Source organism: Flavobacteriales bacterium, from assembly GCA_016124845.1.
Classification (GTDB): Bacteria; Bacteroidota; Bacteroidia; order UBA10329; family UBA10329; genus UBA10329.
The window spans coordinates 57,672-115,342 of record WGMW01000033.1 but is presented as its reverse complement, the minus strand read 5'-3'; the positions used below and the strand labels follow the sequence as shown (position 1 = coordinate 115,342).

Annotated in this window: 53 protein-coding genes and 1 riboswitch (2 of these 54 cut by a window edge); of the genes, 33 read left to right on the top strand and 20 right to left on the bottom strand. The window is 48.4% G+C overall.

The annotated features are described in order from the left end of the window. The 5 genes from GC178_12920 to GC178_12900 all read left to right on the top strand — a co-directional run. On the top strand, positions 1–985 hold the end of the coding sequence (locus tag GC178_12920) for a hypothetical protein (GenBank protein MBI1288467.1). It extends 1,076 nt beyond the left edge of the window; the window shows 985 of its 2,061 coding nt (coding positions 1,077–2,061); its start codon lies beyond the left edge, outside the window; its stop codon occupies positions 983–985. 263 nt (positions 986–1,248) lie between these two features. Then, positions 1,249–2,103 carry a polyphosphate kinase 2 gene (ppk2, locus tag GC178_12915; GenBank protein ID MBI1288466.1) on the top strand — a complete coding sequence of 285 codons (855 nt, stop codon included), beginning with the start codon at positions 1,249–1,251 and terminating at the stop codon, positions 2,101–2,103. Positions 2,104–2,122: 19 nt separating this feature from the next. Beyond that, the gene (gene ppk2, locus GC178_12910; protein ID MBI1288465.1) at positions 2,123–2,890 is read left to right on the top strand and encodes a polyphosphate kinase 2; all 768 of its coding nucleotides are present in this window, start codon (positions 2,123–2,125) and stop codon (positions 2,888–2,890) included. A gap of 48 nt (positions 2,891–2,938) precedes the next feature. Then, the gene (locus GC178_12905; GenBank protein MBI1288464.1) at positions 2,939–4,552 is read left to right on the top strand and encodes a T9SS type A sorting domain-containing protein; all 1,614 of its coding nucleotides are present in this window, start codon (positions 2,939–2,941) and stop codon (positions 4,550–4,552) included. A 3-nt stretch (positions 4,553–4,555) separates the two neighbouring features. Beyond that, a complete protein-coding gene (locus GC178_12900; GenBank protein ID MBI1288463.1) occupies positions 4,556–5,017 on the top strand; it encodes a hypothetical protein in 462 nt (153 codons plus the stop codon). 20 nt (positions 5,018–5,037) lie between these two features. On the opposite strand, the gene GC178_12895 is transcribed toward GC178_12900, so the two are convergent. After that, positions 5,038–5,580: a hypothetical protein gene (locus GC178_12895; GenBank protein ID MBI1288462.1), complete on the bottom strand. Its 543-nt coding sequence runs from the start codon at positions 5,578–5,580 to the stop codon at positions 5,038–5,040. A 186-nt stretch (positions 5,581–5,766) separates the two neighbouring features. Between GC178_12895 and GC178_12890 the strand changes: the two genes are divergently transcribed. Genes GC178_12890 through GC178_12870 form a run of 5 tightly spaced genes read left to right on the top strand, consistent with a single transcriptional unit; the run spans position 5,767 to position 9,565 of the window. Beyond that, positions 5,767–7,566 (top strand): acyl-CoA dehydrogenase, encoded by a 1,800-nt coding sequence (locus GC178_12890; GenBank protein ID MBI1288461.1) that lies wholly within the window; start codon positions 5,767–5,769, stop codon positions 7,564–7,566. 57 nt (positions 7,567–7,623) lie between these two features. After that, positions 7,624–8,079, top strand: coding sequence for a hypothetical protein (locus GC178_12885; protein MBI1288460.1), 456 nt, complete (start codon positions 7,624–7,626; stop codon positions 8,077–8,079). Then, positions 8,079–8,510 carry a hypothetical protein gene (locus GC178_12880; GenBank protein ID MBI1288459.1) on the top strand — a complete coding sequence of 144 codons (432 nt, stop codon included), beginning with the start codon at positions 8,079–8,081 and terminating at the stop codon, positions 8,508–8,510. The genes GC178_12885 and GC178_12880 overlap by 1 nt, the downstream gene beginning before the upstream one ends. 50 nt (positions 8,511–8,560) lie before the next feature. Then, positions 8,561–9,118, top strand: coding sequence for a hypothetical protein (locus GC178_12875; GenBank protein ID MBI1288458.1), 558 nt, complete (start codon positions 8,561–8,563; stop codon positions 9,116–9,118). Between the two features lie 36 nt (positions 9,119–9,154). Continuing rightward, positions 9,155–9,565, top strand: a complete 411-nt coding sequence (locus tag GC178_12870; protein ID MBI1288457.1) for an acyl-CoA thioesterase — start codon at positions 9,155–9,157, stop codon at positions 9,563–9,565. On the opposite strand, the gene GC178_12865 is transcribed toward GC178_12870, so the two are convergent. Beyond that, on the bottom strand, positions 9,566–10,006 hold the full coding sequence (locus tag GC178_12865) for a GNAT family N-acetyltransferase (GenBank protein ID MBI1288456.1): 441 nt from the start codon (positions 10,004–10,006) through the stop codon (positions 9,566–9,568). A gap of 147 nt (positions 10,007–10,153) precedes the next feature. Between GC178_12865 and GC178_12860 the strand changes: the two genes are divergently transcribed. The 3 genes from GC178_12860 to GC178_12850 are packed head-to-tail and all read left to right on the top strand — an operon-like array spanning position 10,154 to position 12,636. After that, positions 10,154–11,587: a redoxin domain-containing protein gene (locus GC178_12860; GenBank protein MBI1288455.1), complete on the top strand. Its 1,434-nt coding sequence runs from the start codon at positions 10,154–10,156 to the stop codon at positions 11,585–11,587. 29 nt (positions 11,588–11,616) lie between these two features. Beyond that, positions 11,617–12,132 (top strand): hypothetical protein, encoded by a 516-nt coding sequence (locus tag GC178_12855; protein MBI1288454.1) that lies wholly within the window; start codon positions 11,617–11,619, stop codon positions 12,130–12,132. Positions 12,133–12,135: 3 nt separating this feature from the next. Then, entirely contained in the window at positions 12,136–12,636 is a 501-nt protein-coding gene (locus GC178_12850; protein MBI1288453.1) for a DUF4199 family protein, read from the top strand. On the opposite strand, the gene GC178_12845 is transcribed toward GC178_12850, so the two are convergent. Both GC178_12845 and GC178_12840 read right to left on the bottom strand, forming a co-directional pair. Continuing rightward, the gene (locus GC178_12845; protein MBI1288452.1) at positions 12,637–14,232 is read right to left on the bottom strand and encodes a T9SS type A sorting domain-containing protein; all 1,596 of its coding nucleotides are present in this window, start codon (positions 14,230–14,232) and stop codon (positions 12,637–12,639) included. Positions 14,233–14,267: 35 nt separating this feature from the next. Beyond that, a complete protein-coding gene (locus GC178_12840) occupies positions 14,268–15,629 on the bottom strand; it encodes a peptidoglycan synthetase (GenBank protein MBI1288451.1) in 1,362 nt (453 codons plus the stop codon). Positions 15,630–15,797: 168 nt separating this feature from the next. Between GC178_12840 and GC178_12835 the strand changes: the two genes are divergently transcribed. From GC178_12835 to GC178_12825, 3 genes are all read left to right on the top strand, one after another. Further along, a complete protein-coding gene (locus GC178_12835) occupies positions 15,798–16,637 on the top strand; it encodes an MBL fold metallo-hydrolase (GenBank protein MBI1288450.1) in 840 nt (279 codons plus the stop codon). A gap of 135 nt (positions 16,638–16,772) precedes the next feature. After that, positions 16,773–20,432 carry a PKD domain-containing protein gene (locus GC178_12830; protein ID MBI1288449.1) on the top strand — a complete coding sequence of 1,220 codons (3,660 nt, stop codon included), beginning with the start codon at positions 16,773–16,775 and terminating at the stop codon, positions 20,430–20,432. Between the two features lie 100 nt (positions 20,433–20,532). Beyond that, positions 20,533–24,111 (top strand): PKD domain-containing protein, encoded by a 3,579-nt coding sequence (locus GC178_12825; GenBank protein MBI1288448.1) that lies wholly within the window; start codon positions 20,533–20,535, stop codon positions 24,109–24,111. Positions 24,112–24,221: 110 nt separating this feature from the next. Here the strand turns inward: GC178_12825 and GC178_12820 are convergent, their stop codons facing one another. The 5 genes from GC178_12820 to GC178_12800 form a co-directional block, all read right to left on the bottom strand. After that, the gene (locus GC178_12820) at positions 24,222–24,473 is read right to left on the bottom strand and encodes a hypothetical protein (GenBank protein ID MBI1288447.1); all 252 of its coding nucleotides are present in this window, start codon (positions 24,471–24,473) and stop codon (positions 24,222–24,224) included. A 98-nt stretch (positions 24,474–24,571) separates the two neighbouring features. Next, positions 24,572–25,879, bottom strand: coding sequence for a hypothetical protein (locus GC178_12815; GenBank protein MBI1288446.1), 1,308 nt, complete (start codon positions 25,877–25,879; stop codon positions 24,572–24,574). 1 nt (position 25,880) lies between these two features. After that, positions 25,881–26,177: a DUF721 domain-containing protein gene (locus tag GC178_12810; GenBank protein MBI1288445.1), complete on the bottom strand. Its 297-nt coding sequence runs from the start codon at positions 26,175–26,177 to the stop codon at positions 25,881–25,883. Then, a complete protein-coding gene (locus GC178_12805; protein ID MBI1288444.1) occupies positions 26,174–27,145 on the bottom strand; it encodes a phosphoribosylaminoimidazolesuccinocarboxamide synthase in 972 nt (323 codons plus the stop codon). Before GC178_12805 ends, GC178_12810 begins: the two co-directional genes overlap by 4 nt. Continuing rightward, positions 27,145–28,083: an AAA family ATPase gene (locus GC178_12800; GenBank protein ID MBI1288443.1), complete on the bottom strand. Its 939-nt coding sequence runs from the start codon at positions 28,081–28,083 to the stop codon at positions 27,145–27,147. The genes GC178_12805 and GC178_12800 overlap by 1 nt, the downstream gene beginning before the upstream one ends. 124 nt (positions 28,084–28,207) lie before the next feature. Between GC178_12800 and GC178_12795 the strand changes: the two genes are divergently transcribed. The 15 genes from GC178_12795 to GC178_12725 all read left to right on the top strand — a co-directional run bounded on the left by GC178_12795 (position 28,208) and on the right by GC178_12725 (position 42,657). Beyond that, complete coding sequence (locus tag GC178_12795; GenBank protein MBI1288442.1) at positions 28,208–28,990, top strand: hypothetical protein; 783 nt, start codon at positions 28,208–28,210, stop codon at positions 28,988–28,990. Then, entirely contained in the window at positions 28,987–29,277 is a 291-nt protein-coding gene (locus tag GC178_12790) for an antibiotic biosynthesis monooxygenase (GenBank protein ID MBI1288441.1), read from the top strand. Before GC178_12795 ends, GC178_12790 begins: the two co-directional genes overlap by 4 nt. A gap of 219 nt (positions 29,278–29,496) precedes the next feature. Next, positions 29,497–29,706 carry a helix-turn-helix domain-containing protein gene (locus tag GC178_12785; protein MBI1288440.1) on the top strand — a complete coding sequence of 70 codons (210 nt, stop codon included), beginning with the start codon at positions 29,497–29,499 and terminating at the stop codon, positions 29,704–29,706. Further along, positions 29,703–30,038: a phosphatidylinositol kinase gene (locus GC178_12780; protein MBI1288439.1), complete on the top strand. Its 336-nt coding sequence runs from the start codon at positions 29,703–29,705 to the stop codon at positions 30,036–30,038. Before GC178_12785 ends, GC178_12780 begins: the two co-directional genes overlap by 4 nt. Next, on the top strand, positions 30,028–30,972 hold the full coding sequence (locus GC178_12775) for a type II toxin-antitoxin system HipA family toxin (protein ID MBI1288438.1): 945 nt from the start codon (positions 30,028–30,030) through the stop codon (positions 30,970–30,972). Before GC178_12780 ends, GC178_12775 begins: the two co-directional genes overlap by 11 nt. A 27-nt stretch (positions 30,973–30,999) precedes the next feature. After that, positions 31,000–32,889: a RecQ family ATP-dependent DNA helicase gene (locus GC178_12770; protein MBI1288437.1), complete on the top strand. Its 1,890-nt coding sequence runs from the start codon at positions 31,000–31,002 to the stop codon at positions 32,887–32,889. Then, the gene (locus tag GC178_12765; GenBank protein ID MBI1288436.1) at positions 32,886–33,482 is read left to right on the top strand and encodes a DNA-3-methyladenine glycosylase; all 597 of its coding nucleotides are present in this window, start codon (positions 32,886–32,888) and stop codon (positions 33,480–33,482) included. The genes GC178_12770 and GC178_12765 overlap by 4 nt, the downstream gene beginning before the upstream one ends. A gap of 166 nt (positions 33,483–33,648) precedes the next feature. After that, complete coding sequence (locus tag GC178_12760; protein MBI1288435.1) at positions 33,649–34,794, top strand: methyltransferase domain-containing protein; 1,146 nt, start codon at positions 33,649–33,651, stop codon at positions 34,792–34,794. Continuing rightward, positions 34,794–36,131, top strand: a complete 1,338-nt coding sequence (locus tag GC178_12755; GenBank protein ID MBI1288434.1) for an MATE family efflux transporter — start codon at positions 34,794–34,796, stop codon at positions 36,129–36,131. The genes GC178_12760 and GC178_12755 overlap by 1 nt, the downstream gene beginning before the upstream one ends. 131 nt (positions 36,132–36,262) lie before the next feature. Then, positions 36,263–37,210 (top strand): methionyl-tRNA formyltransferase, encoded by a 948-nt coding sequence (locus GC178_12750; GenBank protein ID MBI1288433.1) that lies wholly within the window; start codon positions 36,263–36,265, stop codon positions 37,208–37,210. 168 nt (positions 37,211–37,378) lie between these two features. Further along, positions 37,379–37,651, top strand: a complete 273-nt coding sequence (locus tag GC178_12745) for a DNA-binding protein (protein ID MBI1288432.1) — start codon at positions 37,379–37,381, stop codon at positions 37,649–37,651. Between the two features lie 73 nt (positions 37,652–37,724). Then, entirely contained in the window at positions 37,725–38,783 is a 1,059-nt protein-coding gene (locus GC178_12740; protein ID MBI1288431.1) for an agmatinase, read from the top strand. A 13-nt stretch (positions 38,784–38,796) separates the two neighbouring features. Further along, complete coding sequence (locus tag GC178_12735) at positions 38,797–39,462, top strand: TrmH family RNA methyltransferase (GenBank protein ID MBI1288430.1); 666 nt, start codon at positions 38,797–38,799, stop codon at positions 39,460–39,462. Between the two features lie 91 nt (positions 39,463–39,553). Then, a complete protein-coding gene (locus GC178_12730) occupies positions 39,554–42,145 on the top strand; it encodes a T9SS type A sorting domain-containing protein (protein ID MBI1288429.1) in 2,592 nt (863 codons plus the stop codon). Further along, complete coding sequence (locus GC178_12725) at positions 42,142–42,657, top strand: hypothetical protein (GenBank protein MBI1288428.1); 516 nt, start codon at positions 42,142–42,144, stop codon at positions 42,655–42,657. The genes GC178_12730 and GC178_12725 overlap by 4 nt, the downstream gene beginning before the upstream one ends. A gap of 231 nt (positions 42,658–42,888) precedes the next feature. Here the strand turns inward: GC178_12725 and GC178_12720 are convergent, their stop codons facing one another. The 6 genes from GC178_12720 to GC178_12695 form a co-directional block, all read right to left on the bottom strand. Beyond that, the gene (locus GC178_12720) at positions 42,889–43,863 is read right to left on the bottom strand and encodes a hypothetical protein (GenBank protein ID MBI1288427.1); all 975 of its coding nucleotides are present in this window, start codon (positions 43,861–43,863) and stop codon (positions 42,889–42,891) included. Positions 43,864–44,252: 389 nt separating this feature from the next. Beyond that, complete coding sequence (locus GC178_12715; protein MBI1288426.1) at positions 44,253–45,539, bottom strand: response regulator; 1,287 nt, start codon at positions 45,537–45,539, stop codon at positions 44,253–44,255. Positions 45,540–45,605: 66 nt separating this feature from the next. Next, positions 45,606–46,064, bottom strand: a complete 459-nt coding sequence (locus GC178_12710) for a response regulator (GenBank protein MBI1288425.1) — start codon at positions 46,062–46,064, stop codon at positions 45,606–45,608. 16 nt (positions 46,065–46,080) lie between these two features. Beyond that, a complete protein-coding gene (locus GC178_12705; protein ID MBI1288424.1) occupies positions 46,081–47,301 on the bottom strand; it encodes a hypothetical protein in 1,221 nt (406 codons plus the stop codon). 234 nt (positions 47,302–47,535) lie between these two features. Next, on the bottom strand, positions 47,536–48,549 hold the full coding sequence (locus GC178_12700) for a hypothetical protein (GenBank protein ID MBI1288423.1): 1,014 nt from the start codon (positions 48,547–48,549) through the stop codon (positions 47,536–47,538). Beyond that, positions 48,546–50,438, bottom strand: a complete 1,893-nt coding sequence (locus tag GC178_12695; GenBank protein ID MBI1288422.1) for a TonB-dependent receptor — start codon at positions 50,436–50,438, stop codon at positions 48,546–48,548. The genes GC178_12700 and GC178_12695 overlap by 4 nt, the downstream gene beginning before the upstream one ends. Before the next feature lie 39 nt (positions 50,439–50,477). Further along, positions 50,478–50,682, bottom strand: a riboswitch (cobalamin riboswitch). Positions 50,683–50,760: 78 nt separating this feature from the next. Between GC178_12695 and GC178_12690 the strand changes: the two genes are divergently transcribed. After that, positions 50,761–51,000 carry a DUF433 domain-containing protein gene (locus GC178_12690; protein ID MBI1288421.1) on the top strand — a complete coding sequence of 80 codons (240 nt, stop codon included), beginning with the start codon at positions 50,761–50,763 and terminating at the stop codon, positions 50,998–51,000. Further along, a complete protein-coding gene (locus tag GC178_12685; protein MBI1288420.1) occupies positions 51,000–51,341 on the top strand; it encodes a hypothetical protein in 342 nt (113 codons plus the stop codon). The genes GC178_12690 and GC178_12685 overlap by 1 nt, the downstream gene beginning before the upstream one ends. 88 nt (positions 51,342–51,429) lie before the next feature. Here GC178_12685 and GC178_12680 read toward each other — a convergent pair whose 3' ends face one another. The 5 genes from GC178_12680 to GC178_12660 form a co-directional block, all read right to left on the bottom strand. Next, the gene (locus GC178_12680; GenBank protein ID MBI1288419.1) at positions 51,430–52,836 is read right to left on the bottom strand and encodes a hypothetical protein; all 1,407 of its coding nucleotides are present in this window, start codon (positions 52,834–52,836) and stop codon (positions 51,430–51,432) included. Then, a complete protein-coding gene (locus GC178_12675; GenBank protein MBI1288418.1) occupies positions 52,817–55,894 on the bottom strand; it encodes an MMPL family transporter in 3,078 nt (1,025 codons plus the stop codon). Before GC178_12675 ends, GC178_12680 begins: the two co-directional genes overlap by 20 nt. 12 nt (positions 55,895–55,906) lie before the next feature. Then, entirely contained in the window at positions 55,907–56,956 is a 1,050-nt protein-coding gene (locus GC178_12670) for an efflux RND transporter periplasmic adaptor subunit (protein MBI1288417.1), read from the bottom strand. Then, on the bottom strand, positions 56,949–57,419 hold the full coding sequence (locus tag GC178_12665; GenBank protein ID MBI1288416.1) for a MarR family transcriptional regulator: 471 nt from the start codon (positions 57,417–57,419) through the stop codon (positions 56,949–56,951). Before GC178_12665 ends, GC178_12670 begins: the two co-directional genes overlap by 8 nt. A 115-nt stretch (positions 57,420–57,534) precedes the next feature. Beyond that, positions 57,535–57,671, bottom strand: partial view of a DEAD/DEAH box helicase gene (locus tag GC178_12660; GenBank protein MBI1288415.1) — the final stretch only. The gene runs 1,147 nt beyond the window's last position; only the last 137 of its 1,284 coding nucleotides appear in the window; its start codon lies beyond the right edge, outside the window; the stop codon is at positions 57,535–57,537.

The following is a 57,671-nucleotide window of genomic DNA, read 5'->3' as shown; positions in this document are numbered from 1 at the left end:
CAGAAATGTGGCCCGCTATGATGCCTATCGCTACATATTTGTTGGATTGGGATTGCGCTACAACACGCTTTATCCGTGTGATGTGCGTGCAGGACAGGTTGGCAAATACTATTACGAACCCATGGCGGACAACGATTACCTCTTCGCCATCGGCCTCGATTCAACGGCCGCGCTGCTGCTTCCCAAGCGCTCCAACGCAGGATATTACCTTGATGAGCTGCCGTTTTACTACGACAACGCGGTTGCCATAAGTCTTACAGGAAATGAGCTGTTTCCGATCTGGTACAAGCGGTTGAATTCAGAATTGGACCTTGTAAGGTTGCCGCATCAACCAGCAACTGAGAATCATCGTGAACTGAAGACCTACATCAAACTGGATGAGAAAGGCGCAGGAAGTCTGCGTTCGGATGTTGCGCTCTCAGGACAGTTCAGCACGTTGGGCCGCCATGCTTACCGCCACGAAGATTGCGACCAGACCGTAAACCCGATGTATTGTCAGACCCTCTTGGATCTTCCAAGTATTGCAGGAAAACCGACCGTTTCCATTGAGGAGGAACAAACGGTACCGCCATTCAATTTCCGTTGCAAAACGGAGATGAATGCAGTGATCGCTGCCAAAGACGGAAACGAACTGACCATCAGTCTGACCGACCTTTTTCCCTTCGTGATCGAGCAGCAGACCATCGAAACGCCAAGACATCTATCTTTCTACACAGATTTTGAAGGAACTGACAGGATCGACCATGTGGTTCAGCTCGATGGTGATTATGAACTGGTGGAAACGCCAACTTTTGAACTGACGAACTCTTACGGAACGTTCACCTTCAAGGCAACCATGGAAAACCCGCAGCAACTTTCCATTACGGCAATACACTCGATTACAGCTGAGAAAATCCCTGCCGAGAACATTGCCGATGTCATTCGCATGCAGCAGGCCATCCAAGACGTTCAGAACGGGCAGATCGTTCTTCGTAAGAAGAGTTGATCTCAGATGAGATTATCTGTTATGCAGGCAAGATGAATTAGCCACAACTTGTCCCGAACATTTGGAAGGAACGCAGAAAACAGAGAGGTTTTCACAACGACTCTGTGAAATCTATGAGAATCTGTGTTTCTGTGGCCAAAGAATGTCCTTTCGAGATTTAAGCCCACAAACCAAAAGGATGGTTTTATGTCAGAATGGCCTATCTGAATTGCGCTAACGATCCTTAACATTCCCGCCTATCAATTTCGTTAGATTTGCGAAATATGGACACGCAGTTCACCAAAGAGGAGCTTGAGAATTTCACCACCCGCAAGGAGGTGATCCAGTTGGCGAAAGACAAAGGCATCAAGATCCGTAATCATATTGCCAACCGCGAATATGAAATTGAACTGGCCAAACTGCAAGCACAACTCGTAAGTCTGCAGCGTTGGATTTTCAAGCGTAAACTACGTGTGGCCATTCTGCTTGAAGGACGTGATGCTTCTGGGAAAGGGGGCACCATCAAGCGTTTTACCGAGCACCTCAATCCGCGTTCGAGCCGCATTGTAGCTTTGAACAAACCTACCGAGATCGAAAAGGGACAGTGGTTCTTCAGACGCTACATCAGCCAGTTGCCCGAACCAGGCGAGATCGTCTTCTTTGACCGCAGCTGGTACAACCGTGCCGTGGTGGAACCTGTGATGGGTTTCTGCAACCGCGCCCAGTACGAACGTTTCATGGTGCAGGTGCCCGAGTTCGAACACATGCTGTATGAAGATGGCGTCATCATCATCAAATTCTGGTTCTCCATTACAAAAGATGAGCAGCAGAAACGTTTCGAATCGCGGATGAAAAACCCGCTGAAGCAATGGAAGTTCAGTCCGGTGGACATGAAAGGACAGGAATACTGGGACGAATACACCTACTATAAGGAGCAGATGTTCGCTAAAACCCACAACAGCTTCAGTCCGTGGATCATTGTAAAGACCAACAGCAAGCGCACCGCCCGTCTTGAGAGCATGCGCTACATTCTTTCACGGTTCGATTATGATGGAAAGGAGCATGCTGAGACCGTGCTCCTACCCGACCCGAACGTCATCATGCGGTATTACCGACACATCCAACAACTCGATGTCTGATACTTCAAACACACCGAAGATCGACCTCACGGAAGAGGATGTGCAAATGCTGAACTCCAAAGCAGGGCTTCGGCAATTGATCCGTTCCTCTAAGGTAAACCTTGGTAAATCGTTGGAATACGCCCGCTACGATCATCGCCTCAAGGAATTGCAGGCAGAGATGATCAAGCTGCAAACATGGGTGATGGAGAACAACAAAAAGGTGGTGGTTGTGTATGAAGGTCGTGATGCTGCCGGAAAGGGTGGCGCCATCCGAAGGACCACCGCCCACATCAATCCACGTGCATACCGCGTAGTGGCTCTTCCAAAACCAACAGCAGAAGAGGCCGGACAATGGTATTTTCAGCGTTATGTGCGCAGACTTCCCATCCCTGGAGAGATCGTTTTCTTTGACCGTAGCTGGTACAACCGTGCGGTTGTGGAACCTGTTAACGGCTTCTGCACCGAAGAGCAGTACAACATTTTTATGGAGAACGTGAATGAGTTTGAGAAGATGCTCGTTCAGGGCGACACGTATCTCATCAAAATGTACTTTTCAATAAGTAAAGAGGAACAGGTCCGCAGGTTTGCCGACATCAAAAAAGATCCATTGAAAAAGTGGAAAATGAGCCCGGTGGATGAACGTGCACAGGAACTTTGGGATGAATACACCAAATACAAACAGGTGATGTTCGATAGGACCAACACCACGCTTTGCCCTTGGACCATCATTGATGCCAACGTGAAAACCGAGGCACGCATCCGCTCCTTGGAGCATATTCTGAACACCATTCCGTACGAAAAATAGCCGAAGCCAAGGAATCCGTTAAATTCGTTTGCAGCTAACCTCTACAGCATGCGAACATTTATACTCCTTCTACTCGCTTCCACCATTATTTCTGCAAATGCTCAGCAGATAGATTGGAACGCCCCCATCCCATCAAATTCCTTGGAAGACACTTTTGGTCTGAATTGGCCTGCGTGGGCTTTTTCACATTGGATTTGGGAAGATGAAAGCACGCAGCACAGCGCGCTACAGATCGTGGACGACTACATTTCCCGTGGCATCCCTGTGAATGCCATTATCATCGATTCTCCTTGGGAAACAGGCTACAACACCTTTGAGTGGGACACCGCCCTTTTTGAGAACGCACAGGCCATGATCGACTCGCTACACGCCCGCGATGTGAAAGTGGTGATGTGGATAACGGGCATTGTCAACACGGATGTACAGCCGCTATACGATTACGGAAAAGACCACGACTATTACATGAAGCAGCTTCCGTTCGATGCCAATCCAACGGTTGTCAATTGGTGGAAAGGCGATGGCAGCCTCATCGATTGGTTCAATCCCGATGCTGTTGCTTGGTGGAAAGGGTTGATGGATCAGATGCTCGATATGGGCATTGACGGCTGGAAAACCGATGGGACAGACTTCTCCGCTATCCAAACGCCTTGGTCGCCCGGTGCTAACAACTTCGTTTCGCGGTTGGATTACTCCCATGCTTACTATCAACTTCATTTCGATTATACCCGTGAAGTTTTGGGCAACGACCGCCTCATCATGGCTCGCCCCATCGACAATTATGGAACGGCAGACATCGGTGGCGATCAGGTGTCCTTCTCCCCTGTGACAACAGGTTATGCAGCGTGGGTCGGTGATCAGGATGCCACGTTCGAAGGTCTTACCTGGGCGCTGAATAACATGTACCATTCTTACGAAAAGGGCTACCTCTCCTTCGGATCGGATATTGGTGGCTACCGCGAGGATGATAACTATCAACCCATGGGGCGATCGAAGGAACTGTTCATCCGCTGGGCGCAGTTGGGAACTTTCAGCGGGCTGATGGAAAACGGTGGCGGAGGCGAGCATCGTCCGTGGATGTTCGATCAGGAAACATTGGAGATTTATCAGGATCTGGTGCAGAAACGCTACAACATGCTTCCTTACCTTATGCAGCAGAGCGTTGATTTTGAGTCCAATCAGCAATCGCTGATGCAGTTCTTCAATAAGACCGATTACAGCTACATGCTCGGTACCGACATTTTCGTAGCTCCGTTCTTGGAAGCAGGCACCAGCATCACGGTCAATTTCCCGCCAGGATATGAGTGGATCTACCTCTACGACAACAATCAGGTGTACACGGGAGGTACTACCGAAACGCTCAATGTTCCTTACACCGAATATCCTGTCTTCACTCGCGGAAATGCGCTATCGGTCAATGAACTCACCGAGATTCAGGTCTCCATCTACCCGAACCCGACCAAAGATGAACTGAACATCCGCTTGGAAGATGCCAGCAGATCGGCCATCGTACAGCTAATGGATGTTTCAGGAAAGGTGGTGCTTCAGGCAAATGCCAAGCAGACGGTCACTTCCATTTCTTTAGATGACCTTGCTCAAGGGATCTACCTCTGTCGCATCACGCAAGATGGCCGCACGGCTGTACGTAGGGTCATCAAAGAATAAGAGATGCATCGGTTCCGAACCAGAATAAGTATAGCGCTTATGCTATTCGTTTTAGGAATAATACTCTTACCATTCATTCCTAATCTTTTGTCCGGTGACTTTTCAGGTATAGAAATTCCCAATCTGTTTATTCCACTTGGAGTTTTAACATCGTTTATATTGATTCTGATACTAATCGGCTATAAGATAGAGGGAGACGAACTCAAACTTACGGTTGGACCATTTGTGACCGCATCGCTTAGGATTGACCAAATTACCTTGGTCAAACGGACATATAATCCACTTTCAGGCCCCGCAGGATCACTTAAACGATTGTCTATTGAATCACAAAATGATGATTGGTGGCTCATCTCCCCTGCCAACGAGAACGAATTCGTTCGGCTGTTGAAGGAAAAGAACCCGAACATCCAAGTGACCATTGACGACAAAACAGGCTGGTGGCGATTTTGGGATTGGGATGTTTAGTCGCCCAAATCTCCATGTGTTCACCCAAAGCATTTCATCATCCAATCTTTTGCGTAGATGGTGAGGAAGAAATTCGCCAAGAGATTGAACGGCATGGCAACCATTGACCCGATCAGAAAGTGCTTGAACCGGATGGACGAAAGTGCCAATGCGTAGTTCACAGGCGGTGAAATGAAAAGGAGTAACCTAAGAATGATGGTCGTACGAAGCGGCCGAGCCTCAAGCTGATCCAGCTGTTTCCGGATGAATGGTTGCTTTATTTCCGCAAATGGAGTTCCTGCAACAGCTCGCGTAAATTTGAAATGCGCGATCATTGAAAGCAGGGTCGATAAATATCCGACCGCCAGACCCAAGGCATCATCATAAACCAAGAACAGAATGAACAGGAAGATCATTCCAGGTATGTTCATCAATGTACCAATGATGTATACAATGGTAAACATGACCAACCCGAACATTCCCGTGTTCTGAATGGTACGGGTAAGATATTCCAGCCCAAAGAATTGACTAATCTCCGAATGCCTTCCCAAGTACATCAGCACCAGCGTTATGGCCAGCAGCACAATTAGCCGAGTAATGGTTTTCGTTGACAATGTGGACAGTAAAAGTGTTTCAGCCGTAAGCTACGGTTTTTCGAATTAATGCATCAAGACCATATCGGGCAAAGATCAACAAATGTGTGTTGGGACTGACGTTTGCCAATCGTTGAATTCTGATAGTTTTGTCGACTCCGTAAAACACTTAGAAAAATGGCGAAAGAATACATGAGCATGCGCAATCTGCGCTTCCTACTTCACGAAGTTTTTAATGCAGAACAACTGACCAAGTACGAACGCTATGCGGAACACACCAAAGATGGTTTCGACATGATGCTCGATTCGGCAAAGCAGATCGCAGACAATCTGTTCTTTCCCATTTATGAGGAGATGGACAAAAAGCCGCCTGTAATGGGTGATGGTGTTGTGCATGTTCATCCTGGCGTGAAAGATATTATGAAGGAAACGGGCGAAAGCGGCTGGATCGTTGCCCAAGAAGGTTTTGAACATGGTGGACAGCAAATGCCTGCAACCGTTTACAATGCTGCCAACTTCATTTTCCATTCGGCCAATACGGCTGCGGCCTCTTATTTTGGACTAACCATGGGTTCGGCAGAGTTGATTTCATCTTTTGGCAGCAAGGAATTGCAGGAAACATACATGACCAAAATGTTCGCTGGCCAATGGCAGGGAACCATGGCTCTCACCGAGCCTCATGCGGGAAGTTCGTTGGGCGACATTAGAACATCTGCGACAGAGACAGGTGACGGCTCATATAGGATCAAGGGGCAGAAAATTTTCATTTCCGCTGGAGACCACGATGGAGTTGAAAACATAGTTCACCTGATGTTGGCCAAGATTGAAGGTGGTCCTGCGGGAAGTAAAGGCATCTCGCTTTTTGTGGTTCCGAAATTTCGCCCAGAAAACGGCCAATTGGTTCCGAACGATGTGGTAACCGCTGGTTTTGAAGGAAAAATGGGAATGAAGGGCTGCCCAGTAATGCACTTGGTAATGGGCGACAACAATGATTGCCACGGCTGGCTGGTCGGTGAACCGCACAACGGCCTGCGTTACATGTTCCAAATGATGAACGGGGCGCGTATCAGCGTTGGGGTGATGTCCTGTGGACTTTCATCTGCCGCCTACTACGCCTCTTTGGAATACGCGAACGAGCGTCCGCAGGGACGATCCCTTTCCAATACAGATCTTACCTCTCCCATGGAACTCATCATCAATTATGCTGATGTGAAGCGAATGTTGCTTTTCCAAAAATCGGTGATGGAAGGAGGTCTTTCGCTGGTAACGCAATGCGCGTTCTATGCCGACATGGTCAAAGTTTCTGAAGGCGATGAAAAAGTGAAGTATCAGATGCTGCTGGATCTTCTTACACCAATGGCCAAGGCGTATCCATCAGAAATGAGTGTACAGAGCACGAGTCAGGGAATGCAAGTGCTTGGCGGTGCTGGTTTCTGTAGCGACTTCCCTTTGCAGCAATACTATCGCGATACGCGAATCAACCCGATCTACGAAGGAACAACAGGTATTCAGGCCATGGACCTTCTCGGCAGAAAAGTGACCATGAAAATGGGAGCGGCCGTCATGGCGTTCGGGGCCGAACTGCAATCGACCATCAAAGCGGGGCTTGCCAATGAGAACACCAAAGCTTACGCTGAGAAATTGGGAGCCACTGCCACCAAGTTTCAGGAAGTGACCATGAAGTTGATGGGATTGGCGCAGAGCGAAAAACCAGAAGTGTTCTTGGCCGATGCCACACTCTTTTTGGAGAACGCAGGTATTCTTGCCGTTGGATGGCAATGGCTAAAGCAAGCGTTAGTGGTAGATGCTAAACTTGCTGAAGGACCTTCTGGTGAAGAATTGAAGTTCTATAAAGGCAAATGGGCCGCCTTCGAGTACTTCTTTGAGTACGAGGTTCCGAAGTCCATTGGTCTTACGAAGCGTTTGCTGAGTGACAAGCGTTTGACCTTGGAACTTGAGCCAGAGTTTATTAATTGATACATTGTTTTACCGTTTATATTGAGATAAATTCATAATTGGCTATAAATTAGCTGTATGAAATTGTCAAAACTGGTCGATCTGATGCTGGATGAACTGGTTACCACCATGCAGCCATCACTCAGCATCAGGCGTGTGCTCAACAGGCACAAGATCGATTTTGATGATGACCTCATCAATGAGATCGATTCCATTCTGCGCTCCAAGAGTTTGGTAGATGAAAAAGACACGGATTCGCAAGGCTATCCATGCTACTCTCTAACAAATACTGGACAGGATTTTATCCGCACGTTCGGCACATACTCCAATTACCTGAAAGGTCTGGAAGTTGAACAGAAGCGCGTAGAAAAAGCGCGGAACAAGAAGCCCTACGTGGCAAAGCCTGGTAAAGATGGTTCTTCTCCTACTCCATTTCAGCTTGGAGAAGAATCTTTTTTCGAGAAGAACAAATTCGGGTTATTGTTTCTGCTTTTGGTGTTCATCTCATTCCTGATCGTTCTCAAGATCACCTGATGCTGCGAATTCTATTTGCGGCTTCATTGGTACTCGTTTCGACACTTTCGTGCTCAGGACAATCGGTAGAATTCTCATGGTTGATAGGTTCATGGAAACGGTTGGACGGACAGACCAAAACCATCGAAACATGGAAACTGAAAAGTGATAGTTCGTTGATCGGTGAAGCACAAATGTTCAAGAATGAAGAGTTGATGTTCATGGAGTTCTTGAGCATTAACACATCACCGAATAAAACAGAGTACGTAGCCGTTCTTCCAAACAAAACGGCTTTTTTTAGGATGACTTCTGCATCGGTTTACACGGCAACATTCTGCGACCCAGAGAATGACTTCCCATCAACCATCATTTACACACGGAAAGATTCGGTCTTAGAGATCATTCTGGAAGGGGCTGACAATCAAGAGATTCTGGAATTCATCAAGCAATAGTTCTTTCCTTGGTACAGTTGTTGAGAAACTCAGACATCAATCTCTGTATCATGAAAAAGTCAACCATTTTACTCATTGCGGTCACTACGCTGCTCTCATCATGTTCCCTCAATCGGATGTATCTCACAGTTGCCACGCGCCAACAGATCGAGAAGGCAGGCGTGGATATTTCAAAGGTTCAATTCTACAATTCGGAAGAGATCGTTTTGGCCCGTTACCTGAGCAAAGAGGAAGTAAAAGTGGCTGAAGGAAAAGTGCGAATTGAGAACGGAAAGAACATCGAGGAGATCATCATTCCAGCAAACACGCCTGGCGTCTGCGAAATGAAAGATGAGAAAACCCTTCGCATCAGTTTTGATACTGGTGATGGAAGGTCCATTCCTTTTCTGGTGGAGCGACAGAATGATATTGTGGTTGCTGGCAGCTACTTTAAGATCGGGGCGAAAGAATGGAAAAGCACAGGTCGCGGAAACCGTGTCGGTTCGCTCGACTATCAAGGAAAGATGTATACGATCGTTCGCGGGCAGAACAGCCGTTTGATGATTGATAAAGCAACATTGAACAGGGTTGAACGAGACGTGCATGTGGCCAAAGGCCGAAAGCTTTGACCTACCTTTGCAGCTTCAAAAACGGCTCAACTAAGAATGGAATTACTGATGACCAAAGTGTGCATGACCAAGGATATTGGCGTGCACGGAAATCTTTTTGGGGGATTAATGCTTTCGTGGATCGATGAGGCGGCTGTTGCCATGAGCAATCGCATCTGTAAAACTCCAAATATGGTCACACGAAAAATGACCGAGATCCTCTTCGAGCGGCCTGTGAAGGTTGGACACACCATCAACATTTATGGAGAAGCGGTTTCGATGGGAACGACCTCAATTTCATTGAAAGTTGAAGCTCGCAGATATAACGTTTACACCACCGAAGAAGACATCGTATGTAGAACACAGATCGTTTTTGTGCGCATTGATGAGAACGGAGATAAGATTCCGATAGCTGGTGAAGTAAGAAGACGCTTTGCCGAGGAGCAGGAAAAGAACAAGGAATCCTGATCAGCGATTGAGAATGAATTCGAGCGAATCCTGCTCAAAACCTGACTTCAGAAACAGTTCTTTCATCGTATCGTTCTGGCGAAGCCTCACCAACACACTTCCTTTCGAGTAAACCTTGATCCTGCTCAACAGTTCGCTGGCCACACCTTGCCTTCTAAAGGTCTCATCCACCGCCAGATACACCAGAATATTCTCAGCAAAATAGCCTTCAAAATTGGTACGGTTCACAACCGTAATACCAACAATTTCATCATTGTGCCTTGCAATGAGCACAAAACCACCTTGGTGCGGAAATTTGCTCAAAGCGTACTCAATGGCCCGCGAAACATTATCCCGTGTGTCAAGATAATCCTCCAAGTTCCGCATCAGGAAATTGGCAATGGCCTCTTTTTCCAAAGTGGTGGCAAAATCGGTGGTGTTCAGAAGTTGGTAATCGACCATTTTGTTAAAAAATTCATAACGCACGCCCCGAACGGCAACTCGGAATGTGCTTTGCGTTATCCTTGCACTTGGCCGCTCAAGAAAATAAATAAGCACCTGAATTGCTAATTTCGAGCGCCTTTTAAAATAGACCAAACCGAATTCAGTATGAGGAAAACATTCATTATTGCTTTGTTTCTGGGAGTTGTGGGAAACGTTTTCGGCCAAAAAGATGGTTACGAGATCGATCTGAACATTGAAGGTTGCAAGCCAGGAAAAGCCATTCTGGCCTACTATTATGGCAACAAGCAATACATTAAAGACAGTACGCGTGTTGACGAGAAGGGGCGTTTCGTTTTCAAGGGAGAAGAAGCACTTCCAGAAGGAATTTACATTGCGGTAATGCCGCCAGACAACAAGTATTTTGAGGTGATGGTTGATGCCGACCAACACTTCAAAATGAACTCTAAGTATGAGACTCCGATCAAGAGCATGAAGGTGACCGGGAGCGATGAGAACACACTTTTCTACAACTACCTCCGCTTCCTCAATGATCAGAAAAAGAAGAGTGAGCCGCTTACTTCCAAAATGGAAGAGCTGAAAAAAGCCGACAGCCTTGGGTATAAAGAGCTTCCTGAGTTTAAGAAACTACAGGATGAAATGGCCGCGATAGATGAAGACGTGAAGCTGTACAAGAACAAGTTCATTGAAGACCATCCGAAATCGCTGTTGGCAGTTGTTTTCCTTGGTTCCAAAGACCCTGAAATACCAGAAGCTCCCGTTGATGAGAATGGAAAAACGGACAGTACGTTCGCTTGGCGTTGGTTCAAAGATCACTATTGGGATCTGATCGACTTTTCCGATGACCGCATTCTGCGGACGCCCGTGTTTCACAATAAGTTGGAGCGTTTTATGACCAAGACCATTTATCAGATTCCCGATTCGATAAATGTGGAGGCGAGCAAATTGGTAGAGAAAACACGTAAAAGCCCAGAGCTTTTCAAATACACCGTTTTCTGGATAACCAGCCATTTCGAAACATCCAAGCAAATGGGCATGGATGCGGTGTTTGTGCACATGGCGCAGTCTTACTACTGCACGGGTCAGGCGTTCTGGGCAGATTCGACCACCATCTCAAAGATCTGCGACCGCGCAAAGAAGTTGAGTTACTCGCTTATCGGAAACACAGCACCGAACCTCATCATGAATGACACGGCTGGAAAATTTCAGGTGCTGCACGCCATCCCAAATGATTATACCATCATCTATTTCTGGGATCCAACCTGTGGTCATTGCAAAAAAACCACGCCAAAAGTCAAGGAATTCTACGATAAGTTTAAAAAGGAACTGAATTTCGAGATCTATGGTGTGAACACGAATGCTGAGGAGCGCGATGAGTGGATCAAGTACATCAACGAGCATCATTTGGATTGGATAAATGTGGAAGATCCAGAACAGAAAACGGCTTACAAATACCTCTACGACATCTACTCTACTCCAGTTATTTATCTTTTGGACAAGGACAAGAAGATCATTGCCAAGCGTTTGGGAGCCGAAGACCTTGAAAACTTCATCCGACATCATAAGAAAAGATCTTCGTAAGAAGTTAACTTTGCTTCAAACTGAAACTGATGATCAATTCACGTAACCTCTTCATTTTTGTGCTGATCGTTCTGGCAGCGGGCTTGCGCATTGCAGGAGTTCTGCCGTACAACTTTTCGCCTGTGGCGGCCATAGCACTTTTTGGCGGAGCCATGTTCAGCAACCGTATCCTTGGATTTGTATTGCCGTTGGCCATAATGCTTGTCTCGGATGTTTTTGTCGGTTTCCACGACACCATGTGGGCGGTTTATCTCGGTTTCTTCGCTGTTGTGCTTATTGGCCAAGCAATCCGTAAAAACCCTACCATGCTTTCTGCTTTGAGCGGAGCGATGTTCGGGTCGGTTGTTTTCTTTCTGATAACGAACGCGGCCTGCTGGCTGACCATGCCTGAATACACAAAAGACCTTTCGGGTTTGCTGAACAGCTACGCTGCTGGACTTCCATTCTTCCGCGGAACGTTTGTGGGCGACATGCTTTTCACCGTGGTTTTCTTCGGAAGCTACAAGTTGGCCGAATTCCGTTTTCCTACATTGGTGAAAGCCTAAGCATTGGTCAAAAATCCTTTCATTGTCACGCTGATCGGCCTCTTTTTGGCCATTGCCATCAATGTCTATTTATTCGCCACGGGCGATGAATTGATCTTCGTTATTTCGCGTACCATGTTCGCCAATCTGATGTTGGTTCTCACGATCGTGCCCGTTCACGAGGCCATCAAAGTGCGTGGTTCATCCGTCTCATTTGGATTTGGCGAACGCATCCGTTCGGGAATGAAACCCGTTGCGCTATTTACGCTGACCGTTGCTTTAGTCACCTACATCCTTTTCAAAATGTTCGGAGATCCGCTGATCGGTCAACGAATTATGGACATGAAGCAGTTGCTGGATGCAGCCGTTGCCGATGGAAGCATTACCCAGGCAGAATCTGCAAAGCGATTGGAAGGTGCTAAGCAAGTACTTTCGCCTTCCATGCTTATTCTCATTTTACTCATGAGCAACATGGTAGTTGGATTCATCAGTTCGCTGCTGGCCGCGATGCTGATTCGGAAATAACTACTGCTTCATAATTTTTGTGCGGGAGAGCACCTCATCGCCAGATGTCAATCGAATTGTATAGGTTCCTGCTTTCAAGGATTCCAAATCCAGCTCAAACCGATTGTGCCCAGGATTTGTGGTGAAATAGCTTCCGTTTTCAACTCGTTTTCCGGTCATATCGAACAGTTCGTACTGAATCGCTTCTCCTGCGTCTTTTGCAACCCAAAGCAAGGTTGTTGAGTTAACGGTCGGGTTCGGATAGACCGTCAGATTCTCCCATGCACGTGGACTTGGCTTATCGTAGATCAGATTGATAAGTTGCTGTTCCTCATCCGTCAGACCTGACAGGTCCAATTCTCCGCCCCGCATGTAAATGTTGAGTTTCATCGTTCCATCTTTGCTGTATTGATTGGAAAGACTGCTCCCTTCACCGAACGTTAGTTTGGCACCTACCGGAAGTTCCATGTAGAGTTGGTTCGGTTCCGTATCTGTGCCATACTCGTACATGAACACAGGACCATTGATGACCAAATGACCTCCCGGTTCGATTTCAATCTGAGCGTCTGTTTTCAGGGCCATCATACCGATGCCGTTATGTCCGTAGTGAAATTCGGTACCACTTTTCACTTTCAATCCACCTCCACGGCCAAAAAGATTACAGCCTTTTGAACCATGAAATCCGATGGTTCCACCGTCAGCAACCAAATGTGTTCCTCCTTCCCAAAAAACTTCGAACCATGTAATGCACATGTTGCCATTCAAAATGACATCGAGGCCATGTCTAACGGAGTTAGAACTATCGACCAATGCGCCACGCAAAGCCGTGAAATCTTGAAAATGAAGCGAAGCATACTCTGGAATGTAGAACTCGATCAATGTGGAATCGGTCGGACTTCCATAAGGCATCACATCCGTATAACTAATAGAATCTGGTGTGGGATAGACATCATTCCAGTAACGAACAAGATAAGGTCCCCAATCAACTTGAGGATAGGTCACTTGAGGAATAATTTGGGTGCCATCATAATGAGGTTCTAAGTTTGGGTTCTGAAAATACGTGTCATTTGTTGCTCCATAGGAGTGAAACTCGTAGACAACTTGAATTACTTCTTGCCCAATGATTTTCTGTGTAGGAAAACAAATAATCGGTTCACCTCCTGTCTCGAACACCAGATCGACCATGCTGTAAACCGTGTCCGTTCCAGATGAATCTGGCATTTGCATTTTCATATGAACTTTCTCACATCCGCTGGAAGAACAACCATAGTAGAGCAACGACCACATCAGGTACACCGTTGATGTGTCCAAAGGCAATGCAGAATCAATTTCAAACTCGAAAAAGACCGAACGGTCATTTGGAACCGTAGATAGTGGGAACCTCCAAGAATTACCGTTCTGAACCAATGAATAGCAAAGAGAACTGTCCAATGCACCGTTCCAAGTATCATCTAACGTTGAATACATGCGAACATTAGAATACGCGTCAATGCTTGTGGTGGAGTCCGTTTCACACGGTCGAGTTTCATGCGTGCCAACATTCAGTGTGTAATACTGAGCAAAACTGACCGAAACCGTAAAGAAGAAAAGGAAGACGAAGGAGTAGAATCTTTTCATGCAGATTGAATTTGCATGAAATTAACAAACTGTTTCTAATTTTTCACAACGTCTTTGGAAAGTTTTTGAAGATCCATCCCATCGAAGTTCCCAGAACTCATCAGTAGCAGATTCTTCTTCTTCCAGCTCATCTTATGGAGGAACTCCTTTAATTCTGATGAATCGGTGATAACGATGAGATCTTTCTTCCCGAACGCCTTTTTCACTTCCTTTTTGGTCAGTTCAGGCAGCTTCTTGTGTTTCAACGTTTTAGGATTGAAATACACGATGGCCGCGTCCGCCAACTTCATGCTTTTGCGGTATTCCTCCAAAAACTTGAGGTTGAGCGAACTGAACGTATGAAGTTCCAAAACAGCTACAAGCTGACGGTCGTCAAACTGCTTCTTAACAGCAGCAACCGTGGCTTTTACCTTGGATGGCGAATGCGCGAAATCCTTGTAAACAACGGTTTTCTTGGATGATGCCAACAGCTCCAATCGCTTGCTGGCACCTTTAAAGTCTTGAATGGCGTGGTAAAAATCCTTATCCGTAACGCCCAAACTGGCACACACCAAGCGCGCCCCGTTCATATTTACCAAGTTGTGTTCACCGAACACCTGCAACGGAATCTTTCCTTGGTCTGTGAGTAGATAGGTGATGCCATCTTCGATCACATGAGGCGGAACGGAGTACGGCAACAGCGAAATATCATTCTCCGCATCTTCCGCCACTTTCTTCACTTCCGCATCATCAATACAGTAAATGAGCTTCCCTCCTTTCTCGATCAGATCCACGAACATGGAAAACTGCTCCACGTAGTTGTCGAATGTCGGAAACACATTCACATGATCCCAAGCAATACCGCTTATCAGCGCGATGTTTGGTTTATACAGATGGAATTTCGGCCTGCGGTCGATGGGACTGCTCAAATATTCGTCACCTTCAAGAATCACCACAGGCGCTTTCTCGGTCAGCTTCACCATGGTATCGAATCCGGCCAGTTGCGCACCGACCATGTAATCGGCATCCACACCACATCTGTTCAGCACATGTAGAATCATGGCTGTGATGGTCGTTTTGCCATGACTTCCACCAATCACCACGCGTGTCTTGTCCTTGGTCTGTTCGTAGATGTACTCCGGATAGGAATAAATCTTCAATCCCAACTCCTGCGCTTTCAGCAACTCGGGATTGTCGCTCCGTGCATGCATTCCCAGAATCACTGCGTCAAGATCATTTGTGATATGATCAGGATTCCAGCCCATTTTCTCAGGCAGCAGACCGTACTTTTGCAAACGGCTCTTGGAAGGCTCGAAAACTTCATCATCAGACCCCGTAACTTCATACCCTTTGTGGTGCAAAGCCAAGGCCAGATTGTGCATGGCACTTCCCCCGATTGCTATGAAATGGACCTTCACGTAAACGAATCGTTAAGCAAATGTTAACGACCGCAAAATAAGACAGCCCCACCATGTGGCAATGTTAAATTTTGAGGCGGACGATGGCGACTGACCACAGTCGACAGTAGGACAACCGTAGTCTATAGACTGTAGACTATCTGCTATCTTGCAGGCAAATCAGAAATAATGAAACTCTACAGCATAGAAACTGGATTTTTCAAATTGGATGGTGGTGCCATGTTTGGGGTTGTGCCGAAATCGATCTGGCAGCGGACCAACCCTGCCGATGAGAATAACATGTGTACGTGGGCCATGCGCTGTCTGCTGATAGAAGACGGGAACAGGCTGATCCTGATTGATAACGGCATTGGCAATAAGCAAGATGACAAGTTTCTGCGGCACTATTATCTGCATGGCAATGCTACGCTGGAAAAGAGCCTTGCCAAGCACGGTTTCGGGAAAGATGACATAACGGATGTGTTCTTGACACATCTCCATTTTGACCATTGTGGCGGAAGCGTGAATTGGAACCGCGACCGAACAGGGTTTGAGATGAATTTCAAAAATGCCACATACTGGAGCAACGCACGCCATTGGAAATGGGCCACCGAGCCGAACAGACGCGAACGTGCCAGCTTCCTCAAAGAGAATATTCTACCGATACAGGAAAGTGGGCAATTGAAATTTATTGAGAACGAAGGCGAATGGATTCCGGGAATCGATATTCTGTTTGCCAATGGTCACACCGATGCACAGATGATCCCGAAGATCCAATACAAAGGACAGACCTTGGTCTTCATGGCCGATCTTCTTCCATCAGTAGGTCATTTTCCTATTCCGTTTGTGATGGGGTATGATACGCGCCCACTCATCACGTTGGATGAAAAGGAGAAATTCCTGAACGAAGCAGCCGACAACAACTACCTTCTCATGTTCGAACACGACTCGGTAAATGAATGCAGCAGCGTGGTGCATACAGATAAAGGCGTGCGTTCTGACAGGACTTTCAAATTGGAGGAGTTGTGAAAAACTTCCCCGCTCATTTCCTGACAACCGTACGATAGGTTAGCCGTCAAATGCATAGATTGACCCGATCAACCAACCGCATTTGACAGAATAACTAAATTCGAACAGATCATTCTTCTGAATGATGTTGCAGAGATGATGAAACGCTGGCCAATACCCCTGATCGCCATGCTCACCATGTTGGTGTTCTCAGGTAGCGTTTATTCTCAATGTCAGCAATTGGTGCCTCTTGAAGTGATCAACCCCGGGTTTGAAGGACCGACTTCGCCTCATATTACACCTGCCCCGTGGAGCACCTGTGGAATTACTCCTGACACACAACCTGGGTCGTGGGGCGTAACCTTGCCACCGTCTGAGGGCAACAGTTATGTTGGATTTGTTTACGGTGGCTCGAACTGGCAGGAAGGTGCCTCCCAACAGCTAAGCGGAAGTATGCAAGCTGGTGTTCAATACACCTTCACAATAGACCTTGCTGCAACGCCTGCTTCCGGTGGAGGCATCAACCCCAACTCATTCTGCCACATGGAAGTTTGGGGTGCAAGTGCCATCTGCACTAAGACAGAGTTGCTCTGGAGTTCCCCGCTCGTTACGCATTACAACTGGCAAACGTACACGGTCTCCTTCACACCAAGCCAAAACTGGACGCATATTTACTTTATCTGCAACTGCGGGCCGATGGGTTATATCCTTCTGGACAACATCACACCGATTCAGGCAAACAACCCGAATGTTTTCATCACCTCGCATGTGGATGGCGATGCAGAGACCTGCGGGTTTACCCTTGCTGGAAATGTGAACGATGCGGTGATCGACTCGGTGATCCTGACGGGGAATTTCCAAGGTTCTCCCCTACCTGCAACCATGAACGGATTGGATTGGTCTGCCCCCATCACCTTCAACGGTCCCGGAAACCAGACCATTACGGCCACGGCCTATTACACCGATCAGCAACAGCAGGAAACCTGCGTTTATACAGACGTGGATCTGGTCATCAATTCCCCTTCGTCCGATTTTACATTTATAAGTCAGTGCGATGGAACGGCCATTCCGTTCACAGATCAATCTGCACCGTTCGGTAACAGTACTATTAACGTTTGGAACTGGGATTTCGGAGATGGTAACACGTCCACGCAGCAGAATCCGACACACACGTACAACACCTCTGGAACGTACACGGTAAGTTTAGAGATCACTTCTTCTGATGGCTGTTCAGTCACTTCAAGCCAAGATGTACCCGTTTATGAAAACCCAACAGCTGACTTTACATTCAACGAGGCTTGCGAAGGCGACATAACGGATTTTTGGGATGTCTCCACCCTCACAGTTGGAACGATTACCAATTACTCGTGGGATTTCGGGGATGGAAACACCTCCTCGGTTCAAAACCCGACCAACGCTTACAGCACTTTGGGAGTTTATGATGTACAACTCACCCTAACCACCGCAGATGGATGCACGGGTTCTATCACGCAACAAGTTGGCATGTATCCGTTGCCCGAAGCAGATTTCAGCTTTGCGGATGCTTGCTTGAACACCGATTTCCAGTTTACAGATGAAACAACAGTTCTTACTGGTTCTGTCGCTGCATGGGATTGGGATTTTGGGGATGGAAATACGTCAACCGTTCAGAATCCGACCAACCTTTACGCTTCAGATGGTACTTTCCAAGTGACATTGACCGCAACCACAGACCACAACTGCTCAGACACCAAAACGCAGACGGTCACCGTGCATCCACTTCCCGTGGCCGACTTTACCAATACAACGGTCTGTGCACTCATTGACATGGATTACACCGATGCCTCTTCGGTCACATCTGGAAGCATTACAGGTTGGCAATGGTATTTCGGAGATGGCAATACTTCAACCATTCAAAATCCGACAAACCTGTTTGCCACGGGAGGAACCTACACTTCCTCATTGGTCGTTACAACTGCTTTGGGCTGTGAGGATTCAGTAGCTACAGATGTGACTGTTTATCCGAAGCCAGAAACAGAATTCAACCCGATAGATGCGTGTCTGAATGATGAGAACATCTTTGTGGATCAAACCACCATCACTGGTTCAAACCTTACTGGTTGGGACTGGGATTTCGGAGATAATAACGGTACATCAACGGTTCAATCTCCCGTTTACACTTACTCCAACTCAGGGCAGTATTTGGTTGAACTGATCGCTACCACGGCCGATGGTTGCAAGGATACGATTGAGCATAACGTTCAGGTGTATGAGCTTCCAGTTGCCGATTTCACGTTCACCAATATCTGTGAGGATGACTCCGTTCAGTTTACGGATGCATCCACCATTCCTTCGGGCAACATTTCTGGCTGGGAATGGGATTTCGGAAATGGGAATACATCCACATTACAAATTGCTCCTTATCAGAGCTATCCGGCAGATAACTTCTACCCTGTCTCACTTGTCGTGTCTTCTGGTTTCGGATGTTCAGACACATTGGAACAGACCATTGAGGTCTATCCTGTTCCAATTGCTGCTTTTGCGTTCGATAGTGTGTGTTTTCCATTGGAGATTCAGTTCACGGACCTTTCCGACCCGAACGGTTCCTACAACATCACCAATTGGCAATGGAACTTCAGCGATGGACAGACAAGTTCGCAGCAATCGCCAAGCATGGATTTTGGAATGCCGGGAACCTTCTCTGCCGACCTCTTGATAAGCAATGCACCTGGCTGTAAGAACTCCATTTCTGGAGGCGATGCCGTGGTTCATCCACTGCCCGTGGCCGTATTCCCCGAAGGATTGGCCACCTGTTTGGAAGACACCATTTTCTTCACGCAAGAATCCACTATTGAACCCATAACCGATGATACGATCATGCATTGGAACTGGAACTTTGCCGATGGATACAGCTCCACCGATATGGAGCCATTCCATGTTTATGCTTCGCATGATCTTTATGATGTGGTGCTGACCGTGACCACGAACCACGGTTGTCAGGATGACCAAATGAATGTGGTTGAGATCTATCCGCTACCTGATGTGAGCTTTATTGCCGACCCACCTCAAGGTTGCGCACCACTTCGGGTTCAGTTCATCGATCAATCCTCCATTCCAAGTCCTTATGTGCTTTCCACTTGGGAATGGACGCTTGGAGCAGATTCGCTGACTGCGGATGTTCCATCTCCTTCCATTGTTTATGACCCGGAACTTGAACCGATGGATATTGCGCAGTACGATATTGACCTTATCGTGACCAGCACCAATGGTTGCGTTACCGAACTTGCCAAACCAGCTTACGTTACCGTCTATCCGAAACCGGTTGCCGATTTCTCGGTCAATCCTGAAAAGACGAACATAGTCAACCCGAAATTTGAGCTGACCGATCTTTCTACAGAAAATGTGACCAATTGGGACTGGAGCTTTGGCGATGGAACGTACAGCAATGAGCAGAACCCGACCCATTATTATCAAGCGGTCGGCACCTACGGAATCGGACTCATCGTAGAAACCCAGTTCGGTTGTCAGGACACGATTGGTCTGGAAGTAAAGGTTGAGCCAATATTCACCTTCTACATTCCGAATTCATTTACGCCTGATGCGGATGGCATCAACGATGATTTCTTCGGTACAGGCGAAGGATTCGATTCGTACTCCATGTACATCTACGACCGGTGGGGTGAGTTGATATTCGAATCGAATGATCCCGAATATCATTGGGATGGAACTTATAAAGGTCAGCAGGTTCAGCAGGGAACATATCCGTACCGATTCTACATTATCGACTGGCAAGGAGACGACCACCAATACGTGGGTGCCGTTACACTTCATCGTTAACTTGTTCCCAGACAACTTCAAGCACAGGATCGCGTCAACCTAAGCGAAGTCAGATCTGAGTATATTCGAATCATTAGTTTAACTTCGGAGAGGCAATTCTGTGCAAAGCCATAACCCCATATCGCATGGTTGCAGCAAGCGGCTGTATTCAATTCTGAAAGCGTTTCTTCTTGTTGGAATTCTTTCCGTTACATCTTCGGTCTTTGCTCAGGAAATATGCAATAACGGTGTTGATGATGATGGTGACGGACTGATCGATCTGAATGACGATGAATGTGTCTGTGAAGGTTTCGGAGGAACCTCAAATGTCTCCTCTCTCATCCCTAACAGTTCGTTTGAAGACCGAAGCTGCTGTCCCAACAGCTACTCACAATTGAACTGTGCGGACACTTGGATTCAAGCATCCACACCAACTTCGGATTACTGGAACACCTGCGGAGCGGCCGGAAGCAGCTACGATGGTGGAACCGTGCTTCCACCACCTGATGGGACAGGTTTTGTTGGGTTTATTAACATGAGCGGTTGGCAAGAGTACGTGGGTGCCTGCCTTACCTCTACCATGACGGCTGGCGACAACTACCAACTCGATTTCTGGTTCGGGCAGACAAACAACAGCCCACTGATCGATCTTACCTTTTATGGAACGCCCAATTGTGGTGATATTCCGTTCAGTGGAAATGATTGTCCAATGGGTCAGGGCGGTTTCGTTACACTGGGATCCATTTCTGTTGGGGGTGGTAGCGGTTGGGTCCAGGAATCATTCAACTTCACACCTTCAATCGATATCAACGCCATAGTGATAGGAGGCGCGTGCGGTAGCGGTGGCGCGAGAACATACTATTACTTGGATGACCTGAGTTTGAACTCAACCGACCTGTGGGAGGTTTTGGCCGTGAATCAGGTTGGATTGTACTGCGAGGATAATATTGTGCTTCAGGCGACATCCGACAGCGTGGGTGGAACATGGCAATGGTACAAGGAAGGAATCGCGCTGCTTGGTGAAACCGCTCCGAATTACAATGTTCCGGCAGGTGCTCCCGGCCTGGGAAACTACACGGCTGTTTACACAATAGGAAGCCAATGCGAAGCCAAGGATATTGAAGTGGTCCAGCCCGACCTTCCTACCGCAGATTTCACCACCGCCAATGTCTGTTTCCCCGCTGATGTGGTTTTCACAGATCAGTCTTCGGTAGCAAGCGGAAGCATCACCAACTATGAATGGGATTTTGGAGACAACAACACCTCGACTCAACCAAGCCCCACGCACACCTATCAAATAGATGGCACTTACACAGTTGAACTTACGGTTACGACAGATATCAGCTGTGTGGAAACGCACCAAATGGACGTGACCGTTTATGCCAAACCGCAAGCCGATTTTTCCTCGGTTCCCGGATGTTTGGGCGACCCGACCGTTTTCACCGATCAGTCACAGATCAATGCGCCCGCAACCATCACACAATATGAGTGGGATTTCGGGGACAGTAACACTTCCACACAGGCAAGTCCATCAAACTACTACACGATCGACAGCACCTACAATGTGGAGTTGATCACCACAAGTGGTGACGGTTGCTCGGACACGACCACCGCTGTCATCGATGTATATCCAACACCGGTGGTGGATGTTTCCGTACAGGCAGAATGTACGCTGGATGATGTGCAGTTCGTGAACAATTCCAGCATTTCGAGCGGAACCATCGACCAATATGATTGGGACTTTGGCGATAATACGACATCAACGTTGGCGGCACCTGTTCATGTTTACACGGCACCGAATACCTACACCGTCAACTTCATAGCAACCAGTGATCATAGTTGTGTGGCCGACACCACGTTTCAACTTGTAAGTTATCCGAATCCGGTTGCCGATCTGACCGTAACGGATGTGTGTGCTTACGACCAAGTGTCCATAACGGACAACAGTTACGTGATCGCGCCCGGTACCATTGACACGTACGAATATGACCCAGGCGACAATTCAGGTGTTCAAAGTTCGGTCCCGAGCCAGTATCTGTATGGTGCTGCTGGGGCTTACACGATCGAATTGATCGTAACTACGCAGCAAGGTTGCGATGACACGGTTCAAGTGGTGACAAACGTTTATGATGTTCCGACTGCCGATTTCAGCTTCACCAATATCTGTGAGGACGACTCCGTGCAGTTCAACGACCTTTCCACCATTGCGTCTGGAAGCATCAATTCTTGGCAATGGGACTTCGGGAACAACCAAACTTCAACACAACAGATTCCGCCATTCCAGAGTTATCCAGCAGATGATCTTTACCCTGTTTCGCTTATCGTTGCTTCTGGTTACGGATGTTCCGACACGTTGGAAGATGTCATCGAGATCTATCCAGTTCCGATCGCTGATTTCACCTTTGACAGCGTATGTTATCCGCTGGAGATTCAGCTCACGGATCTATCAGATCCGAATGGAGCTTATAATATCGTCACATGGCAATGGACGTTCAATGACCCAAGCAATCAGACGAGTTCAATTCAAAATCCGTTGATGGATTTTGGAGCTCCGGGAACTTATGGTGCAACGCTACAGATCACAAACGATCCTGGTTGCAAGAATTCCGTATCGTTGGGAGATGCGGTTGTGCATCCGTTGCCTGTGGCCGACTTCCCTGATGGCTTGGCCACCTGTTTGGAAGACACCATCTTTTTCACGGATGAATCCACGATCACCCCCATTACGGATGATGTGATCGACACATGGACATGGGACTTGGACGATTCGAACTTTCTCTACACCCAGAATGGATTTTACGTGTATCAAGATCCAAATCTCTACAATGTCAATCTCACCGTGGAAACCAACCATGGTTGCATGGGTGACCAAACCAAAGTGGTGGAGATCTACCCGCTGCCGAATGTCGATTTCAGCGCTTCTCCACAGGAAGGCTGTCAACCGCTACAGGTTCAGTTTTACGATGGCTCAAGCATTCCAGCGCCTTACTCGCTTGCCAGTTGGGAATGGACGTTGGGCAGCGACTCATCCATCGCAAACGGTCCAAACCCGTATATGATGTACAATCCTGAAATTGATCCGCTGGATATTGCACAGTTTGACATTTCACTCACGGTCACCTCAGCCAAAGGCTGTGTCTCAGACATTTACCGTCCGAACTACATCACGGTCTATCCCAAACCCGATGCCCTTTTCTCGGTGGATGAGCAGGTGAAGAACATCATCAAACCTGAGTTCATTTTCACCGACCAATCTTCGGAGAACGTCACACTTTGGGATTGGAGTTTTGGCGATGGCTCCACTTCCACCGATCAGAACCCGATCTACACTTATGGAGATACAGGCACATATCCGATCGTGCTGATGGTAGAGACGCAATACGGTTGTTTGGACACCATCGATTACAAAGTGAAGGTGGAACCGTTCTACACGTTCTACATCCCCAATTCATTCACGCCAGACAACGACAACATCAATGATGACTTCTATGGCCAAGGACAGTTCTATGTATCGTACGAGATGTGGATCTACGACCGTTGGGGTGAGCAGATCTTCTACTCACAAACCGATGATTACCATTGGGACGGCACTTACAAGGGCAAGCAGGTACAGGAAGACACCTACATTTATCGCTTCTACATTATTGATTGGGAAGGCCACGACCACCAGTACAAAGGCATCGTAACGGTGCATCGGTAACGGCTTCTGGTTTCTTCCAAGGATAATCCGTTGAAACTACGTTACTTTCTACATGTTTAGACAGCGTAAAGCCGAAACTACACCGACCGTGACCGTCACAAGCATTTGACTTAGTAGGATTTGTAAAACGTTATTTCCTTTTTTGAAATACCCAATACTTGCGTGCCTTTGACTGAATCGACCCTATATCCTACCGAAATGATGGCATCAAGATTATAGTATTCGACCCTATAGGTCTTACCGTCTGACGCAGTTGTTGCATTTTTTGCAACAACTTCATTCCTGACCAATTCACCGTCCTTGAAAATATTGTTCAAATGTCTGGAAATGACAGACTTATCCTTTTCAAACAAATCCACCATTTGCAACTGAGACAACCAGACCGTGTCATCTTTGAAGGTGACATTCACATGCGTGCCACCATCTGGACCATTGAAGATTTCAACCTTATCAGCCAAGACTAAAACTTATCCAATTCCCCAGCTTTCTGCATCACTTTTACCAACTTTCCGTTGGAATATTTTGCACGATAGGTGATATTTCCATCCATGTCCCAGTAAGTGTTGGTACCATCCAAACGACCTTCGTTGTAATTGATGTTGAACCACTTGGCCCCATGTTCATACCAAGCTTGGCAGAGCCCCTGTAGTTTTCCGTTCGCGTAAGACAGTTCCTGGAATTTGAATCCGTTGGAATAGAACAATTTCCAGAGGCCATCCTTCTCTCCCATCTTGTAATCGCCCTCTGCACGCAACGCACCTGATTCGTGCCATTCGATGCTGTGACCGTCTTCCAATCCGTCCTTGTATGATTTATCGTACTGCTTATTGCCGTTCGGGTACCAGAGCAACGCCTTTCCATCGCGTTTTCCGTTCTTGTAATTGACATCGAACTTCGGTTCGCCACCTTCGAAATAACCGAGCCATTTGCCGTTCATTTCACCATTCACAAACTCGCCTGTTTCCTTTACCTGTCCGTTCTTGTACCAAGAGGTCCAAATGCCTGTTTCCTTATCGTTTTCGAAGGCACCTGTGCTGAACGGCTCCCCCGTTTCGTAGTAGCGCAACCAAGCACCAGATTTCAGTCCGTTCAGAAACGAACCCGTCTTCCACTTCGTGCCCTCCAGTTCGTAGTTGTAAACCCATTCTCCCGTCAGTTTATCGTTGGCGAAAAGTCCTTTGCTGCCAAGCGTTCCATTCTCGTAGAAGAATTTCCACTCACCTTCGCGCTTGTCGGCCACAAAAGCTCCTGTCATTTCCGTGTTCCCGTTCTGGTAGAACCAAGTGAACTTGCCTTCCTTTTTTCCATCCTTGAACGTTCCCGTCATGCTCAGCTGGCCGTTCAAATGCCATTGCTCTTCTTTGCCCTGCTGCTGCCCGTCCTTATAATTTGCAACACGCTTCTTCTGTCCTGTTTTGTAGTAGAAATCCCATTCACCGTTCTTCTCACCGTTTTTCAAAGTACCTTCAAACTCCACTTTTCCGTCAGGATAAAAACTGATGTTCTTTCCATTTTCGGTCTCCTGATCACTTAATAGCTGACCATCGCGGTAGTAGCATTTCCAACGACCTGTCTTGACGTTGTCCTTGTATTTGCCTTCGCAGAAGAGATTACCATCCTCGTAGTAGCTCTTCCACATTCCCTGCTTCAAACTGTCCGTCATCTTGCCTTCCTCCTTCACATTGCCGTTCGGCCAAAGTTCCTTCGTATTCTCCTGCCCGATGGACAGAAGCGGCAACATCAACAGTATCACAAGCACATTTCTCATATCACTTCAGTATAATTTCCTGTACGGTCTCTTCACCTAATTCCTTATTCATGTTCTGGATGATGCTCTCTTTTGCGAACGAAAGCTCATTGCGCAGCACCGAACTATCCAATTTTACGGTCAACTTCCCTGCTTTGTAATAAATGGAAGTGGTGCGATTCTTCACCGCTGGTCCGAGCAATTGCCCCCAAAGATGAACGATGCGCGTTTCCTTGGCCTTATTGGCCATGGGATGATTGTCGAGCCAATCTTCGATCACCTCCTTAAGAGGCTGCTGATTGGAAAGCCGTTTGCTCATCCTTTGTAATCCTTTAGGAAGGCTTTCACATTCTGATCGATGCGTTCGGTGATATTCGCAGACGCAATAGGAACGAACTTCTCGCCAACGATCATCTCGTATAATTCGATGTATCGCGAAGAAACCGTTTGCACGAACTCATCTGGCATAAACGGCATTTGCTGTCCGTCTTTGCCTTGGAAACCGTTCTCCATCAACCACTCGCGTACAAACTCTTTGGAAAGCTGTTTCTGCGGTTCGCCCTTGGCCTGTCGCTCCTCATATCCATCGGCATAGAAATAGCGGCTGCTATCTGGTGTATGGATTTCATCGATCAAGTAAACCTCCCCGTTTCTATTTCCGAACTCATACTTCGTATCAACCAAGATAAGCCCTTGTTTTTCAGCCATTTCAGAACCTCTCTGAAACAGTTTTCGGGTGTAAGCTTCCATTTGCTCATAATCGGCCTGTGGGACAATTCCTTTGGCGAGAATGTCTTCTCTCGAAATGTCCTCATCGTGGCCTTCTTCGGCCTTGGTTGCTGGCGTAATGATCGGTTCTGGAAAGCGGTCGTTCTCCTTCATTCCGTCTGGCATCGGCACACCACAGATGATGCGCTTTCCTGCTTTGTACTCGCGCCAAGCGTGACCAGCAAGGTAACCACGGATCACCATCTCCACACGATACGGTTGGCACGCATGACCTGCAGAAACCACAGGATCTGGCAATGCAACCAACCAATTGGGAACGATGTCTTCCGTAGCGCGGAGAAACTTGGCAGCGATCTGCGTAAGTACCTGTCCTTTGAACGGAATTCCCTTGGGCAGAATGTGGTCGAAAGCAGAAATACGGTCGCTGGCCACCATCACCAACAGATCGGTGCCGATGGTATACACATCACGGACCTTTCCCTTGTAAACGTTCGTCTGTCCCGGAAACTGGAAATCCGAACTGGTAAGCGTGGTCGGAAGTTTCAATGCCTCACTCATTATTTGTCTGCTTTAGCGTAAATGTCTACAATTCTTTTCACGATGGGGTGGCGAATGATGTCCGCCCCGCCCAATTCGATAAATGCAATTCCTTTGGTTCCACGCAAAAGATTCCATGCGTTGCGAAGTCCGCTCTGTACTTTCTTCGGAAGGTCGACCTGCGTCACATCTCCCGTAATAATGAACTTGGCCGAATTGCCCATTCGTGTAAGGAACATCCGCGTTTGTGCATCAGTGGCGTTCTGCGCCTCATCCAAAATCACGAATGCATGATCGAGCGTGCGACCGCGCATAAAACCCAGCGGTGCGATCTGAATCACACCTGTTTCCATGTACTGCGTGAGCTTCAACGGAGGAAGCATGTCCATCAATGCGTCATACAACGGCTGCAAATATGGGTCGAGTTTCTCCTTCATGTCTCCTGGTAGGAAACCGATGCTTTCGCCAGCTTCCACAGCGGGACGCGTAAGGATGATGCGCTTCACTTCCTTGCGTTTCAATGCTCGGACGGCCAGCGCAACCGCAGTATAGGTTTTCCCAGAACCAGCGGGGCCAATGACGAAAACCATGTCATGGTCCTCAACGGCTTCCACGATCTTTTTCTGATTGTGCGTTCTGGCCTTGACCAAATTACCGTTCGGACCATGAACAAGCACCGAATCATCAAGGTCTTTCTCATTTCCCGAATCGCTTAGAAGCAAGCGTTCGATCTCTGCCATCTGCAAACTTCCGTACTTCTTGTAATGGCCTTGAAACTGCTTGAAACGCGCTTCGAATTCCTCAATGGAATCATCATCTCCGATCAGTTTCAGATCCTGACCGCGACCGATCAATTTCAGGTTTGGAAAGTACTTGGCAATGGTCTTGAGTTTCCGTTCGTTCACCCCGTAGAATTCCAACGGTGGAATCGGTTCAATGCTGAAAGTTTTTTCGCTCAAGAAGCCTTCAAATTAACGGGGTTCAACTTTTGGTGCGTGCGCTTATTATGTAGCTTTGGAACGGTTACAAAGTAACGTAAATTGCCCTCAGCACTCACCGAAAAAACCTCCATTTAACCAACAGATGTCGATAATCACATTAACGACAGACATGGGTCATCGCGACCATTATGTTGGTGTTCTGAAAGGCGCTATTTACAAGCAATTTCCCGAGGCCAAGATCGTAGATCTATCGCATGAGGTGAAGTCATTCTACATCCCTGAAGCGGCCATGGTTGTTCGTAACTCGTATCCCGATTTTCCGAAAGGAACGGTGCATCTTATTGGTGTGAGTCCGAACCGCAATGAGCGCATCAACCACTTGGTGGTTGAATTCAAAGGACAGTACTTCATCGGTGCAGACAACGGCATGTTTCCGCTCATCTTCGATCGCGAACCCACCAAGATCTTCGACCTGAGCATGATCACGCAAACAGCCACATCGGTCATCTTCCCTACACGGGATATTTTCTCCGTTGCTGCCTGTCATCTCGCCAAAGGCGGAATCATGGAAATTCTTGGCAGACCAGCACAGATACTGAACGAGCGGACGCAATTCGTTCCAACCATCGATGGTTCGACCATTCGCGGACTGGCCATTCATATCGATGTGTACGGCAACATCATCACCAACATAGACCGTGGTCTTTTTCAGACCGTTGGTCAGGGACGTCCGTTCGAAATCCGCTTTCGCAAAGAACAACATGTCATCAATCGCATCTTCGAATCGTATTCGGATGTGCCAAATGGGGAAAAAATGGCTTTATTTGGAGCTACAGGATTACTGGAGATAGCCATTAACCGTTCGAGTGCAGCACAACTTTTGGGCGTAAAGCATGAGGACGTCATAAGTATTGAGTTCAGATGATAACGCGCATTGTACAGCTTACTTTCCAAGAGCATTTGGTAGATGAATTTTTGAAAACCTTTGAGGTGAGCGGCCCCAAGATCCGTGCATTCGATGGCTGCCGTAGCCTTGAACTTGTGCGCGACAAGTACCGTCCGTACGTGTTCTTCACCATCAGCAAGTGGGAAACCGAAGATGCCTTGGAAGCCTACCGCGAATCTGACCTTTTCCGCAACACGTGGAAAGTGACCAAAACACTTTTCTCGGTTCCAGCGCATGCTTGGTCGACCGTAGATAGCGGGCATTAACACTCTATCTTTGGCGTAGATGAGTGCCACGCCAGAATCCATACTCAAACAATACTGGGGTTTTGATGGATTTCGTGCGCAGCAGCCGCAGACCTGAACAGCCTGTTCAGACTACTGTTTCTATATCTATTTACATATAAATAAGATTTGGTAATGCAAATTATATCTCATAACATATAATTCTTTATTTTTACATTAAATTATATCAATCAGCATATAATGAAAGGATTGGCTGAGTTTGTTAAAGCGCGGAGAAAGGAGGTGAACCTCACACAGGAAGAGTTTGCAGAACGCGCTGGTGTGGCACTTACGGTGGTTCGCAAAATAGAACAGGGAAAAACCAACCTGAATATGAAAAAGGTGAACCTTGTCTTACGCATGTTCGGGCATGAACTTGCTCCTGTGAACAGCAAAGACCTGAGCAGATGAGAAGCGGAAAGGTGTTTTACAAGAACAGCTTGGCAGGAACGATCACCGAAACCAACGATGGTGAATTTGTCTTTCGGTACGATGCTTCGTATGTGAAAAAACATCCGAACCGACCGATCACCTTCACCATGCCTGTTACCGACAGTCCTTATCAAGACAATCGGCTGTTCCCGTTTTTCGAAGGCCTGATACCCGAAGGCTGGCTGCTCGATATTGCGTCTAAGAACTGGAAGATCAACCGCAACGACCGTATGGGACTTCTACTGGCCTGCTGCCAGAACTGCATCGGTGCGGTAAGTGTCGAACCAATTCCTACGGAAGATGTCGCGTAAATGCCTTTACTGTTATCAGCCGTTGGATGGTGATGCCGACTTCCACGAGAAATGCTCCGTAGAGTTTTTCGGCACACGCCAACCACCGACCATCGAATATTCATTGAATCAGATGGATGAGCTGGCCAAGCAGGTGGTTGAACGCAGCGTAACCGTTCCTGGTGTGCAGCCCAAATTGTCCATGTCGTTGGTAACAACCGCCAGAAAAAAAGCGGATGCACGACTGACCGTTGTCGGTGCGCTTGGCGGCCAATACATCTTCAAACCACCATCCGACCGATTTCCTCAAATGCCTGAGAACGAACACGTCACCATGCGCATTGCTGAGGCTTTCGGTATTCGCGTGGTTCCCTCTTCCCTCATTCGGCTGGCCTCTGGCGAACTGTCATACATCACTAAACGCATTGACAGAACTGACAGCGGAGAGAAGATTCACATGCTCGATATGTTTCAGGTCACCGAAGCCTTTGACAAGTACAGAAGTTCCATGGAAAAGGTCGGCAAGGCACTCGACAGTTATTCGAGCAATACCCTTCTTGACAAGATCCTTTTCTTCGAACTGACCCTGTTTTCCTTCTTGACAGGGAACAATGACATGCACCTAAAGAACTTTTCGATGATAGAAAGTGCATCGGGCTGGATGCTTGCTCCTGCCTATGATCTGCTGAACGTTGCCGTCATTCTTCCAGACGACCAAGAAGAATTGGCGTTGACGCTGGCGGGAAAGAAAAGAAAACTCCAACGAGAACATTTTAACCGATTCGGCAATGGGCTTGGACTTACGGACAAACAGATGGAAAGTGCATTCAATCGCATGAAGCGCAACCGACCGAAAGCCGTCAAACTTCTCAATGACTCGTTTCTTTCGGACGAAATGAAGTCGGCTTACGGCCAACTGCTTGATCAGCGATATTCCCAATTGCATCTCTCATAGCTCCACAACCATCTATCTTTGGCGTAGATGAGCGTTACGCCAGAATCCATACTCAAACAATACTGGGGTTTTGATGCATTTCGTGCGCAGCAGCGCGAGATCATTCAAGAGGCTTTGGATGGCAGAGACGTGTTGGCCTTGCTGCCTACTGGAGGTGGAAAATCCATCTGTTTTCAAGTTCCAGTGCTGTGCATGGATGGCATTTGTATCGTCATTTCGCCACTCATTGCGTTGATGAAAGATCAGGTGGAAAACCTGAAGAAGAAAGGTATCAATGCGGTGGCGCTGCATTCGGGGCTGCACTTCTCGCAGATAGACACCATTCTGGACAATTGCGTGTATGGAGATGTGAAGTTTCTGTACATGAGTCCTGAGCGCTTGCGGACAGAAATTGTGCAAGTGCGGCTTCAGAAAATGAACGTGAATCTGATTGCGGTGGATGAGGCACATTGCATCTCGCAATGGGGTTATGACTTTCGCCCGCCCTATTTACAGATAGCGGAAATAAGAGAACTACTACCGAAAGTTCCTGTGCTTGCTCTGACCGCCACCGCCACACCGAAAGTTGTGGAAGACATTCAGGAAAAACTGGCGTTCAAAAAGAAGAACGTCATTAGAAAATCGTTCGCTCGCGAAAACCTTTCTTACATGGTGCTGCGAGAAGATGACCTGAAAGGACGCATGCTGCGCGTGTTGGAGAAAACATCTGGAAGTGCCATCATCTATGTTCGAAATCGGAGACGAACCAAGGAAGTTGCGCAGTTTCTGCAATCACAAAAGCTTTCGGCTTCGTTCTACCATGCAGGACTTTCATTTGAGGAACGACAGACACGCCAGAATGATTGGATCAATGATAAGACGCGAATTATCGTTTCTACGAATGCCTTCGGAATGGGTATCGACAAACCCGATGTACGTTTGGTCATTCATCTCGGTTTCCCAGACAGTTTGGAGGCATACTTTCAAGAAGCTGGCCGCGCAGGGCGCGATGGCAAAGAGAGCTATGCGGTGGCACTTGTTGGAGAGAAAGACATCACCGAACTGAAGAAGCGCTTGGAGAACGAATTCCCAACCCGCGAACGCATCAAGGAAATGTATTATGCATTGGGCAGTTATTTCCAACTGGCAGAAGGAAGCGGTGAAGACGTTTGGTTCGACTTTGACCTTGCCGCTTTCTGCGACCGCTACAAATGGAAACCCAATGAGGTAATGAAATCCATTTCGTTCTTGGAAAAGGCAGATGTTTTGCAGGTTTCGTCCAATTCGGACCCGCGTTCGTCACTACAGATTCTCGTCAATCACGATACGCTATACGATTTAGAAATGCGCAATCCGAAGGTGAACCGATTGACCAAGGTGTTGCTACGTTCCTATGGAAGACTGTTCGAAGAATTCGTTCCAATAAACGAACAACTCATCGCCAAACGTTCTGGTTATTCGTTGGAACAGGCAACCGCTATTCTGCAAAAACTGCATGGTTTGAAGGTTATCGACTACAGACCCTCAACCGGACTACCGAAGCTCACATTTGTGGGTGGCCGCGTTCGCAAACAGGACATTTACCTTTCGAAAGAGGTTTACGAATTGCGCATTCAACTTATCAAGGACCGCATCAATGCAGCTATTCATTTTGTGGAAAGTGATAAGGTCTGCCGAAGTCAGATGCTGCTCAAATATTTCGGAGAGATGGAAAGCAAACACTGCGGAAAATGTGATGTGTGTCGAGGACTTTCTAAGCTTTCGCTGGATGAGAAAGACATCGACCTCGTGAAGTCTAACATCGGTTCGGAAACAAGTATTGATGAACTTTTCGAAAAGGTTGAACGTCCTGAAAAAGAGATACTTAAAGCAGTTCAATTAATGCTTGACAATAACGAACTGATCTATCACATGAACGGAAAGGTCGGACTGCCGTGAAGAAGTTGCAAGTTGATTTTTATGACCGTGACGATGTGGTTCTAATTGCGCAGGAACTAATCGGAAAAGTGCTTTGCACGAATGTCGATGGCATCATCACCAAAGGGATTATCACAGAAACAGAAGCGTATGCAGGAACGGTCGACAAAGCTTCACACGCCCATGGCGGAAAACGAACCGACCGCACTGAGATCATGTTCGGAAAACCTGGAATCTCGTACGTGTATCTGTGCTATGGCGTGCATTCACTATTCAATGTGGTGACGAATAAGAAGGACATTCCGCATGCGGTTCTGGTTCGTGGAATTCATCCGTTAGAAGGCATAGAAACCATTGTTTCCCGAAGGAAAACCAAAGAACCATTGCATCGAATTGCTGATGGTCCGGGCAAACTGACCAAAGCATTGGGAATTGAATTCCGCCAACACAACAATCTTGATCTTTTGGGAGATACAGTTTGGATCGAAGACCATTCGATTGCAGTGAATCCGACCGAGATTGAAATTGGTCCACGGATTGGAATTGACTACGCAGAAGAAGATGCGCTACTTCCCTATCGGTTTCGTTGGAAGAATCCAGAAACACTATCTTAACTATGGTCGAGATGAAATCTCATAGCCACTGATTCACAGATTTACACTGATGTTCTCAGATTAGAATCAATTGAACGGTGTGATCTGTGAGAATCCGTGAATCTGTGGCCAATAAATGTCTTCTTCAAAATCAATTCATCCATCATCGAATACCTTTGCCGCCCGCATGAAGACCGTCACCATTAAAAAAGGAAAGGAAAGCTCGTTGCTGCGCAGGCATCGATGGGTGTTTTCGGGTGCCATTGCCAAAACGTCCTCTCCAGTTGAGAATGGTGAATTGGTCGGTGTCCAAAGTTTCAATGGCAACTTCATTGGCATCGGACACTATCATGATGGTTCCATTGCGGTTCGGATGCTGACGTTCGAAAAAGAGCGCATCGACCAAGAATTCTGGAACAAACGACTGCAAGAAGCTTTTGATGTGCGTCAAAATCTGGGACTGATCGGCAAACACAATAATTGCTTCCGATTGATTCATGCCGAGGGCGATGGACTGCCTGGCTGCGTGATCGATATCTACAATGATTGTGCAGTGGTTCAGAGCCACACCGATGGCATGGCCAATTCGGTGAAGGAAATTGCTGAGGCGTTAAACTCGCTGAAAGGTTTGAAGCTGAAAACCATCTACCATCGCAATGTTCCGCGGAAATCGGGCGAATTCTTGAAAGGAAAAATGGATGAGGGAATTTCGATTGAGAACGATCTGCAGTTCAAAGTGAATTGGGTTGATGGACAGAAAACGGGCTTTTTCCTGGATCAGCGAGATAATCGCTCATTGGTTGGGCAATTCGCCAAAGGCCGAGACGTGCTGAACACCTTCTGCTACACAGGTGGTTTCTCGGTTTACGCCTTGGCAAACGGTGCCAAAAAGGTGACCTCGGTGGATATATCGCAACCTGCGGTTGAAATGGCGGCAGAGAATGCTCGAATCAACGGTTTTGAAAAGAACCACGAAGCCATCTGCGAGGACGCTTTTAAGTATTTGGAGCGAACAGATGGCTTTGATATGGTGATCCTGGATCCGCCAGCGTTTGCCAAATCCATCAAAGCGCGTCATAGGGCCGTACAAGGCTATAAACGTTTGAACGAAACGGCTTTGAAACGAATGGCCCCGAACAGTTTACTTTTCACCTTCTCGTGCTCGCAGGTGGTAAACCCACAGATGTTTGAAAGTGCCGTTCTGGCTGCCGCCATCAATGCTGGCAGAAACGTCCGCGTGCTAAAACGATTGGGTCACGCACCCGATCATCCTGTCAACATTTTTCATCCCGAAGGAGAATATTTGAAAGGATTGATGCTTTACGTTTCGTAATGCATGAAACCATTTCATACCGCAACATCTGGCGGATCTCCTACCCGCTCATTCTGAGCTTCTTTGCCACTTCGGTCATCAATATGACCGACACGGCTTTTATGGGGCGCATCAGCGATGTGGCGATCGGTGCCACGGGTCTCGGAGGCATCTACTTCCTCATTTTTCTGATGGCCGCGGTCGGGTTGGGAATCGGTGCGCAGATCATCATGGCACGTTATCACGGTGAAGGAAACATGCCGCGTGTCGGTCGGGCTTTTGACCATCTGCTTTACCTCATGTTGGTCTTGGCAATTGCCTTGATCGCGTTGCATTTCATCGTTGCACCGATCATTCTCAGCGCCATCATTTCATCCGATGCCATCCTTGAAAGCACGCTGGTGTATCTGAATATCCGCATCATCAGTTTCGTTCCGAGTTTTCTGACCATTGCCTACCGCTCCTTTCTAACAGGTGTGAGTACAACACGGCCTATCTCCTACTCGGCTGGCATCATGGCCGCACTCAACTTCTTGTTCAATTACCTTTTTGTTTTCGGGAATTTCGGTTTTCCGAGAATGGAGATCGAAGGTGCTGCGTGGGCTTCGGTGCTTTCCGAAACCTCTGGCCTGATCTACCTGATGCTTTGGGTTCGATATAGAAAATTCGGACAGCAGTTTGCTGCATTTCAGTTCAAACGTCCGCAATTACCGGTGGTAACCAACATGCTGAAAGTGGCATTTCCCGTGATGGTGCAACACATGGTTTCGCTTTCTGGGTGGCTAACATTTTTCCTAATGATCGAAGGAATGGGCGAACGACCGCTGGCCATTTCAAACGTGGTACGTAGCGCCTATTCCATCCTCATGGTACCGTTGATAGGCATTGCGCAAGGGACACAGACGTTTGCCAGCACGCTCATCGGACAAGGTGGAACGGAACTGATGGGCAAGCTCATCAAACGTCTGGTAATCGTAAGCTTGGCCTCAACCATTCTGATGGTTTTGCTGAATGGAATCTTCCCACGTTTCACACTATCCATTTTCACGAACGATGTATCGTTGGTAGATGAATCCATGTCGATCATTCCGATCATCAGCATGGCCATTATGGTGTTTGCCGTGGCAGTTGTCCTTATTTCCGTGGTTTCAGGCACGGGAAACACCCAGATCACGCTTCTTATCGAAGTGACCACCTTGGCCATTTATCTCACCTTCCTGTACTTGGTGGTAAGTGTCTATCACCAATCACTAAAGGTCGTTTGGACCTCAGAGTTTGTCTATTTCATATTCATTTCGCTGTTTTCGGGCATCTATCTTTGGAGCGGAAAGTGGAAAAACACGAAAGTTCATGAGTGAGAAAACGACATGCTACGGCCACAGATTCACAGATTTTCTCTGATTTGTATGATTCTACTTTTGTGCGAAATCTGTGAGTCTGTCGCTTTCAGATGTCTTTAAATATCAATCCAATTTGAGATGGTCGGAATATGAGTAAGGAACGAATTGTTTTTATGGGCACGCCCGATTTTGCCGTTGCTACGCTGAAAGCGATGTTGGATGCGGGTGCAAATGTGGTGGGTGTGATCACCGCGCCAGACCGACCCGCAGGACGCGGGATGAAGCTGCAACCATCGGCCGTCAAGCAATTTGCGGTTGAAAATGGACTGAAAGTACTTCAACCAACCAATCTCAAATCAGAAGAATTCCTGAATGAACTAAGGTCTTTGGATACCACGCTCCAAGTGGTGGTCGCCTTCCGCATGCTGCCCGAAGTAGTGTGGAACATGCCTCCAAAGGGAACATTCAATCTGCATGCTTCACCCCTGCCCCAATATCGAGGTGCTGCACCCATCAACTGGGCGGTGATCAATGGAGAGAAGGAATCGGGCGTCACCACGTTTTTCCTTCAGCATCAAATAGATACAGGAAACATCATCTTTCAGGAAAAAGTACCGATCGCTGATGATGAAACGGCTGGCCAACTGCATGATAAACTGATGCGTGTCGGTGCCGATCTGGTTGTAAAAACACTGGCCGCGATTGAAAATGGAACGGCACCTTCCATTCCTCAGAACAGGATAAAAGGAGAACTGAAAGAAGCCCCGAAGATCTTCAAGGAAACCTGTAAGATCGATTGGAACCGACCTTCAAAGGAGGTTTACAACCTGATCCGTGGGCTGTCTCCGTATCCAACGGCTTTCACCTCTTTGACAAAGGATGACGAAGAGGTCGGGCTGAAGATTTTTCGGGCAAGAAAAACGGGAAAAAACGAACACGGGAAAACGGGAATCATCTCCGTTGAAAATGACCATCTTTTCATTTCCTGCGCAGATGGTTGGCTGGAAATTTTGGAACTTCAAATGGCTGGAAAAAAACGAATGAATGCTGGTGATTTTCTTCGCGGATTCGATCCTACGGGTTATGTCTGCAAATAAGCCCATGCGCTGAAACCCGCTGTTCACGGGCATTACAGCCGCAGTTATCAACAAAGGATGGCTTTTATCAACAAAACGACACGATCTTGATTCGTACGTTTGACACGCTTGACAGTCCGCCTATATTTGGACTATCAAACGAAGGTTAAAAACACTAATTGTCATACCATGAACAAGGCAGAATTGATTGAGCAAGTGGCCGCAGAGGCTGGTCTTTCCAAAGCAGATGCAAAGCGCGCTCTTGACGCGTTTGTGAATGCGGCAACTGGAGCATTGAAAAAAGGTGAACGCGTAGCCTTGATCGGCTTCGGATCGTTCTCCGTATCTAAGCGTGCTGCAAGAACAGGACGTAATCCAAGAACTGGTACAGCCATCAAAATACCTGCAAAAAAGGTGGTACGTTTCAATCCAGGAAACGAACTTTCTGATGCCGTGAAATAAACCGAATGTCCAATGATAGAGGAAGGCTCCATTCGTGGGGCCTTTCTTATTTTGACCTTACCTTAGACAACAAATGAGCAAGCAAAAGAAGATTGATTCCTTCGACCCGAACGGCCCTGGTTTGGCCGATGCGGGTCTTTTCGGACTTCCATTCGAAGTGGAAGATGCCGAAGTGGTGGTAATGCCCGTGCCTTGGGATGTAACGGTCTCTTTTGGTGATGGCACATGTCAGGCACCAGAGGCCATCATGTTCGCATCCAAGCAGGTGGATCTTTACTACCCAGGCTACAAGGACGCGTGGAAAATGGGCATCGCGATGAGCGAATACCCGATGGAATGGGTGGACCTGAACCGACACTACCGCAAGCAGGCGCAAGAGGTGATCGAGATGCTGGAGCAAGGAACATCCGAAGAGAGTTCTGCGGTCCGTTCGCTGCTCGATGGCATCAATGAGCAATGTGGCGAGTTGATGGAGTATGTCTATCAGCGGGCGCTGAGCCAGCTGAACGAAGGAAAACTTGTCGGTGTGCTCGGTGGCGACCACAGCACACCGCTTGGATTGATGCGCGCCTTGGGCGACAAGCATGATTCGTTCGGAATTCTGCAAATTGATGCGCATGCCGATCTGCGCGATGCGTATGAGGGCTTCACTTACTCACATGCAAGCATTATGACCAATGCGCTGAAGCTTGAAAGTGTGACCAGATTGGTTTCGGTCGGTGTGCGCGACATCTGCGAAGAGGAAATGGACGTGATCTTCGGTTCGAATGAACGGATCGTGGCCTTTTTTGATGAGCAACTGAAGACCAAGGCGTTTGAGGGAGAAAGCTGGAAGGAAACGTGTAATGCCATCATCAACGAACTGCCGCAGAAGGTTTACATCAGTTTCGATATTGATGGACTGAACCCTTCCCTCTGCCCTGCCACAGGAACTCCAGTGCCTGGAGGTTTGAGCTTTGAGCAGGCCGTTTATCTGATAAAGGCGGTTGTGCGCTCAGGTCGTACCATTATCGGTTTCGATCTGGTGGAAGTGGGAATTTCTGAGAACGAATGGGACATTAACGTTGGGGCGCGCATGCTGCTTCATCTGTGCAACCTGATGGGCGCTTCCAACGGAAAAATGCCCGAATGATCGGTTTGCCTGATTGACAGAACTTCAGAAATACCTGCTTTCGTTCATTACGGAAAACAAGCAACAGATCATTGCTTCGCGATTGCCTGAGCGCACGCGCTATCTGACGGTTGTGCTGGAAGACATCTACGAACCGCACAATGCGAGCGCGGTGCTGCGAAGTGCTGATTGTTTCGGGCTTCAGGATGTGCATATTATCGAGAACACCAATTTCTATAGGGTGAACCCGAAAGTGGTGAAAGGCGCAGCAAAATGGCTGCACATTCATCAATACCGCGAAGACCATGACAATACAACGTTCTGCATCAACCAACTGAAACAACAGGGTTACAAGATCGTGGCCACCAGCCCAAGTGCTGAGAGCATTTCCCTGCAAGACCTTCCGGTGGATGAACCTTTGGCCCTGATGTTCGGAACGGAGAAGCTGGGGCTTTCCTCCAACGCCTTCGAACTGGCAGACTACCACATGTACATTCCGATGTACGGCTTTACGGAAAGCCTGAACATATCCGTATCAGCCGCCATCTGTTTACAGCATTTGGCGGATAGAATCCGCAGAGAGAACGTAAAATGGCAACTCCCACCAGAAGAAAGCGAAGCACTTTATGACGAATGGATACGCCTTTGTCTGAAAGATCCGGAAGGATTGGAACAGCGGTACCGAGAAGAAAATCGGTAAGGAAATGGTCATACTGAGGTTAACAATTGTTCTGATTTTCTTTTTAATTTAGAACTCAAAGCAACTTGTTGAACCTCTGATCCAACCCGATATGAAACGTATACTTCTACTTTCCACAATCCTGAATTTCTTTGCGCTTTGGCTCTTTGCTGCGCATGTTGATGAACAGACCGCGCGAACCGTTGGGGGAAGCTTTCTTTCCACGTTGGTAACGGGAAGCGACCGAAGTGCCAATGACCTTCAACTCGTTTACAGCGCAGATGCAACAGGCGCATCAGCAGCAGATATTACGTATTTCTATGTCTTTCAGGATGAGGAAGGCTTTGTGATCGTGTCGGGCGATGACCGCTCGCTGCCCATCCTCGCTTATTCCGACCAAGGCATGTTCGATGCGAATGAGATTCCTACCAACACGCGCAAGTGGCTGGAAGGCTACAAGACCCAGCTTCGCCAGATGATTGCTGATGACGTTGCCCAACCGCAGGAATCGGCCGAACAATGGGAAATGTATCTGCACGGTTCAGTAGCTTCTGGCTCACGTGCTGCCGCAGTAAGCCCGCTGGTAGACACGCGCTGGAATCAATCACCATACTATAATGCGCTGTGTCCTGGAGGTTCGGTCACCGGTTGTGTGGCCACGGCCATGGCACAGGTAATGAAATACTGGGATTATCCGGCCAATGGTTCCGGATTCCACTCCTACAATCATAGCACGTACGGAACATTATCGGCCAGTTTTGGCAATACGACCTACCAATGGAGTTCGATGCCGAATACGGTGAACAGCTCCAATAATGCGGTGGCCACGCTGATGTACCATTGCGGTGTAAGTGTTGACATGGATTACAGTCCGCAGGTGAGCAATGCGTATGTCATTTCGGCCCAAAGCCCAGTTCAGCATTGTTCTGAATATGCGTTGAAAACGTATTTCGGCTACGACCCATCGCTGCATGGTGAGGAACGCGACAACTACAACGACACCCAATGGAGCAATCTGCTGAAAGCGGAATTGGATGCCAGTCGGCCCATCATCTACGCTGGTTTCGGATCGGGAGGTGGCCATTGCTTTGTGTGTGATGGCTATGACAACAGCGGCTTTTTCCACTTCAATTGGGGTTGGGCAGGCGCGTATGACGGCTACTTCTCCATCAACGCCCTCAACCCAAGTGGAACTGGAACTGGCGGTGGCTCTGGCGGCTACAACAGCGGCCATCAGGTGCTCATCGGCATCAAACCTCCCGGAGGTGGCGGAGGCGGTGGTGGCGGAAACGACACGTACGACCTCGCGCTTTACAACTACGTTACGCCATCTGCATCAACCATCTACTATGGTCAATCGTTCAGCGTATCAAGCAATATCGTTAACCAAGGACAGAACGATTTCAGTGGAGATTACGGTGCGGCCGTTTTCGATTCGCAGGGAAACTTCATCGATTTCGTTCAAACGCTGACCGGATATTCGCTACAGGCGGGATACGTTTACAACAATAACCTCGTGTTCTCCACCAACGGACTGTTCAGCATGCTGCCAGGAACATATTATGTGGGCATCTTTTACAAGGCATCTGGCGGCAACTGGATAGCTGCGGCCGACAATGGCAGCTACACCAATGTGGCGCAGATCGATGTCATCAACCCGAACAGCATCGAACTGAATTCGAGCATGAATGTAAGTCCGGGAACGACCGTAACGCAAGGGCAGAACGTTTCGGTGAACCTGAACATTCTGAACAACGGAAATTCCAATTTCCTCGGCACGTATTCTGTGGATCTGTACAACCTCGATGGCTCGTACGTGCAATCCATTGCCACCATTACCGAATCCAATGGGCTTCCGCCAGGATATACGTATCTGTCGCCTTATCTGACGTTCTCGAACACCATTTCGGCCGCACCGGGAACCTACTTGCTCGCGGTTCAGCATCAATCAAGTGGAAGCAGCACATGGGAACTTACCGGATCGACCAATTATCAAAATCCGATCTATCTGACGGTACAGGCACCTTCACTCACTCCCGATCAATACGAAGTGAACAACACCTTCAACCAGAGTTACACCCTTTCTACCAGTTTCTCTGGCAACAATGCCAACAGCAACACGGTCGGTTCCAACCTGCACACGGGCGAGGACAACGATTTCTACGGCATCAATCTTTCCTCTGGCTATGATTACACGGTCTCTGCCCGTTTGCACGATTCGTACAACAGTGGAAACGGCAACACCTATTCGGTAGATGCACTCTTCTCCTACTCTACGGATGGCAGCAACTGGTCTGACACCTACGATGATGTGATGCCGGGCAACATTTCGGTGAACAATGGCGGCATGGTCTATTTCCATGTGGCGCCCTACTTCGCGGGCGAAACGGGCACCTATCTGTTGGACATCAACATCAGTAGAACTGCGCATGTGGGAATTGAAGAACCTGAAGCATTGAAGGACATCCGTGTTTATCCGAACCCTGCGGTGGATCTGGTGACCATCGACCTCTCGAATTCGGAAGGGAACCTGGAAGCCATTGAGCTGATGTCGGTGGATGGAAAGACCGTGCAGTCCATGAACACGAACATCAGCGAAAAACTGATCCGAATGCCATTGGATGCAGTTGCTGATGGTATGTATATGCTGAGATTGACCACGGACAAGGGAATTGCCATCCGTAGAATAGTTGTGGGCAAATGAAGTGGTCGTTATTTCTAATGACCATGCTGGTGGTGGGCTGCACCACCAGCAAGAAAGCTGAAAAGGCAGACGCTTCTTCCATACCAGATGTGGTCCCGGTTTTTGAGCCTGGCCCGCATGTGATGGTCTATAAGACAAAAACAGACCTACGTGAGAACGTGCCTATACTCTTGACGGCCGATGGAAGAGACATCGTTTCGTATCCGCATCCATCCGACCTTTCGGTTGATGGAAAATTGAAATTGCCAACACCGCTGAAGAACGGCTACCTGCTGGACAATCGTGGTATCAACCAGTACGTGGGTTTCTTAAAGTTGACCTACAGCGAATATGCCAAACTGGAAGAACCTCCTTCATTGGCGGAGCTGAATGAGATGATCATTGACCGTGAGCCATTGACCGAGATCTGCGATTGCGGACTGAGAAGTGCGTTCACCGACATTGAAAACCAATTGAACCAGTTGATCGAGAAGGGTCAACTGGAAAACACCTGCGAGGTTCTCAATCCATGAACAGGCGTTCTGCCATCGGTTGCCCATTATACTTAGATAAAACCTTTCCGAATGAAAAACCCCCACCGAATCAGCCGAAGCGTCATGCGATGGGGGCGAAACCAGGAATTGGAACTGGGAAGTGAATTTAGAACATATTATTCAATGATACACCTTCCATGAAAAAAAAGGCCGCCCTTGCGAGGCGGCCTTTCCAATATCAGGGATGAGGCGTTGCTGTTAGATGATGCCTCATGCATCAAGCTGCTCCACGTAATTGACCGTGATGGGCTGGTCCAACGTAGGGGCCATCATAAAGTTGATGGAGATGACACCGTTAGCATATTGGACCGTTCCCGTACCTCCATTAGAACCTGAGAGCGTACCCGATCCATCGGTATTGGGAGTATCGGTAAAGATCTCAATACCGTCCGTGGCATTGATGCTTCCCGGTTCGATGGGTGCGAACTCCAGCACACCGTTGAACATGGTGATGATGCCATCCCCACGACCGAGTTCCTGTGTGTGGGCGCCATCCGATGGTTCGCCCGGGGCGGTGCGGAAATGCGCCCCATAGCTGCGTTGTATTCTGCGCTGACCGGGAAAATCCATCTTACGGGTATTGAAACGGAGTTCCTGCATCACGTCATCTATCACCTCATCGGCTGCTGGAATGAAACTGGCGGCCAGGGCCAGCGCTTCGTCCAGTGCACGGTCGGCTGCCACCGCATCGCTCACCTCCGGAACAGCGGTGGCCATTACTGCGGCCAGTTCGGCCGCGCTCGGATTGGCCATGGCCGGGTAGCCCGCTGTCACAGCGGCCGCATCGCCTTCTACACAGCTACTGGCCGCTTCCAACCACTGGTCGGTCGTAGTGGGTCTGGGTACAATGCCTTCCAATGTAAGCCCATAGAATGCCAGCACAGATGCCGGTTGGCCCAGCCGATGCACTCTGCGCTTGAGCACTTCCCAAAGGTCGCGGGTGTAGGTGATCACCGGGGCAATGACCTCATCGCGGGCGTGTACCTCATGGCTGCGCCCTGCCGATGCAACCGCTATGGCGTTGACGGCCGCGCGATATGGTGTAAGTGTGGCATTCACCTGGTCGATAGTGGCCTGGGTGACGTAATTGCGACCTGCATCAATATCCTGCTGGCCTGTAATGGCCGAGCGTGATAGGAAAATGAGACGTTCTGCATGCGATCGGGGGGATTCATAAGTTGCCATGATGGTAGGTTTAGGTTTATTGAAAAAAATGATAGAATGAATGTATACTATCTTTTCGTTAACCGCAACACCCTGCCGCTTTTTGTTGGAACGCCCAAAAACTGTAGTTCGGGCGGGGTGCGGGCCCCCGCAATGGTCAACAACTGCAGTTCGGGTGGGGTGCGGGTCCCCGCAATGGCCAAAAACTGCAGTTTGGGCGGGGTGCGGGTCCCCGCAATGGCCAAAAACTGTAGTTTGGGTGGGGTGCGGGTCCCCGCAATGGCCAAAAACTGTAGTTTGGGTGGGGTGCGGGTCCCCGCAATGGCCGAAAACTGCAGTTCGGGTGGGGTGCGGGTCCCCGCAATGGCCGAAAACTGCAGTTTTGAGGATATGTGAATATGAGAGGTAGGTCAGAGTTCCAAACCCAAAGCGATCATATCATCCACTTGAAAGTTAGAGCCTTTCCATTCAAGGAAGTGACGTTGCAGTAACTGGCGATGCATGGCAAATGGTTCTGATTGGATCGTATTGAGGAATGCCTCCTTGCGCTTGCGCAGCATCTTGCCTCCCCGTTCACCTCCAAACTGGTCCACATATCCATCTGAGAAGGCATAGACCCTATCTCCCTGTCCATAATGTACGCTGTGCACTTCAGCATGCTGTGTCTGCACGCGGATAATACCTCCGATCATCGATCTATAGCCTTTTGTTACCATCATTACGCCTTTACTATAATGGTAAACATCCCTACCGATGTTGGTGAAATGAATGATCTTAGAATCATGGTCGATCCGGAACAGCACCATTTCCATCCCATCATTCAGCATGGAGGAGTCTTCGGTCTGTCCGAGAAAATCCGTTATCTCCGCATCCAAGGCCATGATCACCTTTTTGGTATCGCGCCTCCGTTTCTGCTCCATCAGCTGCTGCTCCAGAAGCTGCACGGCCAAGATGGTCATCAACGCTCCGGGAACGCCATGGCCTGTACAGTCGCCAAGCGCAACGTACGAGCAGTTGTTGGTTTCGTCAAAATGTCCCCAATGGAAATCTCCGCTCAGTATATCGCGCGGCATGTCCAGTACAAACAGGTCTTTTACACCTATTACGTCCGAACGCAGCTCACGTGTAAAAGCGTTCTGTATGTGCTTGGCGTAGTTGATGCTGTCGGTCATCTCGCGGTTCTTCTCCTCCAGTTCGCTCTTTGCCGTTTCGAGGTTGCGGGTGCGCTCCTGCACAAGAAACTCCATGTGTTCCAAGGCGGCATGCAGATTTTCCTCCGCTTTCTTTTTGGCTCTGCGCTCATGCTGCATGGCAATGGCCTGCGCTACGGCATGCGGCAGTCTTCCCATGTGGTCTTTCAGTACATAATCGGCAGCCCCGTTCTTCAGCGCCTCCACCGCACGCTCCTCTCCAATGGTACCCGATATGAATATGAACGGTATATCAGGCTTCAATGCTTGGCATATTTTCAACGCCTCGCGGCCAGAAAAACCAGGCATGGAATAATCGGAAAGAATAATATCCGGATCGAACGTGACCAATTGGTGGCAGAGGTCTTTTTCAGCCTGCACCCGCACCAGTTTCATGTTCTTATACTCCTCTGTTAAGGTCAGTTCTACCAGCAGCGCGTACGCTTCATCATCTTCAATATGAAGTATACTGATATGCTCCTGAAATCGGTTCAGAATTTCGGTCATGGTTGAATGGAATGGTATCGGACGGATCCGATAGGTTTAATTAGAGGTCTGGAAGTAGCTTAGGAATTATCTATGCCTGATGGGCGGATTGTTCACCAGCAGCCAATAGAAACCGATCTCTTTCACCGTTGTGGTGAACTTATCAAAATCAACAGGTTTGACGATATAGCTGTTCACTCCCAACCTGTAGGTATCGATCACATCCTGCTCCTCCTTGCTTGAGGTCATTACAGCAACGGGAATGCTCTTGGTCCGTTCATCAGCCCGTATCTTTTCCAGCACCTGAATACCGCCCACTTTGGGCATCTTCAGATCCAGCAGTATGAGTTTAGGCTGGTTGTCTATATCTCTGTCCTTATATGCCCCTTCGGCAAAGATAAAGTCAAGGGCCTCGGCCCCGTTCTTCAACCACACAACGTTATTGGCCAGATTTTCTTCTTCCAAGGCCAATAGGGCCAATTCGGCATCACTCGAATTGTCCTCTACGAACAGTATCTCTACAAATGCATGTTCTTTCATCATCATAAATATTAGAAGTTGATCAATCTTTCAATGTAAAATAGAAGGTGGCTCCCTCATCAGGCCTGGCCTCTGCCCATATACGCCCTTGGTGTTTATGAATAATGCGCTGTACAATAGCAAGACCAACGCCCGTACCAGGGAATTCATCATCCGAATGCAACCGTTGAAATATACCGAACAGGTTATCCGCATAGCGCATGTCAAAACCTGCACCGTTATCCTTTACAAAGAACACCTGCTCTCCATTCATTTCCTGCACTCCCATTTCTATCTTTCCGTGTTCCCTTCCTCCTGTGAACTTAATGGCGTTGCCCAGCAGGTTGATGGCCACATGTTTCATCATTTCCCTGTCGGCCTTCACATCGGGCATGTCATCCGTTATCAGTTCGATGTTTCTGCCCTGTTCTGCCTGTTTCAGATCATCGAACACCTCACGGAAAAGCCCTTTCATACTGAATGTACTGGTATTCCTTTCCATTCTTCCCAATCGAGAAAAGGCCAACAGGTCATCGATCAGGTTGCCCATTTTGGCCACATTGCCTCTAACGATGCCGATGTACTTTCTGCCCTCATCACCCAGTTGATCGGAAAATTTCTTGTCCAGAATCTTGGCAAAGCCATCAATGGCACGCAACGGAGCGCGCAGGTCGTGCGACACCGTATAGCTGAAACTACCAAGTTCCTTATTTATCTCTACCAGTTCTGCCGTTCGCTGCTCTACCCGCTGCTCCAGATCATGGTTCATCTCGTTTATTACGCGATTCTTCTCCCTGAAATAGGCTTCTGCAATACCATACATGGCATAGTCGATCAGCTTCCCAAGACCATCTTTCACATCCATGGCCTTGTTAACGTCATTTCCAAAATCCTTCTTGATATATGGGGTGAGATGCTTTTTGTACAGTTGAACCACTTCATACCAATCTGCATATTTCACATCCATTCGAGCGTACATGACACCCTGAGCAATAAGATCCTGGGTGTATGCCTCCCATTTGTTCTCATAAATGGCTGCCCGTTGTAGCTCCAGAGAGCGTTTGTTCTGTTCTTGCTGCTGCTCTGGCGACATGGCACTAAGTATAGGCCCGAACAAAGGATGCCCCGAAAGTGCAGCCGTAAGTTCTTCATTGATCTGCCAATAGTACTTTTCGTTGAACTCGAAATATACCTTCAGCAACTCAACATCAGATTCGGTGAAGTTTGGCCTTATGTCAGCCTTTTCGGTATTCAGACTTTCCATGATCGAATGGTTAAGAATCTATAACTGACCATTGAAAAACCATCCGATAGATTGACGGCTGTTCCAATTGCCGCTCAAAAGATAATATTTTTCTGCCCTAAAAATGACATGATCAGACCTACTGCATCCATAAGCCGATGAGTTGAGCAATCCTCAGGATGTGAGAATTGACAACTAATGGTTAGGCGAAAGCCTCGTAAAGAGGCTCGTCCATGTTTCACCTACTTCAATGTGTTACTCCGTAAAGCAGAACTCCCCAGGGATAACACCTACTTCAAACGTATCTATCGGTGTACCATCTGCCTGATAACGATAAACATGGCCGTTGGAGTTGAAATCGCCCGCATCCGATACGTAGAGTCTGTCATCGCTCGGATCAACGCCCACTTTGTAAGCCGCAGCATTTACGAACACAGAAGAGGGCAGCGCTGTGGCTGATATGTCCATGCGGCAAACACCGCCATTTACCCAAAGGAGCTTGTCTCCTGCTGCATTTGTTTTCAGGCTGGAGGGAAAATCGGTTATCGGGAAGTTGAGTGAAAGTTCCACACTCATATCCGCAGGGTTGATGCGTACCAGTTTCGGCTCTTCGGTTCCCCAACCACCGTTGGTCATCACCCACACTTTTCCGTTGGCATCTACCGCCAGGTTGGTTGGGCCGATGCCGACATTCACGCTGTCAACCACCGTATTCTGCGCATCGATCCTGAAAACCTGATCGGCACCAGACCCCGCTACCATCACCCCGTTCGATGTATTTACCATTTCCTCTACTTCACCATGCAGGGCAATGGTTCCCGTTTTCGCCAACATCTCTGGATTGAAAACGGTGATCGCACCAGAAAACAGGTCCGAAATGTATGCTACGGAATTGCTCACCACGCAGATATATCGCGGAGAACTCAATCCCGTTATCGTTCCCGCAGATGAAAGGTCTTGCAGGTTGACAACCTCCACCTTCCCAGAATTATTGACAACCACATAGCCTTTGTCTCCCAACGTGACCATGCTTTGTCCCACATCTCCTAACGGAATGGAATTAACGGCCGTGAACACGCCATTCTCCATCTCTCCCTTGTATTTATTGTAAAACGAAAGCGAGGCATTTCCTGCTTGGAAGTTCCCCTCATGCACTACGAATACTCCATTGGTGAAGGAGTCGAAGTTCTTGTTGTCGTCATTGTTGTCCTGATTACAGGAAGCAAGGCCGAATGCGACCGCAAGTGGTAATAAAAACAGCTTTTTCATAAGAATTGATAGTTAAGGTTTAGTAAGAATGAACGGCCTGGCATGGGTCGCCAAGCAATGGTCTGGTATTGCGTATTGAAGAGATTGTCAAGGGTCAGATTTATACCGATGGTATGTTTCCTCACCGTGAAGGCATAGCCCAATGCCAACTGCCCGATCTGGTAGCTTGGCAATGAACTTTTGTTATCGGAAGTGGTGTACCGCAATCCCGTGAACTGGTGTGCATACAGCAGATACAACTTGCCCAAATGCACCGAGAAATTGGCCTTGGCCTGATGCTGTGGCACGTAGATCAACTGCTTTCCGACAGAGGCATCGTTGGCATCTGTACCTTCTTGCACCGTTGATGAGACCCACGTGTAAGCGCCATTCAATCGGAGAAGCACTTTCCCCATCCTGGCAGAGGCTTCAACCCTTGCTTCCACTCCGTTGGTTGCAACTGCACGCTTGTTCTGCGGTGTCCAAAGGTTTCCGTTAGGCAACCAGATGATCCAGTTGTCGATGTTGGAACGGAAGTAGGTTCCTTCCGTTTTGAAATGGAATTTCCCTTCATCAACCTTGAAACCAACGCCAGCCTCCCAACTGAAACCCGTTTCGCTTTTCAGGGCGGGATTTCCGCCCGGGGCCCAATAACGGTCGTTGAGTGTGGGCGGGCGGAAATTCCGCGACACATTCCCTTTCAGGAAAAGCCACTTCAAGGGCTTCACTTCCACTCCCAGCAACCCTTGAACAGGACTGAACCCACCATCGATCACGTCCTCCCGTACCAATGCCTGCGCGGCCACCCATTTCTTCGGTACATACTTCAGCGAAGCGAAACCCGCTTGCCAAAAACGCCAATGCGGTTTGGAACGATACGAACTGTCCGATCGGGCGGTCTCATTGAAGATGTCTGCGCCTGCTTCTACGTAAAGGTTGTGGCCAAGACTTAAATTGTAACGGACGAGGTTCTTATTGGCCTGATAGAGATGATGGAAGGTGTATTCGTTATTGTCGAAATAATCCTGCTGACCGTAGATGTAGGACGAGGTGACCGACAGCTTTGAGCGTTTTCCGATGCGTTTCCAGTTCAGAGCCGCCCACACGTCTCGGTCAAAAAGGGTTTCCTTGGTGGAGACCATCAGCATGGTCGGTGGAAACTCACGATCAACCTGAGCATAGTAAATACTGGCCTTTAGCGTGTTTCGGTCATTGAGTTGAACTCCAAGTGTTTTGGTAAAACCAACGCGTTGAATCGCGGCATGCTGTAACCGTTTATCCTCCTGCTGGATGCTTGCCAGATTACGGTACTTGAAATTGTTCTTTGCCGTCTGGTATTCCACCGAAGTGCTACCGAATACCTTCCTGTATCTATCGCGCAGCTGAACGGAAAGTCCGTACACACCGAATGAACCCGCATTGAGATTCAGCTTGCCATCGAAGCCATCCGTGATGCGTTCTTTCTGCGGGATGAGTTCGATGGTTCCGCCAATACCACCCGAATTATTGGTGAGGCCAGCGGAACCATACAGCACCCGCACATTGGAAATACCGCTCAGGGAAATGCTCGAAAGATCGGTCTGCCCCAACATGGGATCGTTGATGGCAATACCTTCCCACACTACCTGCGTATGCTGCGAACCGGTCCCACGCACCGAGAAGTTGGCCACACCACCTGGACTGTACGCCCGCGTGGATATATAACTCTCGGTTTCCAGCACCTGCGTCAATCCGCGAGAGCGCTGCAAAGCATAAAGCAGCGTATCTGTTTCGGTAACGGACGAGCCGATGGCCTCGGCAATCCGCTGTTCGGTGACCGTTACCACAGGATGAACGATACTGTCACCGACCTGCGCCCAGCAGACGGTATGCATCACACATAAAAACAGGCAAACGCCTATGTTCTTCATCTTTCATTCCTCTGCTCCCGACCTTTCTCCCGAAGGCAATGAGAACGTGATGCTGAAGGCAGGTCTTCTGACTTGCTCGAACCTGTTGGCCTTCCCTCCTCCGCCTCAGGCGGAGAAAGTGACCGAGAATAACAGGTCTTCTTTCGAGCTTACAGCTGCGGGAACAGTCTCGGACTTACACCGAATTCCCTTTTCATCTCGCACATCCGTAAGATGCTTGAGAACCTAAAGCGGGGCGAATGTAAGGAATTTGGCCATTGGCGTATTGGCGAATACGATTTCAATTGAAAGAAACCATGTAACTTTGAAAAAAGTCCAGTTCATGAGTCAAGAACCATTGAAACGCATTACGGTTGACGATAGGATCTGTAATGGAAGGCCTGTGATTCGAGGTATGCGAATTACCGTACAGACCATCTTGGAGTTCATGATGGCAGGAACTCCAGACGAAGATATTTTAGACCAGTACCCTGTTTTGGAAAAAGCCGATCTTGACGCCTGCCGTGCTTATGCCATACAGCTTTCAGGTAATGGGTTTTCCCTTCGCAACTTTGCTGCGTGATGCCAAAATTTCTGGTGGATGTCAACCTTCCCAGAAAGTTTTCAGTCTGGCATTCTGATGATCATGTTCATCAGTCTGACATAGACCCGACCGCGGCAGATGAGGCCATTTGGGAATATGCAAGAACCCATGGCCTGACAATCATTACAAAGGATAGTGACTTTTCCAGCAGGATTCTACTCCATGGATCACCTCCGAAGGTAATTCACCTGAAAGTTGGGAATATGCCAATGAAAGCGTTCTACAGTTTTATCTCTGAACGCTGGTCAGAAGTGATTCGCCTTTCCAATGAACACAGCCTCGTGGCTGTTTACCAAGACCATCTTGAGTGTATCAAATAGGCTCCGTGCATGAGTAGACGGAAATTACGCGAGGTTTCCAGTCTTACATGTAAATGCATGAAGGTGAACTCGAAAAAATCCAACAACACTACTGTAGATACATTTCCACCGCCTTTCCTGCCACTCTGATCAGATTTATCTCAATGGTTTTGAGCGTGTACTGCAGTTGCATCAGGCTCAGTTGGCTCTCGAGCAGGGTGAGTTGCGTAAGGCGGAAGTCGTAGCCGTTGATGGTTCCTTGACGCAGCTGTTGTTCTGCAATGTCATACACCTTTCTGCTTTCGGCCACATTGCTTTTTGCCAATTGCACGCGCTCCAGAACAGAAACGTACTGTCCGTAGAATTTCAGCACATCGGCATCGAGATTATGGTTGACCTGCTCTTTGGAAAGCGTGGCATTCTCCGCGTAAGCGCGCGAATTTTTGATGGCCACATTGGTCTTGCCACCATTATAAAGGTTAAAGCTGATGCTTGCTCCCATGGTCGGACCGTAATTCAAATTGGTTTTGAAGAAACCGACCGCAGAATATGTATCGGTGAATTTGTAACCCGCAAACAGGTTGATGGTCGGATAACGGTCGGCCTTGGCCATGCGCAGGTCGGATTCCGCGATCAACTCTGCCAGCCGTTGCTGCTCCAACTGTTGGTTTGAAGCTTTGATGCTTGCAAGCAAACTGTCCTTCTCCGCAAGCGGATATATCTTGAATTCCTCATCCGTCACATTCAATTCATCCTCCAACCCGTTGTTCAAAATGCGGTTGAGTTCAATTTTCAAGGTCTGAATGGCATTCTGCTGCGCGAGATACCGCATGCTGTCTGTCTGGTAATCGACCAACGCCTGCGCATAATCGATGCCTTTTCCTGAACCCACTTCCTTCCGCTTCTTCTCAATGCTGAGACGGTAGGCCGAGATCTGCATCGATTTCTGATAATTGCTCAGCAACTGCTGCTCGTAGATCAACTGGTTGTAAGACGTGGCAATGTCTGCCACCGTCTGCTCGATGTAAAACTTGGCGTTCGTTCTACCCATCTGCTCCAAAACGCCAAGTTGTTTGCGCTTGGCGCGAACATAGAATCCGTCAAAGAGTGTCCAATCGACAAGCGCCTGTGCACTCGCGCTGAAGTTTGAAGCGTTGTTACCCGTCCTACTTGAGCCGTCCGAATATCCTTGGCGGATGTTGTTCAACGAATAGGAGCCCGTTCCATCAATGCCCAACGATGGCAGAAAACCTGCATTCCCCAACGTGTTGCTGTTGGAAGCGATCTGCTCCTCGTTCCTCAAGATGCGTATCTGGTAGTTCTTCTCAAGCGCGGTACTGATGAATTCCTTCAGCGTCTGTGCCGATGCATTCAAACTGAACGCGCAAATGACTCCCGCAGCAACTACACCACGCGTCATTGCGAGAGCAACGAAGCAATCTCTACCGAAAAGATTACTTCGGTCGTTCCTCCCTCGTAATGACGAAGGAAGGATTTTACTGAAAATCTGCTTCATCTACTAAAATGTTCTCTTTGGTTGCCATGTATGAATACAGGGCTGGAATGATGTAAAGTGTCAACAAAAGGGAGAAGATCAATCCTCCGATAATGGCCAATCCCATCGGTACGCGGCTGGTGGATGAATCGCCCAAGGCCAACGCAATGGGCAGCGCACCGAGCACGGTGGAAAGGCTTGTCATTAGAATGGGGCGGAAACGCTGCGATGCTGCTTCGAAAGCCGCCTGTTGCAGCGGCATGCCTGCATCGCGTTTCTGATTGGCGAATTCCACGATAAGAATTCCGTTCTTGGTAACGATACCGATAAGCACCACCATCCCGATCTGACTGAAAATGTTCAACGTTTGGCCGAAAATGTAGAGCGTGGCCACCGCGCCCGTCAGTGCCAACGGCACGGTGAACATGATGATGAGCGGATCACGGAAACTCTCGAACTGCGCGGCCAACGTGAGATAGACCAACACCAACGCGAAGATGAAAATGATGAGTGTGCTGTTGGAGCTTTCCGCAAAATCGGAGGCACTACCTGCCAGCTCGGTACTGAAACTCTCATCCAACAGGTCGGCAGCAATGCTGCGCATCTCTTCAATGCCATCGCCAATAGTGTAACCTGGCGCAGGCGATGCCTGCACGGTTGCCGAAGTGTATCGATTGTAACGAAGCAGCGATGGCGGACGGCTGCGCAATTCCACATCCACCAAGTTATCCAAGGTCACCATCTGCCCGCTGGCATTCCTTACGGTGATGTTCTTCACATCCACAGGTTCATTGCGTTTTTCCTTGATGGCCTCGGTGATCACGTAATACTGCTTGCCATCCTTCATAAAATACCCCACGCGCTGCTCGCTGAGGAAGGTCTGAAGGGTCTGCGCAATATCTTCCACGCTCACGCCCATCAGCAATGCCTTATTACGATTGATGGAAACCGTGATCTCTGGTTTATTGAACTTGAGATCGACCGTGGAAGCGGAGAATTTCGGACTCTGCTGTACGCGGTCCATGAACTGCGGAAGCACTTCGCGCAGCCGCTCAAGATCAGGCGCCTGAAGCACGAACTGAACAGGAAGTCCTGCAAAACCTCCACTGCTTGATTTGATGGTGGGCTCCTGCTGCACGAACGATTGCGCGAAACTCAATTTCCGCAGCATTTTATTGATGTCGTTGGCCAGCTGATCCTGCGATTTTTCGCGTTCATCTGGCTGCTTGAGTGGCATGAAGACAAAACTGGAGTTGACGGCCGTGGCAGCACGGAACGAAGGCGCAGTAACCCCCAAAAGGAACGCTTTCTCAGGAATGGTGTCCAACATGTGCATCAGCTTTTCCTGATACGCATCCATGGCATCATACGAAGTACCTTCAGGAGCCACGGAAACGATGCGCAACTGGCTCTTGTCTTCCATCGGGGCCAACTCCTGTTGTAAGTTGTCCATGAAAAAATAGGCTGCGGCCGAAATGATGACGAACAGCGGAAAGGCCACCCAGCGCACTTTCATAAACGCCTGTAACGAACTGGTGTAACCACGGATGGAAGATTCCACCACGTTGCCGAATAACCGCATCAGCCCATTCTCGCGCGTGCTTTTCTTCAACAACCGCGAACTCATCATGGGTGTAAGCGAAAGTGTAATGAACGTGGAAATGACGATGGCACCGACCACTACCATGGCGAATTCTTGGAACAACTGCCCCGTTAGACCAGGCATGAAAAAGATGGGAAGGAACACGCACACCAGCGAAACTGATGTGGCAATGACCGCAAAGAAAACTTCGCGTGAACCTTCGAACGCAGCCTTCATCGGATGCATGCCTGCTTCCACTTTGGCGTAGATATTCTCCATTACCACAATGGCGTCATCCACCACAAGCCCTGTGGCAAGTACCAGCCCAAGCAACGAAAGAATGTTGATGGAGAACCCAGCCGCATAAAGCACAGAGAAACTACCAATCAAGGCAATAGGAATAAGAACGATGGGAATGAGCGTAGTGCGCCAGTTGCGCAGGAAGAAGAAGATCACCATCAGAACCAAAATAAAGGCCAGCACAATGGTGCCTTCCACTTCGCGGATGGCCTTGCGGATAGTAATGGTTCTGTCCATGGCCACATCGAGTTCGATGTCTTCTGGAAGATCCTTTTTCATGATGTCGACCCTGCGGAACGCCTCATCGACAATATCAATGTAATTGGAGCCAGGCTGCGGCTGCAAGGCAATTCCCACCATCGGGCGCACACCATTACCGCGAAGCAGCGTTCGTTCTGACTCTGCTCCCAAACGCGCCTTACCAATGTCTTTCAAACGGATGAGTGTTCCGTTCCTTTCGGCCACAATCAGCTCATCAAACTCCTCTGGCGTGTACAAACGTCCAACTGTTCGCACGGTCAGTTCTGTCTCATCTCCTTCTATCCTACCCGATGGCAGCTCGATATTCTGCGAGGCCAGCGCATTGCGAACATCCAACGGGGTGACATCAAGATCGCGCATCTTTCCAGGGTCCAACATCAGCCGCATGGCGTATTTCTTCTCTCCCCAAATACGGATGCTACTGACACCAGGAATGGTCTGAAGACGTTCCTTGAACACGTCATTTCCGATCTGCGTCAACTCCAGCAACCCGCGCTTGTCACTTTGCACGGTGATGGAAAGAATGGTCTCGGCATTGGCATCGGCCTTGTTCACAATGGGCGGATCGGCATCGGGCGGCAAATTCTTCACCGCCTGCGAAACCTTGTCGCGCACATCGTTGGCCGCATCGTTCAGATCCATTTCTGGCAGAAACTCAATGCTGATGGTGCTTCGGCCATCGGTACTCGTGGAACTCAGCTTGCGCACACCTTCCACGCTGTTCACTTGCTCCTCGATGGGTTCGGTTATCTGCGACTCAATGATCTCGGCATTGGCGCCCGTGTAGTTGGTCGTAACCGTTACAATGGGCGGATCGACACTCGGATATTCCCGAACGCCCAGCGACAGATACCCGACAACTCCCAGCAACACCACCGTGATGGCGAAAACCGTGGCAAGGACAGGTCTTTTTATACTCAGATCAGAAAGCGTCATGGTCGGTTTTGCTTACTGGTTAAGGGTCTGTATTTGAACGCTCATGTCTGGTTTTATGGAAAGCAATCCTGTAAGAATGATGGTATCGCCTGCTGCAATTCCCTCCTTCACATGAACCAGTTCGGCCGTACGCGCGCCCAGTTGCACCACCTTGCGTTCCACTTTCCCATTATGACAAACGAAAACGGTCTGGTCGTTGATCTCTGGCACAACTGCTTGCGTTGGGACAAGCAATGCATCCTTTACAAAGTCGGTGGCCACCTGCACTTCGGCAAACGCACCTGGAACAACATTCGCCTCTGTGCCTTTCACTTTGGCCCGAACATCCAAGGTTCGCGAGGTGGCATCTATCACAGGGTCAATGGCATAAACCTTTGCCTGAAGCGTATCGCCCAATACCATCAATTTGACGGCATCTCCCAACGAAATGCTCTTGCGGTGTTCCTGCGGAATGGAAAAATCGACCTTGATCTCGTTGGTGGATGAAAGCGTGGTGATGACATCACCTGCTTTGAGATACGCTCCTTTGCTGAAGTTCCGCATGCCCAATCGCCCGGAAAACGGTGCCGTGACGTTGGCCAGATTGATGTTGATCTCCAGTTGCTGAATCTGCGCTCGAAGCGTTTCGATGGTCGATGTCAGTTGATCGATCTCCTCCTGCGTACTTCCTTCAATGGAAAGCAATGACTGTTTCCGCTCCAGATCTCTGGTTGCGGTATTGAGTTCGGCTCGCAGCCCCGTAAGTTGCGCTTTCCAACTACGGTCGTCCATGCGGATGATGGCGTCTCCTTCGGAAACCTGCTGGCCTTCCTCAAAGAAGATGTCCAGCACCTGAGCCGCCATGGGTGCCATCAGTTGCACCTGTTCGTTCGGACGCAGTTCGGCCGTTACCGTTACGGTGCTGTTGAAAGGCTTCGGCACTACCTTATATCCATCCACCTGCATGGAAGCAGCCGCTGGTCCTGGCTTCACTTCTTTGGTTGCTTCACCTCCACACGAGGCGAGCAATATGATGGCCGAAAGCATCGTGCTTCCAGATATCCATTCCAATGGTCTAATCATCTTCGCGTTCGCTTGCTTTAACTGTAAAACTTGGTTTTGGCTGCGTTTCCAAGAGCTTCATCAAATGATGCATGCCCTTCTCAAAACAGCTTCTCTCTTCTTCTGTAAAATCCTTGAATATCAATTCGTTGGTCTGACTGATGGCCTCTTCGATCTTCGGGATGAGCGCCATGCCTTCTGGTGTAAGTTCCAGCAGTTGACACCTGCGGTCGTTACTGTCCTGCCTTCTCACCACAAAACCTTTCTCACTTAGCGCGTCCACCAAACGCATTATAAAGACCTTATCGCGCCTCAGCGCAGCACCAAGATCCTTCTGTGTGAGTTCGCCATTGTGTTCGTTCAGATACATCACGGCCACGAAATAACGTTCCAGCCCATGCGGCTTCATCAACTCCGAAAGTGTGCTGATATACACCTCCGAAATGAGTGTCATTTCATACCCGTAAACGCCTGATCGGTACAACTTGGATGGTTTTGGTTGCAACGGTTACAAATGTAACTGATGTTTAAACGCCAGTTGAAAAGCCAACCATAAAAAGTTGTTAAATGTTCAAGCATCTAAACAATATTCTTGAAAACTATGCCGAACCACGCTTTGGACGCTTACCACGCCATTTGCCCTTTGGTTTACCCGTGCTACTCTTCGGTTTAGGGGCAGATCTCTGGTGAGCCTTTTTGTCGCGAGGAGGACGTGGAGATGACTGCTTCTTTTCGG

Excerpts from the sequence above, each read along its gene's own strand:
- GC178_12680 (MBI1288419.1), bottom strand. The coding sequence starts at position 52,836 with ATGAAGCAGATTTTCAGTAAAATCCTTCCTTCGTCATTACGAGGGAGG.
- GC178_12865 (MBI1288456.1), bottom strand. The coding sequence starts at position 10,006 with ATGGTCGATTACCAACTTCTGAACACCACCGATTTTGCCACCACTTTG.
- GC178_12710 (MBI1288425.1), bottom strand. The coding sequence starts at position 46,064 with ATGATGATGAAAGAACATGCATTTGTAGAGATACTGTTCGTAGAGGAC.
- GC178_12670 (MBI1288417.1), bottom strand. The coding sequence starts at position 56,956 with ATGATTAGACCATTGGAATGGATATCTGGAAGCACGATGCTTTCGGCC.
- GC178_12810 (MBI1288445.1), bottom strand. The coding sequence starts at position 26,177 with ATGAGCAAACGGCTTTCCAATCAGCAGCCTCTTAAGGAGGTGATCGAA.
- GC178_12860 (MBI1288455.1), top strand. The coding sequence starts at position 10,154 with ATGAGGAAAACATTCATTATTGCTTTGTTTCTGGGAGTTGTGGGAAAC.
- GC178_12835 (MBI1288450.1), top strand. The coding sequence starts at position 15,798 with ATGAAACTCTACAGCATAGAAACTGGATTTTTCAAATTGGATGGTGGT.
- GC178_12845 (MBI1288452.1), bottom strand. The coding sequence starts at position 14,232 with ATGAAAAGATTCTACTCCTTCGTCTTCCTTTTCTTCTTTACGGTTTCG.
- GC178_12880 (MBI1288459.1), top strand. The coding sequence starts at position 8,079 with ATGCTGCGAATTCTATTTGCGGCTTCATTGGTACTCGTTTCGACACTT.
- GC178_12760 (MBI1288435.1), top strand. The coding sequence starts at position 33,649 with ATGAAGACCGTCACCATTAAAAAAGGAAAGGAAAGCTCGTTGCTGCGC.
- ppk2 (MBI1288466.1), top strand. The coding sequence starts at position 1,249 with ATGGACACGCAGTTCACCAAAGAGGAGCTTGAGAATTTCACCACCCGC.
- GC178_12750 (MBI1288433.1), top strand. The coding sequence starts at position 36,263 with ATGAGTAAGGAACGAATTGTTTTTATGGGCACGCCCGATTTTGCCGTT.
- GC178_12900 (MBI1288463.1), top strand. The coding sequence starts at position 4,556 with ATGCATCGGTTCCGAACCAGAATAAGTATAGCGCTTATGCTATTCGTT.
- GC178_12755 (MBI1288434.1), top strand. The coding sequence starts at position 34,794 with ATGCATGAAACCATTTCATACCGCAACATCTGGCGGATCTCCTACCCG.
- GC178_12775 (MBI1288438.1), top strand. The coding sequence starts at position 30,028 with ATGTCGCGTAAATGCCTTTACTGTTATCAGCCGTTGGATGGTGATGCC.
- GC178_12805 (MBI1288444.1), bottom strand. The coding sequence starts at position 27,145 with ATGAGTGAGGCATTGAAACTTCCGACCACGCTTACCAGTTCGGATTTC.
- GC178_12730 (MBI1288429.1), top strand. The coding sequence starts at position 39,554 with ATGAAACGTATACTTCTACTTTCCACAATCCTGAATTTCTTTGCGCTT.
- GC178_12705 (MBI1288424.1), bottom strand. The coding sequence starts at position 47,301 with ATGGAAAGTCTGAATACCGAAAAGGCTGACATAAGGCCAAACTTCACC.
- GC178_12795 (MBI1288442.1), top strand. The coding sequence starts at position 28,208 with ATGTCGATAATCACATTAACGACAGACATGGGTCATCGCGACCATTAT.
- GC178_12740 (MBI1288431.1), top strand. The coding sequence starts at position 37,725 with ATGAGCAAGCAAAAGAAGATTGATTCCTTCGACCCGAACGGCCCTGGT.
- GC178_12720 (MBI1288427.1), bottom strand. The coding sequence starts at position 43,863 with ATGGCAACTTATGAATCCCCCCGATCGCATGCAGAACGTCTCATTTTC.
- GC178_12875 (MBI1288458.1), top strand. The coding sequence starts at position 8,561 with ATGAAAAAGTCAACCATTTTACTCATTGCGGTCACTACGCTGCTCTCA.
- GC178_12815 (MBI1288446.1), bottom strand. The coding sequence starts at position 25,879 with ATGAGAAATGTGCTTGTGATACTGTTGATGTTGCCGCTTCTGTCCATC.
- GC178_12905 (MBI1288464.1), top strand. The coding sequence starts at position 2,939 with ATGCGAACATTTATACTCCTTCTACTCGCTTCCACCATTATTTCTGCA.
- GC178_12745 (MBI1288432.1), top strand. The coding sequence starts at position 37,379 with ATGAACAAGGCAGAATTGATTGAGCAAGTGGCCGCAGAGGCTGGTCTT.
- GC178_12700 (MBI1288423.1), bottom strand. The coding sequence starts at position 48,549 with ATGAAAAAGCTGTTTTTATTACCACTTGCGGTCGCATTCGGCCTTGCT.
- GC178_12685 (MBI1288420.1), top strand. The coding sequence starts at position 51,000 with ATGCCAAAATTTCTGGTGGATGTCAACCTTCCCAGAAAGTTTTCAGTC.
- GC178_12820 (MBI1288447.1), bottom strand. The coding sequence starts at position 24,473 with ATGGTGGATTTGTTTGAAAAGGATAAGTCTGTCATTTCCAGACATTTG.
- GC178_12790 (MBI1288441.1), top strand. The coding sequence starts at position 28,987 with ATGATAACGCGCATTGTACAGCTTACTTTCCAAGAGCATTTGGTAGAT.
- GC178_12855 (MBI1288454.1), top strand. The coding sequence starts at position 11,617 with ATGATCAATTCACGTAACCTCTTCATTTTTGTGCTGATCGTTCTGGCA.
- GC178_12780 (MBI1288439.1), top strand. The coding sequence starts at position 29,703 with ATGAGAAGCGGAAAGGTGTTTTACAAGAACAGCTTGGCAGGAACGATC.
- GC178_12675 (MBI1288418.1), bottom strand. The coding sequence starts at position 55,894 with ATGACGCTTTCTGATCTGAGTATAAAAAGACCTGTCCTTGCCACGGTT.
- GC178_12715 (MBI1288426.1), bottom strand. The coding sequence starts at position 45,539 with ATGACCGAAATTCTGAACCGATTTCAGGAGCATATCAGTATACTTCAT.
- GC178_12695 (MBI1288422.1), bottom strand. The coding sequence starts at position 50,438 with ATGAAGAACATAGGCGTTTGCCTGTTTTTATGTGTGATGCATACCGTC.
- GC178_12830 (MBI1288449.1), top strand. The coding sequence starts at position 16,773 with ATGATGAAACGCTGGCCAATACCCCTGATCGCCATGCTCACCATGTTG.
- GC178_12890 (MBI1288461.1), top strand. The coding sequence starts at position 5,767 with ATGGCGAAAGAATACATGAGCATGCGCAATCTGCGCTTCCTACTTCAC.
- GC178_12785 (MBI1288440.1), top strand. The coding sequence starts at position 29,497 with ATGAAAGGATTGGCTGAGTTTGTTAAAGCGCGGAGAAAGGAGGTGAAC.
- GC178_12725 (MBI1288428.1), top strand. The coding sequence starts at position 42,142 with ATGAAGTGGTCGTTATTTCTAATGACCATGCTGGTGGTGGGCTGCACC.
- GC178_12770 (MBI1288437.1), top strand. The coding sequence starts at position 31,000 with ATGAGCGTTACGCCAGAATCCATACTCAAACAATACTGGGGTTTTGAT.
- GC178_12690 (MBI1288421.1), top strand. The coding sequence starts at position 50,761 with ATGAGTCAAGAACCATTGAAACGCATTACGGTTGACGATAGGATCTGT.
- GC178_12885 (MBI1288460.1), top strand. The coding sequence starts at position 7,624 with ATGAAATTGTCAAAACTGGTCGATCTGATGCTGGATGAACTGGTTACC.
- GC178_12870 (MBI1288457.1), top strand. The coding sequence starts at position 9,155 with ATGGAATTACTGATGACCAAAGTGTGCATGACCAAGGATATTGGCGTG.